56 protein-coding genes (2 of these 56 cut by a window edge) are annotated in these 56123 nt (G+C 60.0%); 34 read left to right on the top strand and 22 right to left on the bottom strand.

The features are described from left to right. Together carB and AC5YUO_RS11615 are read left to right on the top strand one after the other, a co-directional pair. Positions 1-965, top strand: the final stretch of a protein-coding gene (carB, locus tag AC5YUO_RS11620) for a carbamoyl-phosphate synthase large subunit (RefSeq protein ID WP_496153401.1). The gene continues 2524 nt to the left of window position 1, outside the view; only the last 965 of its 3489 coding nucleotides appear in the window; its start codon lies off the left edge, out of view; its stop codon occupies positions 963-965. A 147-nt stretch (positions 966-1112) separates the two neighbouring features. Further along, entirely contained in the window at positions 1113-2021 is a 909-nt protein-coding gene (locus tag AC5YUO_RS11615) for an SPFH domain-containing protein (protein ID WP_496153400.1), read from the top strand. Positions 2022-2296: 275 nt separating this feature from the next. Here AC5YUO_RS11615 and AC5YUO_RS11610 read toward each other — a convergent pair whose 3' ends face one another. From AC5YUO_RS11610 to AC5YUO_RS11600, 3 genes are all read right to left on the bottom strand, one after another. Then, positions 2297-3436 carry a GGDEF domain-containing protein gene (locus AC5YUO_RS11610; RefSeq protein ID WP_496153399.1) on the bottom strand — a complete coding sequence of 380 codons (1140 nt, stop codon included), beginning with the start codon at positions 3434-3436 and terminating at the stop codon, positions 2297-2299. A 152-nt stretch (positions 3437-3588) separates the two neighbouring features. Continuing rightward, entirely contained in the window at positions 3589-5037 is a 1449-nt protein-coding gene (locus tag AC5YUO_RS11605) for a UdgX family uracil-DNA binding protein (protein ID WP_496153398.1), read from the bottom strand. After that, complete coding sequence (locus tag AC5YUO_RS11600; RefSeq protein ID WP_496153397.1) at positions 5037-6269, bottom strand: putative DNA modification/repair radical SAM protein; 1233 nt, start codon at positions 6267-6269, stop codon at positions 5037-5039. Before AC5YUO_RS11600 ends, AC5YUO_RS11605 begins: the two co-directional genes overlap by 1 nt. A gap of 221 nt (positions 6270-6490) precedes the next feature. On the opposite strand from AC5YUO_RS11600, the gene greA reads away from it, so the two are divergent. Together greA and AC5YUO_RS11590 are read left to right on the top strand one after the other, a co-directional pair. Then, a complete protein-coding gene (gene greA, locus AC5YUO_RS11595; protein ID WP_003522847.1) occupies positions 6491-6967 on the top strand; it encodes a transcription elongation factor GreA in 477 nt (158 codons plus the stop codon). A gap of 89 nt (positions 6968-7056) precedes the next feature. Further along, positions 7057-8112, top strand: a complete 1056-nt coding sequence (locus AC5YUO_RS11590; RefSeq protein ID WP_496153396.1) for a glycosyltransferase family 4 protein — start codon at positions 7057-7059, stop codon at positions 8110-8112. Positions 8113-8133: 21 nt separating this feature from the next. On the opposite strand, the gene AC5YUO_RS11585 is transcribed toward AC5YUO_RS11590, so the two are convergent. Continuing rightward, positions 8134-8601 carry an Lrp/AsnC family transcriptional regulator gene (locus tag AC5YUO_RS11585; RefSeq protein ID WP_400813220.1) on the bottom strand — a complete coding sequence of 156 codons (468 nt, stop codon included), beginning with the start codon at positions 8599-8601 and terminating at the stop codon, positions 8134-8136. Between the two features lie 267 nt (positions 8602-8868). On the opposite strand from AC5YUO_RS11585, the gene trxB reads away from it, so the two are divergent. From trxB to AC5YUO_RS11565, 4 genes are all read left to right on the top strand, one after another. After that, entirely contained in the window at positions 8869-9843 is a 975-nt protein-coding gene (gene trxB, locus AC5YUO_RS11580; RefSeq protein ID WP_496153395.1) for a thioredoxin-disulfide reductase, read from the top strand. A gap of 24 nt (positions 9844-9867) precedes the next feature. Continuing rightward, complete coding sequence (locus AC5YUO_RS11575; RefSeq protein ID WP_034498849.1) at positions 9868-10764, top strand: LysR family transcriptional regulator VtlR; 897 nt, start codon at positions 9868-9870, stop codon at positions 10762-10764. A gap of 599 nt (positions 10765-11363) precedes the next feature. Continuing rightward, positions 11364-11654, top strand: a complete 291-nt coding sequence (locus AC5YUO_RS11570) for an ArsR/SmtB family transcription factor (RefSeq protein ID WP_003522852.1) — start codon at positions 11364-11366, stop codon at positions 11652-11654. Between the two features lie 127 nt (positions 11655-11781). After that, positions 11782-12894, top strand: a complete 1113-nt coding sequence (locus AC5YUO_RS11565; protein ID WP_400813217.1) for an alkene reductase — start codon at positions 11782-11784, stop codon at positions 12892-12894. A gap of 53 nt (positions 12895-12947) precedes the next feature. On the opposite strand, the gene AC5YUO_RS11560 is transcribed toward AC5YUO_RS11565, so the two are convergent. Continuing rightward, the gene (locus AC5YUO_RS11560) at positions 12948-13337 is read right to left on the bottom strand and encodes a DUF6220 domain-containing protein (protein WP_496153394.1); all 390 of its coding nucleotides are present in this window, start codon (positions 13335-13337) and stop codon (positions 12948-12950) included. Beyond that, positions 13337-14374, bottom strand: coding sequence for an NAD-dependent epimerase/dehydratase family protein (locus AC5YUO_RS11555; protein WP_496153393.1), 1038 nt, complete (start codon positions 14372-14374; stop codon positions 13337-13339). Before AC5YUO_RS11555 ends, AC5YUO_RS11560 begins: the two co-directional genes overlap by 1 nt. Positions 14375-14463: 89 nt before the next feature. Between AC5YUO_RS11555 and AC5YUO_RS11550 the strand changes: the two genes are divergently transcribed. Next, positions 14464-15408, top strand: coding sequence for a LysR family transcriptional regulator (locus AC5YUO_RS11550; protein ID WP_496153392.1), 945 nt, complete (start codon positions 14464-14466; stop codon positions 15406-15408). Between the two features lie 314 nt (positions 15409-15722). On the opposite strand, the gene AC5YUO_RS11545 is transcribed toward AC5YUO_RS11550, so the two are convergent. Then, positions 15723-15989 (bottom strand): DUF2188 domain-containing protein, encoded by a 267-nt coding sequence (locus AC5YUO_RS11545; protein ID WP_400813210.1) that lies wholly within the window; start codon positions 15987-15989, stop codon positions 15723-15725. A gap of 193 nt (positions 15990-16182) precedes the next feature. On the opposite strand from AC5YUO_RS11545, the gene AC5YUO_RS11540 reads away from it, so the two are divergent. Continuing rightward, the gene (locus tag AC5YUO_RS11540) at positions 16183-17289 is read left to right on the top strand and encodes a calcium:cation antiporter (protein ID WP_496153391.1); all 1107 of its coding nucleotides are present in this window, start codon (positions 16183-16185) and stop codon (positions 17287-17289) included. Positions 17290-17499: 210 nt separating this feature from the next. Here the strand turns inward: AC5YUO_RS11540 and AC5YUO_RS11535 are convergent, their stop codons facing one another. Beyond that, a complete protein-coding gene (locus tag AC5YUO_RS11535) occupies positions 17500-18702 on the bottom strand; it encodes a pyridoxal phosphate-dependent aminotransferase (RefSeq protein WP_400813207.1) in 1203 nt (400 codons plus the stop codon). 211 nt (positions 18703-18913) lie between these two features. Between AC5YUO_RS11535 and AC5YUO_RS11530 the strand changes: the two genes are divergently transcribed. The 4 genes from AC5YUO_RS11530 to AC5YUO_RS11515 all read left to right on the top strand — a co-directional run bounded on the left by AC5YUO_RS11530 (position 18914) and on the right by AC5YUO_RS11515 (position 22006). Further along, the gene (locus tag AC5YUO_RS11530; RefSeq protein ID WP_496153390.1) at positions 18914-19840 is read left to right on the top strand and encodes an EAL domain-containing protein; all 927 of its coding nucleotides are present in this window, start codon (positions 18914-18916) and stop codon (positions 19838-19840) included. A 146-nt stretch (positions 19841-19986) separates the two neighbouring features. After that, positions 19987-20298, top strand: a complete 312-nt coding sequence (locus tag AC5YUO_RS11525; protein WP_400813204.1) for a hypothetical protein — start codon at positions 19987-19989, stop codon at positions 20296-20298. Between the two features lie 145 nt (positions 20299-20443). Beyond that, positions 20444-21346, top strand: coding sequence for a DMT family transporter (locus AC5YUO_RS11520; protein ID WP_496153389.1), 903 nt, complete (start codon positions 20444-20446; stop codon positions 21344-21346). 444 nt (positions 21347-21790) lie between these two features. Beyond that, entirely contained in the window at positions 21791-22006 is a 216-nt protein-coding gene (locus AC5YUO_RS11515; RefSeq protein WP_003494703.1) for a cold-shock protein, read from the top strand. A 189-nt stretch (positions 22007-22195) separates the two neighbouring features. On the opposite strand, the gene AC5YUO_RS11510 is transcribed toward AC5YUO_RS11515, so the two are convergent. After that, a complete protein-coding gene (locus AC5YUO_RS11510; protein ID WP_496153388.1) occupies positions 22196-22840 on the bottom strand; it encodes an MBL fold metallo-hydrolase in 645 nt (214 codons plus the stop codon). Between the two features lie 231 nt (positions 22841-23071). On the opposite strand from AC5YUO_RS11510, the gene AC5YUO_RS11505 reads away from it, so the two are divergent. The 4 genes from AC5YUO_RS11505 (at position 23072) to AC5YUO_RS11490 (ending at position 26544) form a co-directional block, all read left to right on the top strand. Next, a complete protein-coding gene (locus AC5YUO_RS11505; protein ID WP_496153387.1) occupies positions 23072-23671 on the top strand; it encodes a DUF1236 domain-containing protein in 600 nt (199 codons plus the stop codon). Positions 23672-23910: 239 nt separating this feature from the next. Then, positions 23911-24417: a MarR family winged helix-turn-helix transcriptional regulator gene (locus AC5YUO_RS11500; RefSeq protein WP_400813199.1), complete on the top strand. Its 507-nt coding sequence runs from the start codon at positions 23911-23913 to the stop codon at positions 24415-24417. A 2-nt stretch (positions 24418-24419) separates the two neighbouring features. Continuing rightward, entirely contained in the window at positions 24420-25133 is a 714-nt protein-coding gene (locus AC5YUO_RS11495) for a response regulator (protein ID WP_003522866.1), read from the top strand. 31 nt (positions 25134-25164) lie between these two features. Continuing rightward, positions 25165-26544, top strand: coding sequence for an ATP-binding protein (locus AC5YUO_RS11490; RefSeq protein WP_496153386.1), 1380 nt, complete (start codon positions 25165-25167; stop codon positions 26542-26544). Between the two features lie 14 nt (positions 26545-26558). On the opposite strand, the gene AC5YUO_RS11485 is transcribed toward AC5YUO_RS11490, so the two are convergent. The 4 genes from AC5YUO_RS11485 to AC5YUO_RS11470 all read right to left on the bottom strand — a co-directional run bounded on the left by AC5YUO_RS11485 (position 26559) and on the right by AC5YUO_RS11470 (position 28918). Further along, positions 26559-26900, bottom strand: a complete 342-nt coding sequence (locus tag AC5YUO_RS11485) for a tRNA-binding protein (RefSeq protein WP_003522868.1) — start codon at positions 26898-26900, stop codon at positions 26559-26561. 4 nt (positions 26901-26904) lie between these two features. Next, complete coding sequence (gene proC, locus AC5YUO_RS11480) at positions 26905-27723, bottom strand: pyrroline-5-carboxylate reductase (RefSeq protein ID WP_496153385.1); 819 nt, start codon at positions 27721-27723, stop codon at positions 26905-26907. Between the two features lies 1 nt (position 27724). Further along, the gene (locus AC5YUO_RS11475) at positions 27725-28225 is read right to left on the bottom strand and encodes a type III secretion system chaperone family protein (protein ID WP_003522870.1); all 501 of its coding nucleotides are present in this window, start codon (positions 28223-28225) and stop codon (positions 27725-27727) included. Between the two features lie 429 nt (positions 28226-28654). After that, complete coding sequence (locus AC5YUO_RS11470) at positions 28655-28918, bottom strand: accessory factor UbiK family protein (RefSeq protein WP_003522871.1); 264 nt, start codon at positions 28916-28918, stop codon at positions 28655-28657. A 310-nt stretch (positions 28919-29228) separates the two neighbouring features. Here AC5YUO_RS11470 and lgt point away from each other — a divergent pair, with 310 nt between their 5' ends. The 6 genes from lgt to AC5YUO_RS11440 all read left to right on the top strand — a co-directional run bounded on the left by lgt (position 29229) and on the right by AC5YUO_RS11440 (position 35247). After that, positions 29229-30041 (top strand): prolipoprotein diacylglyceryl transferase, encoded by an 813-nt coding sequence (gene lgt, locus AC5YUO_RS11465; RefSeq protein WP_496154854.1) that lies wholly within the window; start codon positions 29229-29231, stop codon positions 30039-30041. A 15-nt stretch (positions 30042-30056) separates the two neighbouring features. Then, positions 30057-31157: a class I SAM-dependent methyltransferase gene (locus AC5YUO_RS11460; RefSeq protein ID WP_496153384.1), complete on the top strand. Its 1101-nt coding sequence runs from the start codon at positions 30057-30059 to the stop codon at positions 31155-31157. 150 nt (positions 31158-31307) lie between these two features. Beyond that, positions 31308-32102, top strand: coding sequence for a peptidoglycan editing factor PgeF (gene pgeF, locus AC5YUO_RS11455; protein WP_496153383.1), 795 nt, complete (start codon positions 31308-31310; stop codon positions 32100-32102). Between the two features lies 1 nt (position 32103). Next, entirely contained in the window at positions 32104-33255 is a 1152-nt protein-coding gene (locus AC5YUO_RS11450) for a M24 family metallopeptidase (protein WP_496153382.1), read from the top strand. A gap of 89 nt (positions 33256-33344) precedes the next feature. Further along, positions 33345-34094, top strand: coding sequence for a hypothetical protein (locus AC5YUO_RS11445; RefSeq protein WP_496153381.1), 750 nt, complete (start codon positions 33345-33347; stop codon positions 34092-34094). Positions 34095-34314: 220 nt separating this feature from the next. Further along, on the top strand, positions 34315-35247 hold the full coding sequence (locus AC5YUO_RS11440) for a ribose-phosphate pyrophosphokinase (protein ID WP_003522877.1): 933 nt from the start codon (positions 34315-34317) through the stop codon (positions 35245-35247). A 250-nt stretch (positions 35248-35497) separates the two neighbouring features. Here AC5YUO_RS11440 and AC5YUO_RS11435 read toward each other — a convergent pair whose 3' ends face one another. From AC5YUO_RS11435 to AC5YUO_RS11420, 4 genes are read right to left on the bottom strand one after another with little or no spacing between them, the layout of a single operon-like run. Then, positions 35498-36346: a phosphatase PAP2 family protein gene (locus AC5YUO_RS11435; RefSeq protein ID WP_496153380.1), complete on the bottom strand. Its 849-nt coding sequence runs from the start codon at positions 36344-36346 to the stop codon at positions 35498-35500. Continuing rightward, positions 36336-37844 (bottom strand): ArnT family glycosyltransferase, encoded by a 1509-nt coding sequence (locus AC5YUO_RS11430; protein ID WP_496153379.1) that lies wholly within the window; start codon positions 37842-37844, stop codon positions 36336-36338. The genes AC5YUO_RS11435 and AC5YUO_RS11430 overlap by 11 nt, the downstream gene beginning before the upstream one ends. Beyond that, entirely contained in the window at positions 37819-38106 is a 288-nt protein-coding gene (locus tag AC5YUO_RS11425; RefSeq protein WP_496154853.1) for a lipid-A-disaccharide synthase N-terminal domain-containing protein, read from the bottom strand. The genes AC5YUO_RS11430 and AC5YUO_RS11425 overlap by 26 nt, the downstream gene beginning before the upstream one ends. A gap of 20 nt (positions 38107-38126) precedes the next feature. Next, entirely contained in the window at positions 38127-38966 is an 840-nt protein-coding gene (locus AC5YUO_RS11420) for a glycosyltransferase family 2 protein (RefSeq protein WP_496153378.1), read from the bottom strand. 189 nt (positions 38967-39155) lie between these two features. Here AC5YUO_RS11420 and AC5YUO_RS11415 point away from each other — a divergent pair, with 189 nt between their 5' ends. Beyond that, complete coding sequence (locus tag AC5YUO_RS11415; RefSeq protein WP_496153377.1) at positions 39156-41420, top strand: methyl-accepting chemotaxis protein; 2265 nt, start codon at positions 39156-39158, stop codon at positions 41418-41420. 132 nt (positions 41421-41552) lie between these two features. On the opposite strand, the gene adh is transcribed toward AC5YUO_RS11415, so the two are convergent. The 3 genes from adh to AC5YUO_RS11400 all read right to left on the bottom strand — a co-directional run bounded on the left by adh (position 41553) and on the right by AC5YUO_RS11400 (position 46392). After that, positions 41553-43070, bottom strand: a complete 1518-nt coding sequence (gene adh / locus AC5YUO_RS11410; protein ID WP_496153376.1) for an aldehyde dehydrogenase — start codon at positions 43068-43070, stop codon at positions 41553-41555. Between the two features lie 172 nt (positions 43071-43242). After that, a complete protein-coding gene (locus AC5YUO_RS11405; RefSeq protein ID WP_496154852.1) occupies positions 43243-44202 on the bottom strand; it encodes a helix-turn-helix domain-containing protein in 960 nt (319 codons plus the stop codon). A gap of 105 nt (positions 44203-44307) precedes the next feature. Next, positions 44308-46392 carry a putative bifunctional diguanylate cyclase/phosphodiesterase gene (locus AC5YUO_RS11400; protein WP_496154851.1) on the bottom strand — a complete coding sequence of 695 codons (2085 nt, stop codon included), beginning with the start codon at positions 46390-46392 and terminating at the stop codon, positions 44308-44310. Between the two features lie 305 nt (positions 46393-46697). On the opposite strand from AC5YUO_RS11400, the gene AC5YUO_RS11395 reads away from it, so the two are divergent. The 5 genes from AC5YUO_RS11395 (at position 46698) to AC5YUO_RS11375 (ending at position 52028) form a co-directional block, all read left to right on the top strand. Next, positions 46698-47306: a 50S ribosomal protein L25/general stress protein Ctc gene (locus AC5YUO_RS11395; protein WP_400813181.1), complete on the top strand. Its 609-nt coding sequence runs from the start codon at positions 46698-46700 to the stop codon at positions 47304-47306. Between the two features lie 297 nt (positions 47307-47603). After that, on the top strand, positions 47604-49991 hold the full coding sequence (locus AC5YUO_RS11390) for an EAL domain-containing protein (protein ID WP_496153375.1): 2388 nt from the start codon (positions 47604-47606) through the stop codon (positions 49989-49991). Positions 49992-50008: 17 nt separating this feature from the next. Then, the gene (locus tag AC5YUO_RS11385; protein WP_496153374.1) at positions 50009-50722 is read left to right on the top strand and encodes a substrate-binding periplasmic protein; all 714 of its coding nucleotides are present in this window, start codon (positions 50009-50011) and stop codon (positions 50720-50722) included. A 109-nt stretch (positions 50723-50831) separates the two neighbouring features. Further along, complete coding sequence (gene pth, locus AC5YUO_RS11380; protein WP_496153373.1) at positions 50832-51548, top strand: aminoacyl-tRNA hydrolase; 717 nt, start codon at positions 50832-50834, stop codon at positions 51546-51548. 6 nt (positions 51549-51554) lie between these two features. Beyond that, positions 51555-52028 carry a GNAT family N-acetyltransferase gene (locus tag AC5YUO_RS11375; protein WP_496153372.1) on the top strand — a complete coding sequence of 158 codons (474 nt, stop codon included), beginning with the start codon at positions 51555-51557 and terminating at the stop codon, positions 52026-52028. A gap of 201 nt (positions 52029-52229) precedes the next feature. Here the strand turns inward: AC5YUO_RS11375 and clpS are convergent, their stop codons facing one another. Continuing rightward, positions 52230-52541 carry an ATP-dependent Clp protease adapter ClpS gene (gene clpS, locus AC5YUO_RS11370; RefSeq protein WP_035260429.1) on the bottom strand — a complete coding sequence of 104 codons (312 nt, stop codon included), beginning with the start codon at positions 52539-52541 and terminating at the stop codon, positions 52230-52232. 241 nt (positions 52542-52782) lie between these two features. Between clpS and ychF the strand changes: the two genes are divergently transcribed. The 4 genes from ychF (at position 52783) to AC5YUO_RS11350 (ending at position 55809) form a co-directional block, all read left to right on the top strand. After that, positions 52783-53886: a redox-regulated ATPase YchF gene (gene ychF / locus AC5YUO_RS11365; RefSeq protein ID WP_035260423.1), complete on the top strand. Its 1104-nt coding sequence runs from the start codon at positions 52783-52785 to the stop codon at positions 53884-53886. 301 nt (positions 53887-54187) lie between these two features. Next, positions 54188-54661, top strand: a complete 474-nt coding sequence (locus AC5YUO_RS11360) for a MaoC family dehydratase (protein WP_496153371.1) — start codon at positions 54188-54190, stop codon at positions 54659-54661. Further along, positions 54658-55125 (top strand): MaoC family dehydratase, encoded by a 468-nt coding sequence (locus tag AC5YUO_RS11355; protein WP_400813170.1) that lies wholly within the window; start codon positions 54658-54660, stop codon positions 55123-55125. Before AC5YUO_RS11360 ends, AC5YUO_RS11355 begins: the two co-directional genes overlap by 4 nt. A 60-nt stretch (positions 55126-55185) precedes the next feature. Continuing rightward, entirely contained in the window at positions 55186-55809 is a 624-nt protein-coding gene (locus AC5YUO_RS11350; protein WP_496153370.1) for a class I SAM-dependent methyltransferase, read from the top strand. Between the two features lie 14 nt (positions 55810-55823). Here AC5YUO_RS11350 and AC5YUO_RS11345 read toward each other — a convergent pair whose 3' ends face one another. Then, positions 55824-56123, bottom strand: the 3' portion of a protein-coding gene (locus AC5YUO_RS11345) for an adenine phosphoribosyltransferase (protein ID WP_496153369.1). Its footprint extends 243 nt past the window's final position; 300 of the gene's 543 nt are visible here — the last part of the coding sequence; the start codon falls outside the window, past its right edge; its stop codon occupies positions 55824-55826.

Raw genomic sequence — 56123 nt, 5'->3', positions numbered from 1 at the left:
CCAACGCCGTCGAAGTCGACGTCGATGCGCTGTGCGATGGCGAAAACGTCTTCGTGTCAGGCATCATGGAGCATATCGAAGAAGCCGGTATCCATTCAGGCGACTCGGCCTGCTCGCTGCCGTCGCGTTCATTGAGCAAGGAAACCCTCGATGAGCTGGAACGCCAGACGACGGCTCTTGCAAAAGCGCTGAATGTCGGCGGCCTGATGAATGTGCAATATGCCATCAAGGACGGCACGATCTACGTTCTCGAAGTCAACCCGCGCGCTTCGCGCACCGTGCCTTTCGTCGCCAAGACCATCGGCGCGCCGATTGCCAAGATCGCCGCTCGCGTCATGGCCGGCGAAAAGCTCAATACAGCGATTGCCGCCTATGGCGAAAAGCCCGATCCGCGCAACCTGAAGCACATCGCCGTCAAGGAAGCCGTCTTCCCCTTCGCGCGCTTCCCCGGCGTCGACATCCTGCTTGGGCCGGAAATGCGCTCGACCGGCGAAGTCATCGGCCTCGACACGGATTTCGCGCTCGCCTTCGCCAAGAGCCAGCTCGGCGCCGGCGTCGATCTGCCGCGCTCCGGCACGGTGTTCGTTTCGGTGCGTGACGAGGACAAGGAAGGTGTGCTTTCCGCCATCCGCATTCTCGTGGAAAGCGGCTTCAAGGTGCTGGCAACCGGCGGCACCCAGCGTTTCCTCGCCGAACAGGGCATCAACGCCGAAAAGATCAACAAGGTGCAGGAAGGCCGTCCGCATATCGAAGACGCCATCCGCAACCGTCAGGTCCAGCTCGTCATCAACACCACTGATAGCAACAAGGCGATTTCGGACTCGAAATCGCTGCGCCGCGCGACGCTGATGCAGAAGGTGCCCTACTACACGACGATGGCCGGTGCGGAAGCAGCAGCCCTCGCCATCAAGGCGCTGAAGGCCGGTAATCTGGAAGTGAAGCCGCTGCAGAGCTACTTCAACTAAGCGTTCTGCGGGAAAAACCGCAGGATTGAAAACAGAACGCCGCGGATCACCATGTCCGCGGCGTTTTATTTTGCGTAATCCCGCTGCAATGCGTTTCCGGTATCAAAAAGGCATCATTCCCATGCGAGGCCCATGATGTCCCTTTCCATGACCGATAAACCATCCGCAGCGATCGGCGGCTATGTTCCGCTGGCGTTGGCATTTGCGAGCCTGATCATTGGCTTTCTGGCGCTCGCTGCCGCCTTTACCGGTGAATTTCAGCAGGGTACCGCCTTTATCGCCAAACTGGTCACCGGCCTTGTTTTCCTGGTCGCCTTTCTGCTCGCCCTGATCGGCATCTACGTGCTTCAGCCGAATGAAAGCGCGGTCCTCATTCTGTTCGGCGATTATGCCGGCACGGATGACAGAACCGGCCTGCGCTGGGCGAACCCGTTTTTCGCCAAGCGGCGCGTCTCGCGGCGGCTTCAGACCCACCACATCGAAACCATCAAGGTCAACGACGCGTCCGGCAATCCGATAGAGATCGGCGCGGCTATCGTCTGGCACGTCTTCGACGCTGCAAAGGCGCTGCTGGAAGTCGATGACTACAGGACCTATGTGGCCATGCAGTCGGAAACCGCCCTGCGGAAAATCGCCAGCAGCCACCCCTACGACCATTGGCAGGACATGAGGGATGATGCGACAGTCAGCGCCGATATTGTCTCGTTGCGTGACGGCGGTGAAGAAATCACCGAAAGTCTGATCGGCGAGTTGCGCGGCCGCTTTGCCCGCGCCGGCATAGAGGTGACGGATGCCCGCATCACCCATCTTGCCTACGCGCCGGAAATCGCCAGCGCCATGCTGCGAAGACAGCAGGCAAACGCCATCGTTGCCGCCCGCCGCACCATCGTCAAGGGCGCGGTGGAACTCGTCAAGGAGGCGCTGACGGGTCTGAAAGACAGGAGCATCGAAATCGATGATGCACGTCAGGCCGCCATGGTCTCCAACATGCTGATCGTGCTTGTGGGTGACAAGGACGCAACCCCGGTGATCAACACCGGCACCCTGCAGGGCTGAACAGATGGCTGGACGTCCACCGGGACCGGAGCGGGTCGCTTTTCCACTCCGGATCGAACCCGCAATATTGAACACGATCCGGCACACCGCGAGCGGTGAATTGCGCAGCATCAATGCCCAGATCGAGATTCTGCTAAAAGAAGCCCTGCACCATCGCGCTGCGGCGAATGACGCGCGGGAACCTTAAGGTGAGCCAGAGAGCATCTGACGCTTTGCCTTTAAAGGCAAAGCAGTGCTGATATCGTCAGAGATCGATGCCCCGCTGCAGCCCTGCCCTATGCTGCCAGCGCCTCACGAACGCAATTGCGCCCTTCGGTTTTCGCGCGGTAAAGCGCCCGATCCGCCATTTCCGCAAGCGTCTGGAGATCGCAGCGCACATCGCCAGTGGCGGCAACGCCGATGCTGATGGTCACGCCGACCCGCAGACCACCGCAATCCACTTCCGTAACAGCGACCGCATCGCGAATGCGTTCGCCGATCATGCAGGCCTTGCGAGCCCCGGCGCCCGGCAGGTAAATGATGAATTCCTCACCACCGTAACGCGCCAGCACATCTCCACCGCGGATGCTGCCACCGATGCGTTTCGCCACTTCCTGCAGCACGCTATCGCCGACGGCGTGGCCGAAACGATCGTTGATCGACTTGAAGTGATCGATATCCAGCAACATGGCCGCATCGGCGGGATCGGGCGTCGCAGGCATGGTCTGGAAGAAGAACCGCCGGTTCTTCACCCCGGTCAACGGATCGGTATTTGCAAGAACCAGCAATTTCCGCTCCGACCGCTCGGCCACGAACATCATCACAAACAGGGCGATAGCGAAGTTCAGCATGATGATGAAGAAAAACGCGTTGACCAGATTGATGGTGGCGTAATCCGGGAAAAGCACGCTTTTCATCACCGACAGCGAAATGAGACCGGAGACGCCGGTAATCGCACCCAACGCCAGGCGCGAAAGCAGCGGCTCCCTGCGCCATCCGGCGAAAAGCACCGACGCTCCGGCGAGATAGGCCAGCGCCGCGCAGCCATTGAAGAGCGCCGCGCGAAACGCATTATTGTCTGCCACCTGTAGCGCAACAACCATCGCCAACATGGCAATAAGACAGACGAGGGATATGGTTCGCCGGCCGACGGAGCGTCCATCGCTCAGCGTCTTCAAGCCGAGCCAGATCAACCCATAACCCACTATACCGAAAACGACACTGCCGAGCTGCCATAAGGCCGACGACACTATTCCCCATTCCCCGTAACCGGCAAGCGTGGAGCCGATCGTCATCGACGCAAAACCCGCGGCAAGCGGGACAGGGCCCCACAGGCCGCGATTGGTCATTTTCAGGTAGATGAAACTCAAAAGCCCAACGATGTAAGAACATTTTTGCATCAGTATGACTGTCGCAAGGTCGAGTTCGCCCAACATGATTTGTCCATACGGTCAATAAATTTGAAGACAACAATTATAGTAGCAAGTATAAAATTTCAATAAAAATAAAGGAAAACCAATCGTTAAGCGATACTACTGCAAGTTATGGTTCAAATTTCTCAATAAATCTCCGATACACACATCGAAATCTATTCGAATATTCTAATAAACTTCATATCCTCAACGAACCGCATCACTTCCGCCTCTTTCACCCGCTCATCGGCAAGGCGCAGGAGATAGGAGGGGTGCACGGTCACAAAAAGCGTTCGGCCCTCCTCCATCGGTATGGGACGACCCCTGACCTCCGAGAGCTTTCCCTTCTCGCCGGTCAGCGCATAAAGTGCAGTTGCGCCCATGGCAACGATCAGCTTCGGCCGGACGAGCGCGATTTCCTGATTGAGCCACCAGCGGCATTGCTCCACCTCGCCTGCATTCGGCCGCTGATGAATGCGCCGTTTGCCGCGTGTTTCATATTTGAAATGCTTGACCGCATTGGTGACGTAAAGTCTTTTGCGTTCGATACCGATGTCAGCAAGAGTCCGGTCGAAAAGCTGGCCGGCCGGACCGACAAAAGGCTTTCCGGCGAGATCTTCGTGATCACCCGGCTGCTCACCGACGATCATGACATCCGCATCTTCAGGCCCCGAACCGAAAACCGTCTGCGTGGCGCTGCAATGCAAGGAACAGCGGGTGCAATGGCCAGCCTGCCGCGCCAGCGACGCGAGCGTGCCGTCCGCCGCCGGTTGCGGCATCTCCCGGGCAGCGGCCGCCGCCTGCAGGCGATGGTGAAAGGGTTGCGGCTGGCTTGCCGCCCTCGCGGCCATTTCCAGCACCCGCGCCTCCGCGCCGAGAATGAGCTCGGGAATGAGATCGGCTTCCGGCAGGTTCTTCCAGTATTTCTTCGGCATCTCGGCGGTCATGGCTTTGACCTTGAGGCGGGCCGGATTGAATATATTGGCGTAATAGGTCCGCCAGAGTTCATCCGTCTCATCCGTCAGATCAGGCTTCGCCGCCGCCTCCCGTGACGTCTGCAGCTCGCTTCCATCCCATCGGGCAGACCCTTTGGGCGTGGCGATCAGCCAGTCCATATCGGTAAACCGCCGCTGGAAAAACGCTGCTGTGCGCTCGACGATGAAATGATCCGGCTCGAACCATGCCACGAACCGCCGTCGCCCACCCTGCTCCTGCGGCAGCGGCAATTCCTTAAAACGAACGAAGGCCGTCATCTTGTGACAGTCGCGGCGCACCGACTTCTCAAGCAGGCGGGCCTCCGCAACATCCGGATCGGACTTGAACTGCAGCAGGGCGCGGTCCCGCTTCAGCCGCCACAGCAACCGGTAAAGCAATGCGAAACGGCCGGGATCGCTGTGGCAGATGATAGCCTGCGCCAGCGCCACGAACGAGGCCGGAACGGAAATCTGCCCATTGCCGGCATCGACCCTCGGCAACGGCGCACCGGCGAAATCCAGCAGCCCTGCCCCGTCATCCCGCGACCGCCAGTCAATCATCTCCGGCCGAATATCGGCGGCAAGGGCCGCGCGCGCGGCATCGCGCCACTCGCCGAAATCGCCCCGCCCTTCCAGCACCGGGCCATACATCAAAACAGCGATAATTGTTCGGGCTGCGGCGCAAACATCGCCCGCAGATCCGGCCGTTCGGTCAGCTTGCCCGGCGTCCAGCCCTCGGCGACGATGAAAGCCTTCACCTTTTTCAGGGACACACCAAAACGGGCAATATCCTCCAGCCGCAGCCGCCGGAACCGCCGCGACGACAGAACAGAGGCCACCGTCTTGGTGCCGAAACCGGGCACGCGCAACAGCATTTCCCGATCCGCCGCATTGACGTCCACCGGGAAACGCTCGCGATGTTTCAGCGCGCAGGCGAGCTTCGGGTCGATATCGAGATCAAGCATGCCGTCGCCGCCGATCGCGGTTATCTCGCCAATGTCGAAACCGTAAAAGCGGTAAAGCCAGTCCGCCTGGTAAAGCCTGTGTTCCCGCATCAGCGGCGGCTTGATGAGCGGCAGGTTCTTCGAAGAATCAGGAATGGGGCTGAAGGCCGAATAATAGACGCGCCGCAAACCGTAACTGCCATAAAGCCGGGCGCTGGTGGAGAGAATGGTGCTATCGTCAGCGCCGTCAGCACCAACGATCATCTGCGTGCTCTGGCCGGCCGGCGCAAAGCGTCTGGTCTTTCTTGTCCTGACGGTCGGCTCCCCTGCCTCCTCGATCTTCAGACGGATATCGGCCATGGAACGGCGAATATTGGCGGGCTGCTTTTCCGGCGCAAAGCGGCCAATGCCGCTATCGGTTGGCAATTCGATATTGATCGAAAGGCGATCCGCGTAAAGCCCCGCCTCCTCGATAAGCCTGGGCGATGCTTCGGGAATGGATTTCAGGTGGATATAACCGCGAAAACCATGGGTAACGCGCAACTCCCGCGCCACGCGCACCATCTCTTCCATCGTATGATCGGAGGAGCGGATGATGCCGGAAGACAGGAACAGCCCCTCGATATAGTTGCGCCGGTAAAATTCCAGCGTCAGCCAAACCACCTCTTCCGGCGTGAACCGCGCCCGCTCGACATTGCTGGAGGAGCGGTTGATGCAATAGGCGCAATCATAGATACAGAAATTGGTGAGCAGGATTTTCAACAGCGAAATACAGCGCCCGTCCGGCGCATAGGCATGGCAGATGCCCGACCCTTCCGTGGAACCCAGACCGCCTGACGCTGCGGAGTTGCGTTTTGTCGTGCCGCTCGATGCGCAGGAGGCGTCGTATTTCGCCGCGTCGGAGAGAATGGCCAGCCGTTGCCTGATTGACTTCTTCATAATTATGTTCACTATATGTTCCATTGAAAAATGTCAATCATATTGCTTAAGTCTATGAATAGACCCGGGAATATGCCTTCCTCAAATTTGCTGGCATTTCGCTGTCGTCTTCTGATATAGTCGGCTCAGTTATGATTTTGGCATGGTTCCGGAGTTCCCCTCCGGAACCTGTTTCTTTTTGTGTCTGCAAGTAAAGCGACCGGAATGCGAAGGATAAAAAAATGGTAGAAAAAGTACCGATGACTCAGGGTGGATTCGTCAAGCTGCAGGAGGAGCTGCGCTGGCGCCAGCAGGAGGAACGCCCCCGTATCATCGAGGCGATTGCCGAAGCGCGCGCCCATGGCGACCTTTCGGAAAACGCCGAGTACCATGCTGCCAAGGAAGCCCAGAGCCACAATGAAGGCCGCATCACCGAACTCGAAGACCTGACCGCGCGCGCGGAAGTCATCGATCTTTCCAAGATGTCGGGCTCGAAGATCAAGTTCGGCGCCACCGTCAAGCTGGTCGATGAAGACAGCGACGAGGAAAAGACCTATCAGATCGTCGGCGACCAGGAAGCCGATGTGAAGGCCGGCCGCATTTCCATCTCCTCGCCCATTGCCCGCGCCCTTATCGGCAAGGAAGTCGGCGACAGCATCGAAGTCAATGCGCCCGGCGGCGCCAAGGGCTACGAGATTCTCGCGGTTCAGTGGGGCTGATAAGCTCCAACGCGCAATGCGCCCCTACGCGGGCGCATTGCTTCTTGACGTATTGCCCCCCAAATTAGCCGCAAAGACGGAAGCCCATCTTGTCCCACGTCAGTCTGAAAGATGTGCAGGTGCTTGCGCCGAACTTCAAACGCAGGCTCTCCGGCGTCACCTCCACCATCGTTCAGCTTATTCCGGTGCAGAACCGGCTGGAACAGAAGGTGGCCGTCATCGGCCCGGGCCTGCCGCCGCATCTGCCGCATGTGCGCTTTCGCGATCTGTGGCGGCTCTGGCAAAACGGCCCGCAGGGCGGCCCGCGCATCTGGCATGCCCGTCGCAACCTCGAAATGCTGCCGGGTCTTCTCCTCCGCGACGTGCTGCGCATGAAGGTGAAGCTGCTCTTCACCTCGGCCGCGCAGAGGCGGCATTCCGCCTATACCCGCTTCCTGATTTCGAAAATGGATGCGGTGGTTGCGACCAGCACCCGCTCCGGCTCGTTTCTGGAAGTACCCCATCGCGTTGTCATGCATGGCGTCGATACCGACCTGTTTCATCCGGCCACCGGACCCGAGGACACCATCGCCGCAACCGGTCTGCCGGGCCAATATCTGATCGGCTGCTTTGGACGGGTGCGACACCAGAAGGGCACCGACCTCTTCGTGCGCGCCATGATCGAGCTTTTGCCCGCCCATCCGCAATGGACAGCCGTGGTTTCCGGCCGGGTTACGGCGGAACACAAGGCTTTTGCCGAAGCACTTGAGGCCGACGTCAAGGCCGCCGGCCTTTCGGACCGAATTGTGTTTCAGGGCGAGGTGAACGACATCAAGCCGTGGTACCGGCGGCTGACGCTCTATGTCGCCCCATCCCGCAATGAAGGTTTCGGATTGACGCCGCTCGAGGCCATGGCGTCGGAAACCGCGGTCGTCGCCAGCACTGCCGGCGCCTATGAGGAAATGATCGTCAAGGGTGAGACGGGCGCGGTCGTTGAAGCGGGGGACTATGCATCGCTCAGGGATGCGATAAAGACCTATCTGGCCGATCCGGCTCTGGCATTAAACCATGCCCGTGCCGGACTTGCGCATGTGCGCACCACCTTCCCGCTCGAAAAAGAGGCCACGAGTCTTAGCGCTGTTTATGATGCGTTGCGGCGGGGGTAATCCGCCCTAGGCAACTGCCGCTCAGATTTCCACGAGACCGACGCGCTTGACCTGACGGATGGTGAGCATGGTGCGCACCGTATCGACATTCTCATCCGCCGTCAGAACCTCGATGACGAAATCCTGAAACTCCGTCAGGTTTTTCGCCACGCAATGCAGCAGGAAATCGCTTTCGCCCGATACCATCCAGGCCTGACGCACCAGCGACCAGCCGGACGTCGCTGCGGCAAAGGCCTTCAGATTGCTGTCGGACTGCCGCTTCAAACCGACCATGCAGAAGGCGACGAGATCGAAACCGAGCTTCGGTGCGTTCAACATGGCGTGATAACCCTCGATCACGCCAGCTTCTTCCAGCTTGCGGACACGCCGGAGGCATGGCGGCGCGGAAATCCCGACCCTTTCGGCCAGCTCCACATTGGTCATGCGCCCGTCGCGCTGCAATTCGCGCAGGATTTTCAGATCGATGGCATCGAGTTCGACGCTGGTCACGGAGAAGTACCTCGTTAAGCTGGAGAACTTCCTTGTACTATTCGGCACGGGATTCGCAACATTATGCCACCGCCCGGTCACAAAATTGCGCGCGCATCCACAACTGCCTTGTTGGTAACGCAAGGCTGCCCTTGAATAAAGACACTAGACAACCTTAAATACCGGGCAACGAAGGGGTTGCGGCCTGTCCGCCGTGATGCGGCTGGAAGACGCTGGTGCCGAAAGGCACCGCTACTGAAAGACCCCGTTATTGAAAGGAACGTTTCCATGTCTGCCCGCCACACGAAGGTATTGATCATCGGCTCCGGTCCCGCCGGTTATACCGCGGCGATCTACGCGGCCCGCGCAATGCTGAAACCCGTGCTGATCGCCGGCATGGAACAGGGTGGCCAGCTGATGATCACCACCGATGTCGAAAACTATCCGGGCTTCGCCGATCCGATCCAGGGTCCGTGGCTGATGGACCAGATGCTGAAACAGGCAACCCATGTGGGCGCGGACATCGTCAGCGATCTCGTCACCGAAGTTGAAACCAATGTACGGCCTTTCGTGGTCAGGACTGATTCCGGTCAGGTCTGGACCGCCGATACGCTGATCATCGCCACGGGCGCCAAGGCCAAGTGGCTCGGCATCGAGAGCGAGCAGCATTTCCAGGGCTTCGGCGTCTCCGCCTGCGCCACCTGCGACGGTTTCTTCTATCGCAACAAGGATGTGATCGTGGTCGGCGGCGGCAACTCCGCCGTGGAAGAGGCGCTTTATCTCGCCCATATCGCCAGGTCGGTCACCGTCGTGCACCGCCGCGATAGCTTCCGTTCGGAAAAAATCCTGCAGGAACGGTTGTTCGCCAAGGAAAACGTCAAGATCCTCTGGAACACCGAAGTCGCCGAAATCACCGGCGCGCCGGCAAAGCCGCCCATGCCGCCTTCCGTTTCCGGCGTGAAGCTGCGCGACACCAAGACCGGCGCGATCAGCGACATGCCCATCGATGGCGTCTTTGTCGCCATCGGCCACGCCCCGGCGGTCGAGCTCTTCAAGGGCAAGGTGAAGCTGAAGGATAACGGCTACATGTGGACCGCTCCCGATTCCACCGCCACCGACGTGGAAGGCATTTTCGCCGCCGGCGACGTCACCGACGATATCTACCGTCAGGCAATCACCGCCGCCGGCATGGGCTGCATGGCGGCGCTGGAAGCGGAACGTTATCTCACCGCGCATCAACCGCTTGCTGTCGCAGCGGAATAACCGAAAGGCAGGATAGGCATGGCAATGCCATTGGACTGGGATAAACTGCGCATTTTTCATGCCGCAGCCGAAGCAGGGTCTTTCACCCATGCTGCCGACAAGCTGCATTTGTCCCAGTCGGCCATCAGCCGTCAGGTCAGCGCGCTGGAGCAGGATGTCGGCGTCAAGCTGTTTCATCGCCATGCCCGAGGCCTGATCCTCACCGAACAGGGCGAGCTGCTTTATCGCACCGCCCATGACGTGTTGCTGAAGCTCGAAACCGTCAAGATGCAGCTCACCGAAACGACGGAGAAGCCAAGCGGCAAGCTGCGCGTGACGACGACGGTTGGCCTCGGCCAGGGCTGGCTGACGGACAAGGTGCAGGAGTTCCTGCAGCTCTATCCGGAAATGTCGATCCAGCTCATCCTCGACAATGAGGAGCTGGACGTGAACATGCGCCATGCCGATTGCGCCATCCGCCTGCGCCAGCCGCAGCAGTCAGACCTCATCCAGCGCAAGCTGTTCACGGTGCATATGCATGTCTATGCCGCGCCGTCCTATATCAACCGCCACGGCGAGCCGCAGTCGGTCGAGGACCTCGACAATCACCGCATCATCTCCTTCGGTGAACCGGCGCCCAACTATCTGCTCGATGTCAACTGGCTGGAAAATGCCGGACGTTCTTCCGACAATACGCGTACGCCGCATCTGCAGATCAACAGTCAGACCTCGATCAAGCGCGCCTGCCTGCTGGGGATAGGCATTGCCTGCCTGCCGGATTATATCGTCGGCCGCGATCCGGGCCTTATCCAGCTATCGCTCGCCGCAGACATTCCGTCCTTCGATACCTATTTCTGCTATCCGGACGAGATGAAAAACGCTGCAAAGCTGAAAGCCTTCCGCGACTTCATCGTCGCAAAGGCTCGAAACTGGAACTTCTGACGTTAAAATAATCGACGTCCAGAGATAAGCTTTTAAATTCAAACACTTATTAATAGACAGGCAGGAGGGGTGCAAAGGCGCCCCTCTTCAGCATTGCACATAAAATATACCGGAAATATCGAGGCCTGCATCGCTTGCATGCCTGACCTGCACAAAAAAGAGTTGTTTCGTGCACAAAAAAACACCAAATAGCTCTCAGTTGATGCACACGGTGGCTTTTCCTCCCAGTTCCACCGCATCAGCTGTTCCCCTCTGGAGGTTTTTGACCTTCACACTTAAAGGGCCCTGGATCCATCCGGCGGCCCTCTTTTTTTACCCGCAAGAATTTTCTCCAAATTGGCGAAATATCGCATGATGCAACCTTGTTTTGCATTATTGCCGCTCCCATATTTTAGCTGGCTGTCACGCTCGCCCAAGGCACGCGACAGCTGTTCCCCTCTGGAGGTTTTGACCTTCAAACTTATCAGGCCGCGGAGATATCCAGCGGCCTTCTTTTTTGGAAATCCCTGCCCGCCCGCTCGATCCTCACAGAGACGTGACTTGTATATCGATAGTGATCGATATAAATATCGGACATGTCAGATATTGAAGAAACACCGATGAACCCGGAGGAAATCCTCAAAGCCCTTTCGCATCCCGCAAGGCTGAAATTCCTGGAATGGCTGAAGTCTCCGGAAAGTCACTTCTGCCAGGAGCATCCCCTCAGCATGGGTGTATGCGCCAACCAGTTTCAGATCAGCGGCCTGTCGCAATCCACCGTCTCGTCGCATCTGGCGGTGTTGCAGGCAGCTGGCCTGATAAGGTCGAAGAAGGTCGGGCAATGGGTGTTTTTCGAACGCAACGAGGAAACCATCGACGCCTTCCGCAATTATCTGCAAGCCAATCTCTGAGCCTCCCAAGCTTTGAGCCTCGGGGTGTCGGACCGGAAACCGAAACATGGTTTTCATTCCGGCACCCAGACAGAAAGACAGCGCGTCCCCCGCGCAATTTCGCCAACCGACCAGAAAGTGAAGTCGCATGACCAGTCTTTTCGAACCGGCACAGGCCGGCGATATCGCACTCGCCAACCGTATCGTCATGGCTCCCCTCACCCGCAACCGTTCGCCGGGCGCCATTCCCAACAATCTCAACGCCACCTATTACGAGCAGCGCGCCACCGCCGGGCTGATCGTCACCGAAGGCACGCCGATTTCCCAGCAGGGTCAGGGTTACGCCGACGTTCCCGGCCTCTACAAGCGGGAAGCGATCGCGGGCTGGAAACAGGTTACCGATGGCGTGCATTCGGCGGGCGGCAAGATCGTCGCGCAGATCTGGCATGTGGGCCGCATTTCCCACACCTCGCTGCAGCCGCATGGCGGCCAGCCGGTCGCGCCTTCCGCCATTCCGGCCAAGTCGAAGACCTATATCATCAATGATGACGGCACCGGCGCCTTTGCCGAAACCTCCGAGCCCCGTGCGCTCACCATCGACGATATCGGCCTCATCCTCGAGGATTACCGCAGCGGTGCACGCGCAGCACTGGAGGCCGGTTTCGACGGCGTCGAAATCCATGCCGCCAACGGTTACCTGATCGAGCAGTTCCTGAAATCCAGCACCAACCAGCGGACTGACGATTACGGCGGCTCGATCGAAAACCGCGCCCGCTTCCTGCTGGAAGTTGTCGATGCGGTGGCAGAAGAGATCGGCGCGGGCCGTACCGGCATCCGCCTCTCGCCGGTTACACCTGCCAACGATATCTTCGAGGCCGATCCGCAGCCGCTTTATAATTACGTGGCCGAACAGCTCGGCAAGCGCAATCTCGCCTTCATCCATGTCGTTGAAGGCGCGACGGGCGGCCCGCGTGATTTCAAACAGGGCGACAAGCCCTTCGACTACGCGGCCTTCAAGGGCGCCTATCGCAATGCCGGCGGCAAGGGCCTGTGGATCGCCAATAATGGTTACGACCGTGAGAGCGCCATCGAAGCCGTGGAAAGCGGCAAGGTCGATGCCGTGGCCTTCGGCAAGGCCTTCATCGCCAATCCGGATCTGGTGCGCCGCCTGAAAAACGACGCGCCGCTCAACGAACCGAACCAGCCGACCTTCTATGGCGGCGGAGCCGAGGGTTACACCGACTATCCGGCGCTTGCCTGATAAAGGATAGAACAAATACGCCGCACCGCCTGAAAGCGGTGCGGCGTTTTCTTTCAGCGCAGGCTTCGCGCCTGCCGCGCGGCAAAATCGGAAAACGCGCCCATGACGAAGGCGTTGGGCACATGCAGCGCCTGCAGAAAGCCATTGCCCGTTTCCCGGCCAATGCTCATCAGCGCCACCTGAAGACAATAAAGACCAAGCAGGACCAAGGTGCGGGCAAGGTTCGGCCGCAGGTCGTCGTATCGCAAAGCCAGAACCACCAGCGACAGGATCGGAACGGCGATCAGAAAGCCGAGCCCCTTGTGCAGCGAAAGCAGCGATCCATCGTAATAGATCGACAGCCCGGCCAGCAGCACCTGCGCGAAGATCAGCACCGGCACACTTGCCGAAATCACGGCAAACACGCGACGCCGGGCCGACATCCCATTCGCAACCGCAGCCATCACACCCTGCCCCCGGCATCGGCCGGATGAGAAAGGCTCGAATGCTGCGGCCTCTGTTCGAGGCAGCCGAGGCTCGCCAGTGTCGTCGCTACCGCAATGTCGATCGGTGTTCTGGGTTCCGTCCCGAGAAAATCCGTCAGCTTGCGATTGCTCATCCGGATCGGCATCTGCCAGAGATATTGCATTTCCAGCACTTCGCGGAACAGGGGAATGAAGGGGGCGGCCAATTTGATGCCCGACCAGGATAGCTGCCGCCTCTTGACGGGATGACCGACAACGCGCTCGATCGCTTCAACCAGTTGCAGCCCGTCGAAATCCCAGAAGCCTTCCATGTGATAGACGGCGAAAGCCGGAAGCTCGCCAGCGTGGTCAAGCAGCCGCCCGATGGTCTCCGCGACATCAGGCAGATAGGCCCATTGGTGCCCCGCATAGGGTGCCGCGGGATTCTGGACGCCACGGACCGGCTTTCCGGGCCGCACCAGCATCTGCGAAAACCAGTTGTTTTTCGCATCCGGCCCAAAGAAATCCCCCGCGCGGACGATCAGTACCGGCACGCCGCGCATCGACGCCATTTTCAGCCGTCGCTCCATTTCCACACGCAACGCACCCTTGCGGGTAAAGGGCTTTTGCGGGCTGTCTTCCGTCAGCAGGGGAAAGGCGTCAGGGCCGAAATTATAAACGCTGCCCGGAAAGACGATCCTCGCCCCGCAGGCCTCGGCGGCGGCAATGGTATTGTCGAGCATCGGCAGTACCTGGCTTTCCCAGTTGCGATATCCGGGAGGATTGACGGCATGCACGATCAACCCTGCACCCTTTGCCGCGTCCAGAACGTCCTGCCGGTTCATGGCGTCACCGGTCACGAACTCGATATCACCAGTTGCCGTGGAAGCTGTTTTCTGGCGCGTCATCGCCCTCACCCGCCAGCCGCGCTGCTGCAACATCTGAGAGACCTGGCTGCCGACACCGCCATTCACGCCCAGAATCAGGGCCAGCGGCCTGTCATTCGCCGCTGTATTGGCGTTGTTTTCATATATCATCGTCGTACTCCTTGTTGTGGGGTGGAGTATCGTCCCGTTCTGAGATATACGAAATTGTCGAAATGAGTGGAGCAGATATACAAAATCTTATGACAAGAAGCCGTGACATCAGCTGGGATTTTTATCGCACCTTCCTCAGCGTACTGAGCGACGGTTCGCTTTCCGCCGCCGCCCGCGAACTCGGCATCACCCAGCCGACGGCGGGACGCCATATCGGCGCGCTGGAAGAGGCCGTCGGCTTTCCGCTATTCATTCGTTCGCCGCATGGGCTGATGCCGACGGAAGCAGCGCTTGCGCTCCGCCCCTATGCGGAAAACCTGGCGGCGACGACCGCCGCCCTCATGCGCGCGGCCTCCGGCGAAGTCGGCAAGATCGAAGGCACGGTGCGCATCAGCGCATCCGATATCATCGGCGTGGAAATGCTGCCGCCAATCATCACGGCCATGCAGGAGGTTCACCCGCGGCTTGAAATAGAGCTTTCGCTGTCCGATACGCTGGAAGACCTTTTAAGGCGCGAAGCCGATATCGCCATTCGCATGACCGAACCGCTGCAGGACGCGATCGTCATGCGCTACATCGGCAATTTCCGTCTGGGATTTCATGCGACGCGCGACTATCTGGCAAGAGCCGGCGTCCCGAAGAGCATGGAAGATCTGAACCACCACCGTATGGTCGGTTTCGACCGCAAGACGCCTTTCATCCGGGCCGCCATCCAGCGGATGCGCTCGCTTGATCCGGACATACCCGATATTGAGGAAATTTCCTTCGAAATCCGCGCCGACAGCAATCTCGCCCAGCTTGCCATGATCCGCGCCAGCGCGGGCATCGGCGTCTGTCAGATCGGCCTGGCGCGCAAGGATCCCCGGCTTGTTCAGGTTCTTCCGAAAATCGACATCCCGCTCCACACCTGGGTCGCGATGCATGAAAATCTCAAGACCTCGCCGCGATGTCGTGCCGTGTTCAGCGCCCTCGTCGAAGGTCTCAAGGGTCATCTCAAGGAAACCGACCCGGGCGCCCCGCCGAAACGGCGCTAGAGGTTGTCCATTCACAGCGGACGGGAGGTGCCGCGGCTTTACCCCCCTCTGCCCTGCCGGGCATCTCCCCCTCAAGGGGGGAGATCGATCTGCGGCGAGGTCCCAGCCATCTCGAAGTTCGAGAATGAAGTGGCGGGAAAGCGTCTTGCCGATCTCCCCCCTTGAGGGGGAGATGCCCGGCAGGGCAGAGGGGGGTAAAGCTGCACGCGTCTTCGGGTCCGCTATGAATGGACAACCTCTTGAAAGCCAATATCTAGCCCGACGGGCATCATAAGACCGCAGGATCGCTTCTCCGGAAATCCGCAGCCTGCCCGTCAAAACGGTCTGGCCGGCTGTGACGTCTTGTCGACCACCTCGGCTTCCGGCCGGTCGCCGCCCTGGCTGTATTCCTCATGCCAGTGGCCGGTCTCATCCTGATAGCTGATTTCCTCGTCATCGCCCCCAACCTGCTGTTCGGCCGCGACGATGCGCGCAGCTTCGACGGCATCGGCATAGGTAGGAAATGTTTCGGAATAAGCGCCGTTCATGCGGTAGGCGAAGCCTCCGTCATGTTCGACGATTTCATATACCACTTTGGTCATGCATGGTCCTCCTGTCTCGGTAGGCGACATGGCAACCACAACCGCGTTTCAAGCATTGCACCCGATGGGACACCGCGGCATGAGCAGCATGTCCTGCGACACCACTATCCTACCAAAAGCATTCAAGCGCAAATCCTGCTTGATCTGGAGGACGATACGTCACAGCCTAAGCCTGACAGGGGAAGGGAAATCAATGGCGGGTTCTATTCTGAAACAGGAGCGGATGCTGCTCCTGGCGATACCGGCGGCAATCCTCGCCTATCTGGCCGAACATGCAATATTCGAAGCCGGAAAAACGGCGGCGCTCATCGCCGCGGTCGTGCTCATCGGGCTCATCGTTCTCGTCTCGATGCGGGTTGCCCATCACGCCGAAATCCTCGCCGCCAAGGTCGGCGACCCCTACGGCACCATGATCCTGACACTGTCGGCGGTCGCCGTGGAGGTGCTGATCCTCGCCATCATCATGAGCGAATCCAGTTCGCCCACGCTGGTGCGTGATACGATCTATTCCGCCGTGATGATCGACATCAACGGCATTCTGGGTCTCGCAGCACTTCTCGGCGGTCTTCGCCACGGCGAGCAGCCCTATAATGACGATTCCGGCAAGACCTATGGCGTGATGATCCTCACCGCCATGGGTATTTCGATGATCGTGCCGGAATTCATCCCCAATGAAAGCTGGCATGTCTATTCCGCCTTCACCATTGTCGCGATGATCGCGCTTTATGCGCTCTTCCTCAAAATGCAGGTCGGCCCGCACAGCTATTTCTTCAGCTATGCCTATCCCCGCAAGGCGCATCCGGCCGGCCAGGCATCGGACGGACATGCGGAAGAGGAGGACGAAGGCAGCGTGCCCCTCTCCATCGGCACCATCATCGCCGGCGTGGTGCTGATCGGTGTGCTGGCGGAATTCATGTCGGCCTTCCTGAGCGAAAGCCTCGAGGGCACCAGCGCGCCGCCGGCGCTGATGGCGGTGGTGGTGGCAACGATCTCGGCATCGCCGGAAATCCTCACCGCGCTCCGCTCCGCCTTGCGCAACCGCATGCAGGCGGTGGTCAATATCGCCATGGGTGCATCACTCTCGACGGTGATCCTGACCGTGCCTGTCATGGAGGGTATCGCGCTTTATACCGGCCAGCCCTTCATCATGGCGATGACGCCGGTTCAGACCGTCATGGTCTTCATCACCCTCATCGCCGCCGCCATCAATCTCAATGACGGTGAAACCAATGCGATCGAGGGAATGACGCATTTCATTCTCTTCGCCACCTTCATCATGCTGCTGTTTCTGGGGCTTTAAAAAGGGCATGCCCCGGAATTCCAGGCATCTGACAAGGCGGTGAACCCTCTCCTCCGTCATCCTCGGGCTTGACCCGAGGATCCACAACCCACTGGGATCGATGGATCCTCGGGTCAAGCCCGAGGATGACGTCGAGTGTGTGGAAAGCTGCAACGAAACAAAAAAGCCCGGCATCGCTGCCGGGCTTCTTCATTCAAGATCACAAACCGATCAGCGGCAATCCGCGCAGAAGCGCTGAATGCGCTTGCAGGCCTCTTCCAGGAGCGTTTCCGACGTCGCGTAGGAAATGCGGAAGTTCGGGCCGAGGCCGAACGCCGATCCCTGCACGACGGCAACGCCTTCGGCTTCCAGAAGCTCGGAAACGAAATCCGTATCCGTCTCGATGACCTTGCCCGAAGGCGCGGTCTTGCCGATCAGGCCGGCGCAGGACGGGTAGACGTAGAATGCGCCTTCCGGCGATGGGCAATTGATGCCCTTGGCCTGGTTGAGCATGGAGACGACGAGGTCGCGGCGGCCTTCGAAGATCTTCTTGTTGGCCGGAATGAAATCCTGCGTACCGTTCAGAGCTTCGACGGCTGCCCACTGTGCGATCGAGCTTGCGCCCGAGGTCTGCTGACCCTGGATCATGTCCATGGCCTTGATCAACGGCAGCGGGCCGGCGGCATAGCCGATACGCCAGCCGGTCATGGCATAGGCCTTGGAGACGCCGTTCATCGTCAGCGTGCGGTCATAGAGCGAAGGCTCGACCTCGACCGGCGTGACGAATTTGAAATCGCCATAGGTCAGGTGCTCATACATGTCGTCCGTCAGCACCCAGACATGCGGATGCTTGACGAGCACATCGGTCAGCGCCTTCAGCTCGTCATGCGAATAGGCAGCACCCGAGGGGTTGGACGGCGAGTTGAAGACGAACCACTTGGTCTTCGGCGTGATCGCCTTTTCCAGCGCTTCCGGCTTCAGCTTGAAATTGTCTTCCAGCGTGGCGTCGACGAATACAGGCGTACCGCCGCAGATCGCCACCATTTCCGGATAGCTGACCCAGTAAGGCGCCGGAATGACGACTTCGTCGCCCGGGTTCAGGGTGGCCATGAAGGCGTTGAAGAGGATCTGCTTGCCGCCCGTGCCGACAATCGTCTGCTCCGGCTTGTAGTCCAGGCCGTTTTCACGCTTGAACTTGTCGGCAATCGCCTTGCGCAGTTCCGGAATACCCGAAACCGGCGTGTATTTCGTTTCACCGCGCTTGATGGCGTCGATGGCCGCTTCCTTGATATTTTCGGGCGTATCGAAATCCGGCTCGCCGGCGCCAAGGCTGATCACATCGCGGCCCTTCGCTTTCAGTTCACGGGCTTTCTGGGTAACGGCGATGGTGGCGGATGGCTTTACGCGGGAGAGAATGTCGGCAAGGAAGGCCATTTTTAATCGGTCCTATTGGGGTTGACATCGGCAGAGGCTGGAAATCCTGTTTTCTGCGGCAACTGGTATGTCGAAAGACAGGCGCTCTTTCAAGGTCAAAAGCCGGCTTATGTGCTGCCGCGGAGAATTTAAACCTTCCTTAACCCGGAAGTAACGCTTGATACGCTATATTCGCGAGCCTAGAGGTCGTGTCTCTATAGCTGGTTGAAAAATGGCGCTCAAAAGCATCTTTTCCAGTCTTGTCCGCGAGGTCGATGGCACATGGTCCACGGCCTATCGCACCTTCAACCTGAAATCGGCCCTGCAGCCCATTTTCCGCCGCACGGCAAGCGGCATGCTCGACATCGATTCCTTCGAGGGCCTGGTGCGTCCCCATCGCAATGGCGAACCGGTGACGCCGGGTGAGTTCTTCTCGCTGGTCGCGCCGGAAGACATCGAAAATATCGACAGCATCCTGCGCACGATCCACATTCTCAACACCGGCAGGCTCAACCGGTCCCGCGCCCGCATCTTCGTCAACTTCCATCCGGGACTGTTCCAGACCCCGACCAAGATGCGCCAGGAAGTGGAGCGCATGCGTCTTGCTGCCCACGAGGCCGGCATGACGGCGGACCGCATCGTCTGCGAAATCTCCGAGAAAAAAGCCTCCGACACGCAGATGGTCGCCGACTTCGCCTACCACATGCACGATATCGGCTTTCGCGTGGCGCTCGATGACTATGGCGCCGGCGATTCCGACATCGACCGGGTGAAACTCATCAAGCCGGACTATGTGAAATTCGAAGCCGGCTGGGTGCGCGATTTCATGCAGAATTCGGCGGGCGCCGCCCTTCTTCGCGTCATTGTCAGCCAGTTTCGCGCCGACGGCATAGAGCCGGTCTTCGAAGGACTGGAGGCCGCGTGGCAGGTCGATCTGTGCGAGGAACTCGGCGTCCTGCTGATGCAGGGCTACGTGCTGGCAAAACCCGAACTTGCCCCGACCAGTTTCGATACACGTTTCCCGGAACTCGGCAGTGAATATTTCACTCCATCGAGGGCGGAGCGAGGCCCTGCGCCACCGGCATTTTTCCGGGAAGAACGTCCCGCCGATCCGCACCCTTTGCGCCAGACCCGAACCTTCGGAAAACGCGGCCTCTGACGCCATATCCGGCCAAACGGGCCCCATATCGAGCTTTGCCACAATATTGCCGCAATAAATGCTGCGGAACGCCAGAATTCGGTCTCCAAGCCGTCCATTTCGAAGCCTCTTTTATCCTTTAAGAACAGGGACAAGAGGCGACAGCCATGTTTACCAACGATCGGACTTCCGTTGAAAGGTTAAGGGCGCAGAGAACGCTGTTTTCCCTCTGGATGGCCGTTGCGGCTTTTCTTGTCATCGTCACCATGGCCGCCGGCATCGCAACCTCGGCCAATGCCGCCACGCAGGCGGTCGATACCCTGCATACTTCCGCCATTCCGCAGGTGGCGGCAACGGCGAAAGCCGGCCCTCACCTCCTGCTCATCGTCCTTTCGGCCGCGGCCTTCATCGGCCTCGGCATTGGCGGCCTGACGCTCACCCGGCGCAGCCTGAAGGACGAGGCCCGCCGCTACAAATAAGCGGCCCTCCCCTCGACTTGCGGCATCGCCATGTTGCTGCTAAAGCACCCGGTAACAGTCATCCGCATCGCGGATCGATATTTCAAAAATCCCCTGTTTGCCACGGCCGCGACTGAATGATCTTCCTGCCGTGCTGGTGCCAACAATGACGCGTATTCAGGCCAATATGCTGCTTCTGCTCGCCGCAGCAATCTGGGGAGGCGGCTTTGTCGCTCAATCCTCCGCCATGGCCTCCATCGGCCCGTTCTGGTTCGTCGGCCTGCGTTTCGCCATCGCCGCCATCGCCGTGCTGCCCTTCGCGCTCATGGAAACACGGTCGCTGAAATCGCCGCCGCGCCGGCGCGAAATCGGCAGCTTCATTCTGGTTGGTCTCGCCCTGTTCGGCGGCGCCACCACCCAGCAGGTCGGGCTCCTGACCACGACCGTCACCAATTCCAGCTTCCTGACCGGGCTTTACGTCATCTTCGTGCCCGTGATCGCCGTCGTGCTTTACCGCCGTCATCCCCACTGGATCGTCTGGCCATGCGCGCTGATGATGCTGGGCGGCATATTCCTGCTCTCCGGCGGCGCTTTCGAGGCGCTGACGAAGGGCGATATTCTTAGCATCATCTGCGCCTTCTTCTGGGCGATCCAGATCACGCTCGCCGGACGCTTCGTCTCCGAAAGCGGAAGACCGCTGGCACTTTCCTGCACCCAGTTCGCCGTTTGCTCCCTTCTTAGTTGCATGATCGGCGTTGTGTTCGAACCGATCAGCATGGCCTCCATCGAGGCATCGCTGGCGGAAATCCTCTATGTCGGCCTCGTCTCCTCCGGCCTCGCCTTTGTGCTGCAGGTCATTGGCCAGCGCTACACCACGGCGCCGCAGGCCGCGATATTCCTGTCCTCCGAGGCGCTTTTCGGCGCTTTGCTGGCCTCGATCTTCCTGAATGAAACCATATCCCGCGCTGGCTATGTCGGCTGCCTGATCATATTCGTGGCGATCCTGATCGTTGAACTGGTGCCGGAACTGACGCGCAAACGGCAAAAATCTATGGCTGGAGTGGCCTGACGCAAAAAGAACTTATTTTTCTTATTCCGTCATAAATGTGGATAGGGCATTTAAATTTTGCCGTGAAATCTCGCGGCAAACGGCAATTATTTCATCAATTGTCGCTTATGCGGAAAAAATATGCGATTGCACGATGTTATTCTACCGCAGGTTTTTTATCTGACAAAAAGCCCGTGAAAACTTTTGCTTGCCAATTTTCGATAAACGCATCACTCTACCGCGGTTCGGGCAATTTGCGAGCATGGGAAGGCCTATAATTTTGCGCACTGGGGACGCTATAAACCTCGGGCGGTGGGACGAAAAACGTTGGATGAGAACGCCATTACTTCCCGCTGCGAAGGTCCATTTTCTCAATAGTCAAAAACTGCCTGCCAACGCCCACGCGGGGCAAAACTGTAATGCTGCCTGTAGCTGAACGCGGGCAGAGCGAAAAGGACCTGATGCATGGCCGAAACTGGCACCGTAAAATTCTTCAATACAGACAAAGGCTTCGGCTTCATCAAGCCAGACAATGGTGGCGCTGATATCTTTGTTCACATCTCTGCCGTACAGGCTTCTGGCCTGTCCGGACTTTCAGAAAATCAGAAAGTGAGCTTCGACACGGAACCGGATCGTCGCGGCAAGGGGCCGAAGGCAGTCAATCTGCAGATTGCTGGCTGACCCTAAAACGGCTTTCTTTTCTAGTTGAAGCCCGGCAGGAATGCCGGGTTTTTTTGTGCGGTCCCGCAGGCCTTAGAGCATTTCCAGGAAAAGTGGACCCCGGTTTTCCGTCCGGAAATGCGCCAAAACAAAGAGTTAGAGTGTTTTCGCGTTTCGAAGAAAAGCGGAAAAACTCTAATGGGCCGGCGCTCAGAGCCCCTTGAGATAGGGGTTGGTGAGCCGTTCCTCACCCAGCCGTCCACCCGGGCCATGGCCGCAGATGAAACCGACATCGTCACCCAGCGGCAGGAGCTTGTCGCGAATGGACGCCATCAATTGCTCGTGGTTTCCGCCCGGCAGGTCCGTGCGCCCCACCGATCCCGAAAACAGCACGTCGCCGACATGGGCGAAGTTCTGGTCGCGATTGTAATAGATGACGTGGCCGGGCGCATGGCCGGGGCAATGATAGACTTCGAAGACGTGGTCTCCAAAGGAAACCTTGTCGCCTTCCTTCAGCCATGTATCCGGCACGACATTCTTCATGCCGCTGATGCCGTATTTCTCCGCCTGCACCTCGATCCTCTCCAGCAGAGGCCGGTCATCCTCATGCGGCCCGATGACCGGCAAGGAAAGTTTCGCACGCAGTTCATCCGCACCGCCGGCATGATCGAGATGTCCGTGCGTCAGCCAGATTTCCTTCAGCGTGATGCCGTTTTCAGAGACGACCTGAAGAATGATGTCCACATCCCCGCCGGGATCGACAACGACGCCCTCCTTGGTGTCCTGATCGAACAGGATGGTGCAATTCTGCTCGAATGGCGTGACCGGAATAATGCCCGCCTGCAACTTTCCCATATCCTGTGTCTCCTGTCTGAAAGGTTCCGCCTCCTATAGCCCGCGACCGGTTGCGGCACAATGGCGACGAAAAGGCCTCCGCTTTCAGCGGCCCAGCCGTTCTAAAAATCACTATTATATACAGTGAGATAACAGGAAGTTTTTGGCTCTCGGCAGGAATTTCCGGCGAAAAATGTGGAACGCCCGGTTGGCTGCGACGTTCTAGCTCCAGTCTTAAAAGGAGTGAGACACATGGACAAGACGCTTAAAATGCTGATCGCTGGCGGCGCCTTCGCCTTGATGGCGGGCTATGCAAACGCCGCCATGGTCGCCACGACAGCATCGGATATTTCCGTTCGCTCAGGCCCCGGTGAAGACTATCCTGAAGTGGGTCTCGCCACCCGCGGCAGCAATGCGGTTCTGGATGGCTGCATGGAAGGCAGCAGCTGGTGCCGCATCGAAGTCAACGGTCTGCGCGGCTGGGCCCATGCGGACTACCTGAATGTCATGTATGAGGGCTCGCCGGTCATTCTCGAACAGCGCCGCTCGGAACTCAGCGTGCCGGTCGTGACATACGAAACGACCTCGAGCGTGCAGGCAGAACCCAATCCAGGCGACCCGAATCTCGGTCGCGTTGGTGAGGTCGATCCGCCGCAGTCGGTCATCACCTATATGGACGAGCACCCTGCCGACACCATCACCTATGACGGCGACATCGCCGTGGGCAGCGTTCTGCCCGCAGATACCCGTATGGTTGAAGTCCCTGACTATCAGTATCGCTATGTCCGCGTGAATGACGTACCGGTTCTCGTAGAACCTTCGACCCGTCGTATCGTCTACGTTTACCAGTAACATCGCCGTCACAGCAAAAAATGAAGGAGAGCGCGGAGTTTCCGCGCTCTTTTCTATTTCCGGTCAAGGCCACTCAGGATTCCAGTTGCACGCGCACCCGCGCCATATTATCCACCGCAACAGAAAATGATCGCGGCATTCTCCCGAGCGGACGCATTTTCGGCTATGTTTACAGAATATTGGCGCATCGACGCCTGTCGGCCTATGATCAGACAGCCGCAGAATATGAAGGAACCGCAGTGCCACCGCAATCGCTCAAAACCGCCGCCGCCAGGCAGACACCGGCACTCCCGAAGGTTGACGACGGCAAGATCGACTTCGATACGATCGAGGCGCTGTTTTTCGCCTATCGCGATTTCGTCTCGGACCCGGATGTCATTCTGTCGAAACTGGAATATGGGCGGGCGCATCACCGGGTGGTCTATTTCGTCAGCCGGCAGCCCGGCATGACGGTGGCGGATCTGCTCGACACGTTGCAGATCACCAAACAGAGCCTTGCCCGCGTTTTGAAACAATTGATCGACGACGGCTATATCCGCCAGATGGCAGGCCCGGAAGACCGCCGCCAGCGCAGGCTTTACCCCACGCTGACGGGCCGCGAACTGGCGCTGGCGCTGAGCGAGCCGCAATCGCGCCGCATCGACCGCGCCCTGGAAGGCCTCGGACCTGATGCCCGCGCCTGCGTGCGCAAATTCCTGGCGCAGATGCGCAGCCCGACAACGACGACGGCCGTGGAGGACGAGTGACGATGGCGACAGCACCGACAAAACGTCCACCGGCGGATGACGATGCGGCCCATCTCCTGATCGTCGACGACGACGCCCGCATTCGCGATCTCCTGCAGCGCTTTCTGGGCGACAAGGGTTATCGCATCTCCGTGGCGGCCGATGCGGCCGAAGCGCGGCGCAAAATGGTGGGCATCCGTTTCGATCTGCTCATCCTCGACGTGATGATGCCGGGCGAAAACGGGCTTTCGCTGACCCGCTCGCTGAACGAGGACAAATCCGTGCCGGTGATCCTTCTGACCGCCCGTTCGGAAGCGGATTCGCGCATCGCCGGGCTGGAGGCGGGAGCGGACGACTATCTCGCCAAACCCTTCGACCCGCGCGAGCTTGTCCTGCGCATCAACAATATCCTGCGGCGCAATACTTCGCCCGATACGCCCAAGATCGAACAGATCATGTTCGGCCCCTACAGCTTCTCCATTCCCAAAAAGGAATTGCGGCGCGGCCCCGAAACGATCCGCCTGACGGATCGCGAACAGGAGATCATGCTGCTTTTTGCGCTGCGCGCCGGCGATACCATTCCGCGCCACGAACTGGTGGAAGCGGAATCGGAAGTGGGCGAAAGAACCATCGACGTGCAGATCAACCGTCTTCGCCGCAAGATCGAGGACGACCCTGCCAATCCTGTCTATCTGCAAACGGTGCGCGGCATCGGCTACCGCCTGAGCGTGGACTGACGAGCACTCAACGAAGGGCGAACGCACGGCCATGGCGAGCCTCGATTTTCTCAGCACGGTCAAAAAAAGCGGCGCAGCCAAAGCCTGGCGCATGTCGGGCAGATGGCTGCGCCACTGGCTGCCAACCGGCCTTTATACCCGGTCGCTGCTCATCATCATCCTGCCGATGATCCTGCTTCAGGCCGTGGTCGCGGCCGTCTTCATGGAGCGCCACTGGCAGCTCGTGACCGAACGCCTCTCCGCCGCCGTAACGCGCGACATCGCCGCGATCATCGAGCTGCTGCAGACGGACCCGGAGGAAGACGACTATCAGCGCGTCATCCGTATCGCCCGCGACAAGCTGGATCTCAGCGTCTATATCGAACCGAAGACGGACCTGCCGGCCCCGAGACCCGAGCCGCTGTTTTCGATCCTCGACCGGATTCTCGCCGATCAGCTGACACAGCAGATCGGCAGGCCGTTCTGGATCGACACCTATGGCAACGGCTCGCTGGTGGAAATCCGCATCCAGCTCGAAGACAAGACCCTGCGCGTCTTCACCCGCCGCAGTTCGGCCTATGCTTCCAACACCCATATCTTCCTTGTCTGGATGGTCGGGGCATCGCTGGTGCTGATCGCCATTTCCATCCTCTTCCTGCGCGGACAGATCAAACCCATCGAAGCGCTCGCCAAGGCGGCCGAAAACTTCGGCAAGGGCCAGAAGATCAGCGGCTATTCCCCGCGCGGCGCGGACGAGGTGCGGCGCGCCGGCCTCGCCTTCATCCTGATGCGCGAGCGCATCGAGCGGCAGATGGAGCAGCGCACCGCCATGCTGAACGGCGTCAGCCACGACCTGCGCACCATCCTCACCCGCTTCAAGCTGCAACTGGCTCTCGCGGGCGACAATCCGGACCTCGAAGGGCTCGACAAGGATGTCGACGACATGCAGTCGATGCTGGAGGCCTATCTGACCTTCGCCCGCACCGATGTCGAAGAGGATGTCGGCACGCTGGAGCTTCCGGCGCTTCTTGAAAAAATCGGCCATGATTTCGAGCTGCACGGCAAGAAATTCAGCTACGAACTCTATAATATCGACAGGATCATCGCGCGGCCGAACGCACTGTCCCGGCTCGTCGCCAATCTGGCCGAAAATGCGCGGCGCTACGCCAGCAATCTCCACATCGACATCCGCAAGGCGCCACGCTCCATCATCATGACCTTTGACGATGACGGGCCGGGCATTCCGGAGAGTTCACGCGAGGATGTGTTCAAGCCGTTCTTCCGGCTGGACGAGGCGCGCAACCTCAATGCTTCGGGCACCGGCCTTGGCCTTTCCATCGTGCGCGATATCGCCCGCAGCCACGGCGGCGATGTGACGCTCGATGAAAGCCCGATGGGGGGATTGCGGGTAATCGTCAAAATTCCGGCTTAACGGCAGACCGGCCTTCAGCACATTTTCTCGCCGTTCGGCACCGGGCGCTCGACGGCGGCAAGCACGATATCGCCGTTGGCATCGGCAAAACCGAGCGTCAGCACCTCGGACCGGAAAGGGCCGATCTGGCGCGGCGGGAAATTCACCACGCCCAGAACCTGCCGGCCGACAAGGCTTTCCAGCGTATAATGCACCGTGATCTGCGCCGACGACTTCTTGACGCCGATCTCCGGCCCGAAATCGATCTTCACCTTGAAGGCCGGCTTGCGCGCTTCGGGAAAAGGCTCGGCCTCAATGATGGTGCCGACGCGGATATCGACCTTCTCGAAATCGGCATAGGAAATTTCACCGCTCATGGCATCAGCCCGCCAGCTCTTCAGCGCGCGTTTTCGCGGCAGCGACCGCCCGGTCGAACAGGGGCTGCATGCCGTCTTCGGCCATCAGCACGGACAGAGCCGCAGCCGTGGTGCCGCCCGGCGAGGTCACATTCTGGCGCAGGCGCGCCGCCTCGTCGGAAGACTGATGCAGCAGCTCGCCGGCACCGGCCACGGTTTCGCGCGCCAGACGCATGGCCACATCCGCGGGCAGACCGGCCTTGCGGCCGGCTTCGGCCATGCATTCCACCAGATAGAAGACATAGGCCGGGCCGCTTCCCGAAACCGCGGTCACCGCGTCGATATCGCTTTCGGCTTCCACCCATTCGACCGGGCCGCTGACTTTCAGCAGCCCGTCCACAACCGTTTTAAGCTCCGGCGTCACCAGCTCGTTGGCATAGGCTCCCGTTACGCCGCGCCCGACCATGGCCGGTGTGTTGGGCATGGCCCGCACGGCGGCAACCGCACCGAAATGCGAAACGAACGTGCCGATGGTGGTGCCCGCCGCAATCGAAACGACGACCGTATTCGGACCGAGCAGGGGTTTCAGCGAGGGCAGCACGGCTTCCATCATCTGCGGCTTCACCGCCACGAAAAGAATACCGGCCTTCACGCCCTCGGGCACGCTTTCACTGTGGGTGGCACCGGCTTCCGCAATCGTCGTCCGCATGGCGTCGGAAGGGCGCGGATCGAGGACAATGACCTGCGATCCCGGCACACCCTTTTTCAGCCAGCCTGAAAGCAGGGCACCGCCCATATTGCCGGCGCCCACCAGGACGAGCGGCCCGGAAGCCTTATACACCATCTTACGCTTCTCCGACGGTCTCGAACATGACCGCTTCGATTGCACTTTTCGCATCCAGCCCCGACCAGACGACGAACTGGAATGCCTGATAATATTGTTCGCAGGCCTCCAGAGCGCTGGAAAGCAGCACTTCCACCTGCTGGTTGTTCGGTTCAGCGCCGCCGGCCAGAAGCAGGGACTGGCGGAAGATCACCACATCCTCCTGCCGCCAAAGATCGAAATGCCCCATCAGCACCTGACCATTGACCTGCGACAGCAGGCGAATGACTTCGTTGACGCGCTGGTCCGGCACCTTGATGTCGAAGGCGCAGGCCAGATGCAGTGCCTCGAATTCTTCCATCCATGAAAAGGAGACGTGATAGTCGGCCCAGTGACCGGCGACGGTCATGGCGATCTCGTCTTCGCCCGAACGCTCAAACGACCAGTCGTTCGAGGCGGCGACAATCTCGATCATGTCCACGGGATTGGACTGACGCTCAATTTCAAATTCTATCAGACTCATGCGGCACCTTCTCAGCCGGTAGGAATGTCCTGTTTTGAACGCCGGGCACAAAACGCACATACAAACCGGGATAAACATTTGAGACGATTGCCCGACACCACCAGAATTACGCATTCACCCTGTCTGGAGCTTACCAGGTCTTTTCGAATCATCATTTAAAATCAGTGTATAATGGCCGAGTCCTGCTGCCACCCCTTCCCCGCCATTTTTGCTTTTTGAACAGTGGATATCTCCTCCCCCATCACCTCAGGCGAGATACATAAGCGACTCTGCCGATTGCGTTTTTTGGAAGTGTCCACAGGCCTAAAAAATTCGTGTCGAAGGCCCGTTTTTCGCAACCGGGAGTGATTTCGGGCAGAACGCGCCGAAAAACAAAAAGTCCCGGAATCGCAAGCGATCCGGGACCCTTCAGAAAAAGTGCTGAAAAAATCAATCCTTGGCGGCAGAAAGCTTCGCTTCCAGAGCCTCGATGCGCGCGCGCAGCGCGTCGTTTTCATCCCGCGCCTGAATGGCCATTTCACGCACCGCATCGAATTCCTCACGCCGGACGACATCGAGGCTGTTCAGCCAGCGATCCGCCTGAGCGTGAAAAGCGGCTTCGGCTTCCTTGCGCACACCCTGCGCCGCGCCGGCCGCATCGGTCATCAGCTTGGCGAATTCATCCAGAAAACGGTTGGTGCCTGTCGTGCTCATGGCGCTTGTCCTTCGTCGGTTCAGGGGCATCGTCTTGCCCGCTGTTGCTAGCCTTCAGGTAGGCACTCCACCGCCGGCTTGCAAGCAAAATCGAAAAATCGCAACCGCTTGCATCGACCCTGGCATCTTAAGTCGCAGCTTGAAGAATCACCTTGACCGCCGCCACCGCAATCGCCATTTTCCTTGGCGTCAGGGAGACCGGTGAGCATCATCGCCCGGCCCCTTGAGGCAATGGATCCTTCCGTTGTCCGCCCAGCAACGATGACGGAATATATACGGATTGTTAGCCGCTCCCACCCAACTCGCCATCATGCCCTTCCCGAATATCGATCCGGTGGCGCTGTCCATCGGTCCTCTGGCGATCCATTGGTACGGCATTGCCTATGTCGCGGGCATCATGCTCGGCTGGTTTTATGCCCGCCGCCTCGCCCGCACGGATCGTCTGTGGCCGAACGACACCTCGCCGATCTCGGCGCAGCATCTTGACGATTTCATCCTCTGGGCAGCCGGCGGCATCGTGCTTGGCGGGCGCATCGGTTACATCCTGTTTTACGATATGGCAGCCGTCGCCGCCAATCCCATCAGGGCGATCGAGATATGGAATGGCGGCATGTCGTTCCATGGCGGCCTGATCGGCACCACCATCGCCATGATCCTTTTCGCCCGCAAGAACGGCATTCCGGTCTGGAGCATGTTCGACGTCGTCGCCGCCGTCGCGCCCATCGGCCTGCTGTTCGGACGCATCGCCAATTTCATCAATGGCGAATTGTGGGGCCGCATCGCCGATATGCCATGGGCAGTCGTTTTCCCGACGGGCGGCCCCTTTGCGCGGCACCCGAGCCAGCTTTATGAAGCCGGCCTCGAAGGCCTCGTGCTCGTCATCGTCCTGGCAATCGCCATCTATGCCTTCAGGGCGCTGAAGACACCCGGCGTCGTCACCGGCATCTTCGTCTGCGGTTACGCGCTGTCGCGCATCTTCGTGGAATTCTTCCGCGAGCCGGACGCCCAGATCGGTTATCTCGCCGGCAACTGGCTCACCATGGGCATGGTGCTCTCCACACCCATGTTCGCTCTCGGCCTCTGGGCGGTTCTGCGGGCGCGCAGCGCGGCAAAAAGCGCCTGAGCGGTATGATTGCCCATGACGACACCGCTCGCGCAACGCATCAAATCACTTATCCGGCTCAACGGTCCGCTCAGCGTTACCGACTTCTTCTCGCTCTGCCTCGCTGATCCGGAACACGGTTACTACAGAAGCCGCGAGCCCTTCGGCCGTTCGGGCGATTTCATCACCGCGCCTGAAGTCAGCCAGCTTTTCGGCGAAATGCTCGGCGTTTTCGTGGTCCATGCCTGGCAAAGGCACGGCGCCCCCATGGAAACGCAGCTGGTGGAAATCGGCCCCGGCCGCGGCACCATGATGTCGGACATGCTGCGCGTCATCCGCCGCATCGCACCGCCGCTTTACGAGACGATGCGGGTGCATATGGTCGAAACCAGCCCCCGCCTTTCCGCCATCCAGAAGGAAACGCTGGCCGCACATACGGACAGGCTGACCTGGCACGACAGTTTCGACGACGTGCCGGAAGGTTTCCTGCTGCTTGTCGCCAACGAGCTGTTCGACGCCATTCCGATCCGGCAATTCGTCAGGACACCGCAGGGTTTCCGCGAAAGGGTCGTCAGCCTCGATGCCAATGATGAACTTGTGTTCTCGACCGGGCTTGCCGGCATAGACCCCGCCTTGCTGCCGCCGCAGCCGGAGCGGCAGCCGATTGGCGCCATATTCGAGATTTCGCCTGCCCGCGAAGCTGTGATGACCGCCATCTGCCAGCGCCTCTCTGCCCATGGCGGCACGGCGCTCGCCATCGATTACGGCCATCTGGTCGGCAGCTATGGCGATACTTTGCAGGCCATGCGCAACCACGCCTTCGACCCGGTGCTTGCGCATCCTGGCGAAGCCGACCTCACTAGCCATGTCGATTTCGAAAGCCTCGTCAAAACGGCCGAAGCGACCGGCGTGCATGTCAATGGCACCCTGAGGCAGGGCGACTTTCTCTATGGCCTCGGCCTCAAGGAGCGTGCGGCCGCACTTGCCGCCAAGGCCACGCCCGACCAGACGCTGGAAATTGCCGAAGCGGTGAACCGCCTCGCCGGCGAAGGCGCCGGCAAGATGGGGGAACTTTTCAAGGTCATCGCCGTTTCCAGTCCCGCGCTTCATCTTTTGCCGTTTCGCGCGGTGGATTGACAGCGCAATAACCTCTGGGCCAACATCGCCGCGACACACGAAGCAGGTACACTGCATCACACACGCCGCGCAACGCCGCGGCAACCGGAAACATCTCGCTAACCGTACCTCACTGGCCAAGAGCGATATTCTCCAAGGAACTCCCGCACCATGCAGAACGCAACGCTGCCGCTCCCCATCCAGAGTCCCCTGCTCGCCGACTATAGCAAACAACGCATCCGTCACGGTTTTTTCACCCGGCAGGGCGGCGTCTCGGAGGGGCTTTATCAGGGCCTCAATGTCGGTCTCGGCTCGCATGACGAGCCCGAACGGGTACAGGAAAACCGCCGTCGCGTGACGCAATGGTTCGGCCTCTCGACGGAACGCCTCGCCACCGTCCATCAAATCCATTCCCCCGACGTCCTCGTCGTCGATGCAACCTATGACGGCAGCCGCCCGCAGGCCGATGCCATGGTAACGGCGACACCGGGTTTCGTGCTTGGCGTGCTCAGCGCCGATTGCGGCCCGATCCTGTTTGCCGATGCGGAAGCGGGCGTCGTGGGTGCGGCCCATGCCGGCTGGAAGGGCGCGCTCTTCGGCGTGCTCGAAAACACCATCGAGACCATGACGAAGCTCGGCGCCAGCCGCGAGCGCATCGCCGCTTCGCTCGGCCCCTCCATCAGCCAGAGCAATTATGAGGTCGGGCCGGAATATGTGGCACGCTTCACCGATATCGATCCGGCCTATGCGGATTATTTCGCCGAAACGGAAAAGCAAGGACACGCATTGTTCGACCTCAAGCAATTCACCATAGACCGGCTGACGAAAGCCGGCGTGAAAGCCGAAAATCTCGGCCTCTGCACCTATCCCGACGAACATCGCTTCTATTCCTACCGCCGCACCACCCACCGCGCCGAACCCGATTATGGCCGGCAGATTTCCGCAATCGCACTTCTGGAGGACTGACATGGCCCTGCATTTCGAGCTTACGGAATTCGATGCCCGCCGCGAGCGGCTGCTCGCGAAAATGGCTGAGGAGAAGCTGGACGCCCTTCTGCTTTTCGCGCAGGAAAGCATGTATTGGCTGACCGGCTATGACACGTTCGGCTACTGTTTCTTCCAGACGCTGGTGGTCAAGTCGGATGGCTCCATGACGCTGCTGACCCGCTCGGCGGATCTGCGCCAGGCCCGCAATACTTCCATCATCGAGAATATCCTGATCTGGGTCGACCGGCCCAATGCCGACCCGACGCTCGATCTCAAGAACCTGCTGAGCGATCTCGACCTGCTCGGCGCAAAGATCGGCGTCGAATACGACACGCATGGAATGACCGGCCGTGTCGCCCGCCTGCTGGACAACCAGCTCGCCAGTTTCTGCCAGATGAGCGACGCTTCCTATCTGGTCAGCGCGCTCAGGCTCGTCAAAAGCCCGGCCGAGATCGCCTGCGCCCGCAAGGCGGGCCAACTGGCCGATGCGGCGCTGGATGCGGCGCTGCCGCTCATCAGGCCCGGCGCCGACGAAGCCGCGATTCTCGCGGCAATGCAGGGAGCGGTTCTGGCCGGCGGCGGCGATTATCCCGCCAATGAATTCATCATCGGTTCCGGCGCTGATGCGCTGCTGTGCCGTTACAAGGCCGGCCGCCGCAGGCTCGACGCCAAGGACCAGCTGACGCTGGAATGGGCCGGTGTCAGCGCCCATTATCATGCCGCCATGATGCGCACGGTGGTGATCGGCGAACAGGATTTCCGTCAGAAGGAGCTTTACAGCGCCTGCCTGCAAAACCTCACCGCCATCGAGGAGGTGCTGCGGCCCGGCAAGACCTTCGGCGATGTCTTCGACGTCCATGCCCGCGTGATGGATGAACGCGGATTGACCCGTCATCGGCTGAACTCCTGCGGTTATTCGCTGGGCGCGCGCTTCTCCCCATCCTGGATGGAGCACCAGATGTTCCACGCCGGCAATCCGCAGGAGATCACCGCCGACATGACGCTCTTCGTGCATATGATCGTGATGGATTCCGATTCCGGCACGGCCATGACGCTCGGCCAGACCTATCTGACCACGGACGGCGCGCCTGAGCCGCTCTCAAGCCACAACCTCGATCTTCTCACAGCTTAAATCGCCGCCGGGTTTGACAGAGCGGGAAAACCGCCCTTACATTGCGCCACCTTGGGCAAGAAGGAGCGGAACATGAGAGGGAAAATCGCATGAGCCGGACGGGGTTCACCCCCCTTTTTCCGGCCATCATCGTTCCAGCGCTGGTGCTCGCCCTGTCAGGCTGCAACACGACGGAAGCGCTGACACCGCAGGTGGATGTCGGCCATAACACCTCGCAATCGACACCCGTGACCCAGGGCGATCTCGACCAGATGGCCGCCGCCGCCGACCGCGCCCCCACGGGCGCTCCGGCAACCGCAACATCCGTTCCGGCCTATGCACCGCAAAACTCGTTGCAGGCGCAGGCACAGGCGCTGTCCAACGGCAGCCAGTATGGCGAGCCGCTTCGCCAGAACCAGACCGCAGCCCAGCCCCCCGCTGCCGCTCAACCCGCACCCTCACAGCAGACGGCATCGCTTGCGCCCGCGGCCTCCGGTAACTCCATCCGCTTCCTGCCGATCATCGGAGCGCCGGTTCAGGCGGTCACGCCGCTGTCGCGCCAGCTCGGGGCCGAAGCGCGGGCGAAGGGGCTGACCATTCGAGCCTCCAACGACAATTCCGCCGAAAATATCCTGAAGGGATATTTCTCCGCCTTCGCCGATGGCAGCAAGGTCAACGTCGTCTACGTCTGGGACATTCTGGACGCCAATGGCGTGCGGCTTCACCGCCTGCAGGGGCAGGAAACGGTGGCGGCAAAAGGCAGCGATCCATGGGCTGCGGTGACCGACAGGGTCATGCAGGATATCGCTGCAAAAACGCTCAATGATTATTCGTCATGGAAGCAATCTCAACGGGGATGAGGTGAAACGACGGGAGAAGTCACAGAGATTTCACGAAAATCATTGCGAAAGCGCGGAGTCCTCTTGCAATCGGAAGCAACAGCGCTATTAAGGCGCGCATGGCAACAAGGCGTATCCGGCAAAGGCTTTTCAGCCGGATGTTCCTCCCCTTGAACGACGCTTGGTTACGGTGGATTGAGCCCCGTGACGCAAGGCGATGGCATGGAAACAGGCGGCCGCAATGAAGGTTTTCGCAGGCAATTCGAACCGGCACCTTGCCGAAGCGATCTGCAAGTATCTTAACGTTCCTCTCGGAAATGCCACTGTAAAGCGGTTTGCTGACCAGGAAATATTCGTAGAAATCAGCGAGAACGTGCGCGGCGAAGACGTTTTCATCGTCCAGTCCACCTCCTTCCCGGCAAATGATCATCTGATGGAACTTCTCATCATGATCGACGCCATGCGCCGTTCCTCGGCCAAGCGCATTACCGCGGTGCTTCCCTATTTCGGTTACGCCCGCCAGGACCGCAAGGCCGGCCCCCGCACCCCGATTTCCGCCAAGCTTGTCGCCAATCTGATCACCGAAGCCGGCGCCGACCGCGTTCTTACCCTCGATCTCCATGCCGGCCAGATCCAGGGCTTCTTCGATATCCCCACCGACAATCTCTTCGCTGCGCCCATTCTCGCCCGCGACGTGAAGGACCATTACGACACCAACAATGTCATGGTCGTTTCGCCTGACGTCGGCGGCGTGGTCCGCGCCCGTGCACTTGCCAAGCGTCTCGACTGTCTTCTGGCCATCGTCGACAAGCGTCGTGACCGTCCGGGCGAATCCGAAGTCATGAACGTCATCGGCGATGTCTCCGGCAAGGACTGCATCCTCATCGACGATATCGTCGATTCCGGCGGCACGCTCTGCAACGCCGCCGAAGCGCTGCTGAAAAAGGGCGCCACCAGCGTTACCGCCTATATCACCCACGGTGTGCTTTCCGGCGGCGCGGTGGCCCGTGTCGCCTCCTCGAAGCTGCGAGAACTCGTCATCACCGACAGCATCCAGCCGACCACAGGTGTCCAGTCCGCGCATAATATCCGCGTGGTCAGCACCGCAGGCCTGCTCGGCGAGGCAATCAACCGCACCGCGCAGGAACAGTCGGTTTCCGGCCTGTTCGACTGAGCAGCTGCGAAAATCTCGGCAATCACTCTGGGCCTTGCCGAATTGCCGCCCGGTTTAGATTTTCGGGCAGGTGGCGGTTCGCCTTGAAATCGCTGATTCCCTCGACGTTATCCTCGGCCCTTTGCCGAGGATCTAGTCACGTTGAATAAAATAAATAGGTCGCAAATCCTCGCGACAAGCACGAGGATGACGCGAGAGTATCTGGCGCGCTTCGCCATTCACCTCATTGACGCGAACTCGGAAGTTCCTCTCAAGACGATGCCGCACCCGCATCCGGCGGCCGTTGCAGACGAGAAGCTGCAGCCTTGATTTTCGGCCACCAGCGCCGAACCCGGGTCAGGACGGCATGGCGACCATTACGCCATATGCTGACCGCATCGGCTGTGACCGCATCGCCGGTAAACAGATGGCGATGACGCCCGATCACCAGCGCCCGGTAGAGAAACAGGGTCGTGAGGGCGGAAAACAGAATGGACATCACCACATCGCTGAGGAAATGCCCGCCGGCCGCGATGCGCAAACCGGACATGAGGACGATCATGCCGGCGGCAATACTTCCCATCACCAACCGTCCACGCCGTTGCAGCCGGGGCCAGACGAGCACACAGAGCGGCAGGAAGAAACTGGCGATCAGCGCGGTTTCGCCGGAGGAAAACGAACAGTTCGAATAACATTGCGCACTATACTGGAAAGGCGGCGTGAAAAGCTGCTGCCCGCCGAATTCGGTGACGCTGAACGGGCGCGCGCGACCGATAGTCGCTTTCAGCACACCATTGACGAGAAGCCCGGCACAGAGGATCACCGGCCCGCACAGGAAGGCCCAGACCCGCCAGCCGGTTCGCTGCAGAGTGCCCAGCCGAAGATTGCCGACGAGGATCACGAAAGCCAGAAGGGTGGCAAGCTCCGTGCCTTCGCGCAGCGTATCCCGCAGCCATTCGGGAAACGGCTCACGACCGGACCATGGCTGCTCGACGGGCGAGAAAAACAGGGCGGAGAAGCCGAGATCGATGGACGGAAAGGTGGCGAACAGGATGACGAGCGCCAAAGTGGCGAGCGTCACCCAGATCGTGATCCGCATATGCGAAAGATCATTGTCCATTGCTGCCCTCCGGCATGCATCGCGGCAGCAGGCTCCAGAGGCCGATTTCCCGGCCCTCGAGAAAACCCGGCCCGGCGGTCCAGCGCACGACCGGTGCCTCGCCGGCAAGGCAGGCCGGCAGGCCATCCGCACTCGCCAGAAACAGCGGATTTTTCGCCTCGCCGGGTTTCAGCGGATAAAGAAGCGCATAGTGGCTGGACGGCACGCCGGTTTCGGGCAATGCGCGCGTCATTACCTGCTTCTCATCCCGGAGCTGATAAAAAAGCTCGGCGAGTATCGAACGATCGGTAGCGACGATGGCGTCCGCGCCCGCCTCGCGCGCCCGTAACAGGCCGGTCGACACCAGCTCGGCGCGCCCGAGATATCGCGCCATCGCCAGTTCACCTTTCGGCAGACGCAATTGCGTTCCGGCAATGGTCATCAGCGGCAGCGCGACGGCCACGATGCCGCCGAGCACAAGAGTGGACACAATGAGCCAGCGCCGCGACGCCAGGACCGGCACCGCCAGAAGCACGCCGGCCGCATAGGCGCCGACCGCCCAGTTGGCGAGCGCCCGCGACATCAGGCCCTGCGCGGTGATCAGGAGAACGATGGGCACTGAAAGGGCGACCAGCGCCCGGGTTTCAGCAGTCTTCGCACGGATGGTTGCGACGATCATGCCGACAAAAACGAAGGGCCCGACCACGCCCGCCTGCGAGAAAAAGAACTCCAGCGCCGAACCGATCTTCAGCTGCACGCCATGCCAGTTGGCATTGTCAGCCGTATGGCGCGCGGTCATGAAGTCATGCGCAGCGTTCCACCACAGATTGGGGGCGATGACGGCAGCGCAGACGAGTGCAGCAATCGCCGCATCACGCAGCCGGATGCGCCATGCCTCGCAAAGCCAGCCGGCGGCGATGAAGCAAGGCAGAAAATAGATCATCGCATATTTCGACATCAGCCCGAGGCCGAAGCACAGACCGAGGGCGATGCTCCAGCCATACGCCGCCCTGCCCTCGCTGCGGGCCAGCGCAAGCTTCCGCACGCAGATCATCGACAGCACGATGAACAGCATCATCGGCGTATCGGTCGAGATCAGCAGGCTGCCGAGCGTCACGGCCGGCAAGGTCAGATAGATAAGAGCGGCCAGGGATGCCAGCCTGATATCATAGATCATGCGGCCGAGCGCAAGGATGGCCGCCGCCGCAACGCCATGCACCACGGGTGCGGCCAGCCGCACCTGAAAAGTCCCTTCGCCGCCGCCCAGAATGGTTGCCGCGCGGATAAGCCAGCCGATCAGGGGCGGCTTGGAATAGGCGCCGAGCGCCATTTCCCTGCCCCATAGCCAATATTGCGCCTCATCGACGAAGAGGTCGGTGCGGTTGAAGGCGAGCCCAAGGACGCGCAGCGCCGTCACGAGGACGATCGCTGAAAACGCGAATGTCAGCCATCGGCGCTCATCGCTTGCCTGCGCATAAGGCAGGGCCGCCGCGTCATGCATGCTGGCGGCGTTCTGCATGGATCAACCAGAGATTTCGGGCATAGATGAACAGGCCGGAGGCCTGTCCCAGAATAAAGACCGGATCACGCCGCCAGATGGCATAGGACAGCAGCACCAGACCGCCGAGAACGGAAAAATACCAGAAGGCCACCGGAATGACCGAGCGGTTGGCCCGTTCCGAGGAAATCCATTGAACCAGAAAACGCATGGTAAACAGTATCTGGCCCATGAAGCCGGTGCAGACCCACAGAAATTCCTTCCAGCTGTTCACATGCAGCATGGACCATAAAGCCGGTGCATTCACGGCAATGTCTCCGTTTTGAAAGTTTCAGCCCAGCTTGACCGCTTGCGCCGGCGCAGCAGCCAGGCGACGCCGATCAGATCGTGGATGCCGACAAGCGCGCGGCCGATATTGGTGTAGTGGGAATTTCCGTGCAGCCGCGCCCGGTGCGTGACGTCGACATGGGCGACCTGCCAGCCGTCGCGATTGAACAGCGCCGGGAAATAGCGGTGGTGGTGATCGAAATAGGGCAAGGCGAGATAGGCGTCGCGGCGGAAGGCCTTGAGGCCACAGCCGGTATCGCGCGTGCCGTCCTTCAAGATCCGCGCCCGAAGCCCGTTGGCGAAGCGGGAGGAAAGGCGTTTTCCAAGCGTATCACGCCGGCCGACGCGCTGGCCGGCCACGAGGCCAAGCCGGCTCGGCGCATTGGCGGAGAGAAGCGGCGCAAGAAGGGCCGGCAGATTGTCCGGCGGGTTCTGCCCGTCTCCGTCAAGCATGCAGATGACCGGCGCACGCGCCGCCTGCACACCGCTGTGGATCGCCGCCGACTGGCCGCCCTGGCGGTCGTGCCGGACGAGCCGCAGCATCGGATAACGATCGCCAAGCGCAAGCACCGCATCGACCGTGCCGTCGGACGATGCATCGTCCACGACCACGATCTCAAAGGCGCCGACCGGCTGGCAGGCGGCAACGATCTCAGCCACGAGCGTTTCCACACTCGCTTGCTCATTGTGCATGGGCACGACAACGGCGAAATCCGGCCTCGGTCTCACGCTGGCTCCGTCGTATCCGTCCGCATTCAGTCCGCAGACATCATTGATAGTGGCGAGAGAAGGAGCGCGAAAAGCTTGCATGAACATGAACAGCCGTTGAACTTCACCCGATATGCGCCCGTTCTGTTGCAGTTTTATTACGGGAAACGTGTCAGTGGCGGCCGGCAATTTTCTCACGGTATGCGGGAAATAATCGTACCATTCGCAGGGCTTTTAACGCGACCGTAAACAATTGTTGCGACGCTGCGGCAACGTTTTTTGGGGGGAGGAAACAGGATGCCGGGTGCAAATCCGACTGCTGTCAAAGCTAAATCATTGTCGATCAAGGCCAAATTCGCAGCGCTCGTCACGGGCGCGACGCTGGTTTCATGCCTGTCCGTGGGGTTGTTGTCCTACGAGATGGGCAAATCGGGCCTGATCGATGCCAGCAAAATCAGGCTCGAAACGGTTGCAAGCAACCAGTCCAAACAGCTTGATGCCTATACTTTGCGTGTCGAACAGAGCATTTCCGAGCTGTCGCAAAATGCCGCGATCGCCCAGGCGCTGGAAACCATGACCAATGTGGTGCCGACGGAAAAGGACGCGATCATCCAGGCGTTTCGTCGCGAGGGCGTCTCCGAGGAGGAGCGCGCCTCCTTCAACGGCGAAGGGTTGCGGCTGCTTTATGCCATCCGCCACGCCACCATCAACTCCACCATCGCCAGCGTCTGGCGCAACACCCGGGTCAGCGACATCTATGTGATCGACAAGACCGGCCTCATTATCTACACCGTCACCAAGGGGAAGAACTTCCTGACCAGCGTGACGGAACCGCAGAACGCAGCGATCAAGGAACTGTTCGAGCGCATCGAAGCCGGCAAGGACGGCGTCGTCAGCACCACCGGCTTCAGCGGCGGCGCCGATGATTCGGCCATGATCGGCATGCCGCTCGCCGTCTCCAACTGGGGCCAGCTCCAGCGCAAGGGCGCCGTCATCATGCGCGTCGCCGCCGATCGCGTCGGTGCCGTGGTGACGCCTGAGGAAACCGGCAAGACCATCGATGACGCCGTTCTTCTGAACGCCGACGGCAAACGCCGGGCCGGCGTTCTTTCGGGCGGCGCGGATGCCGCCGTTTCCGAAAGCCTCGCGGCTCTTTCTAGCGCAAATACCGCCGGAACGGTGATGGCGCAGACGCCCGCGGGCAACATCTTCTATGCCTATCGCCCGGTCTCGGTCTTCGGACAGAAACATCTTCTGGCCATCGGTCAGCAGGAGAGCAAGGTTCTCGCCGCCGCCAACGATCTCGCCTTCTGGGCGACGCTTGCGACACTGGCCGTCCTTGCGATCATGACGCTGATCGGCATTTTCGTTTCCGCGAGCCTCACCAAGCCGCTGACCGGCCTTGCCGGGCTGATGGAACGCCTGAACGGCGGCGAAAACAACATAGAGATCAAAGCCGTTTCCCGTGGCGACGAGATCGGCACCATGGCACGCGCACTGGAATCCTTCCGTCAGGGCATTCTGGACAAGCAGCGCATGGAAGCCGAATCCCATCGCAAGAGCGAAGAGCTGGACGAAGAACGCGCCCAGCGGGAGATGGAAAAGGCAAGAAGCGCGAAGGAACTGGAAGAAGCTGTCGATGCACTTGCCACCGGCCTTGCCAATCTGGCGGCCGGCAGGCTCGATCTCCGCATCGAAAAATCCTTCGTGCCGTCGCTCGATCATCTGCGCATCGACTTCAACAACTCCATGGCGGGGCTGGAAGCGACGATCTCCAACATCGGCGAAAGCGCCAATGCCATCCGTTCCGGCTCCGGCGAGCTGAAAAGCGCATCGGAAGACCTGTCGCGGCGCACCGAACGCCAGGCCGCAGCCCTCGAGGAAGCGGCAGCGGCGCTGGGAGACATGACACAGGCCGTCAATCTCTCGCTGTCGCGCTGCAATGTCGCCGTCGAGGCGACGGCGGGCACGATGCAGGACGCCCACAAGTCCACGGCCGTCGTGAAAGACGCGATCGTGGCGATGGAACGCATCGAGACCTCGTCGGCCAAGATCCGCCAGATCATCGACGTCATCGACCAGATCGCCTTCCAGACCAATCTTCTGGCGCTGAATGCCGGTGTGGAAGCCGCGCGCGCCGGCGAGGCCGGCAAGGGTTTTGCCGTGGTGGCGCAGGAAGTTCGCGAACTCGCCCAGAAATCGGCAGCCGCCGCCCGGGACATCACGACGCTGATCGCCACCTCGGCGGGCGACGTGGAAAGCGGTGTGGCGCTGGTGCTGAAGACCGGTGAAAGCCTCGAGCAGATCCAGAAACGCATCCAGTCGGTCAACGACCAGATCGGCGAAATCGCCACCGCATCGCGCGAACAGTCCGGCCGCCTCAGCGAGATCAATGCCTCCGTCAACGAACTCGACCATGTAACGCAGCAGAATGCGGCCATGGTGGAGGAAACGACGGCGGCAGCCTTCTCGCTGTCCAGCGAGGCGGACGGCCTGACTGAACAGGTGGGGCAATTCTCCGTCGGCGGCGCCCGCCAACGGGAACAGCGTTACGCGGCATAAACCGCAACGAAAAAAGGCCGGAGGCAAAACCTCCGGCCTTTCTGTTTGAAGCCGGGCTCCCAGGGGCCAAAGCCCCTGGGAACACGCCGGCGATCTGGCACCACAGCCCCTCGCCGGCTTCCGGGGAGGACCTCAGAAGAAACCAACCTTGTTCGGGCTGTAGGAAACGAGCAGGTTCTTGGTCTGCTGGTAGTGGTCGAGCATCATCTTGTGGGTCTCGCGACCGATGCCCGACTGCTTGTAACCGCCAAAGGCCGCACCCGCCGGATAGACGTGGTAGCAATTGGTCCACACGCGGCCCGCCTCGATACCACGACCGGCGCGATAGGCGATATTGGTATCGCGGCTCCAGACGCCGGCACCCAATCCGTAAACCGTGTCATTGGCGATTTCGAGCGCCTCTTCCACCGTCTTGAAGGTGGTGACGGAAACGACAGGACCAAAGATTTCCTCCTGGAAAATCCGCATCTTGTTGTTGCCCTCAAAGACGGTCGGCTGGATGTAATAACCGTCCTTCAGGTCGCCCGTCAGCGTCTTGCGGTCACCGCCGGTCAGAACCTTGGCGCCTTCCTTCTTGCCGATGGCGAGATAGCTCATGATCTTGTCGAACTGTTCCTGCGAGGCCTGCGCGCCCAGCATGGTCGACGGATTAAGCGGATCGTCCTGGCTGATGGCCTGAACCCGCTTGATCGCCTTTTCCATGAAGCGGTCATAGATCGATTCATGCACCAGCGCACGCGAGGGGCATGTGCAGACCTCACCCTGGTTCAGCGCGAAGAAGGCGAAACCTTCAAGCGCCTTGTCGAGGAAGGCATCGTCTTCGTTCATCACGTCGGCAAAGAAGATGTTCGGCGACTTGCCGCCCAGTTCCAGCGTGATGTTGGTGACGTTGTCGGCCGCATAACGCATGATTTCCTTGCCGACCGAGGTGGAACCGGTAAAGGCGATCTTGGCGATGCGGTTGCTCTGCGCCAAGGGCTTGCCGGCTTCAAGGCCCGTGCCGTTGACGATGTTGAGGACGCCGGGCGGCAGAAGATCTTCGATCAGTTCCATCACGATGAGAATGGAGGCAGGCGTCTGTTCCGCCGGCTTCAGCACCACGCAATTGCCGGCGGCAAGCGCGGGTGCCAGTTTCCAGGCGGCCATGAGGATCGGGAAGTTCCACGGAATGATCTGGCCGACGACGCCGAGCGGCTCATGGAAGTGATAGGCGACGGTATCGTTGTCGATTTCACCGATCGTGCCTTCCTGGGCGCGGATGCAGCCCGCGAAATAACGGAAATGGTCGATGGCGAGCGGAATATCCGCATTGGTGGTCTCGCGCAGCGGCTTGCCATTATCCCAGGTTTCGGCCCGGGCGATGAGATCGAGATTGTCTTCGATGCGCTGGGCAATCTTGAGCAGGATGTTGGAGCGCTCGGTAACGCTCGTCTTGCCCCATTTGTCGCGAGCCTTGTGGGCGGCATCCAGCGCGAACTCGATGTCGGATGCATCCGAGCGCGGCACTCCGCAAATCTTGTGGCCGGTGACCGGAGAGAGATTGTCCATGTAGCGGCCGGATTTCGGCTCCACCCATTTGCCGCCAATGTAATTGCCGTATTTCAGCTTGAAGGGCGCTTCGCCCGCTTTCTGCTGAACCTGAATGTTCATGATTTCATCCTCCCTGATGAAAACGATCCGCAGCGGATCGCATGGGAGGAAGGTGGGCCTAGATGGCGCGGTCCGGTAGAGGGGCGGCGCGGTTCCGCAGCGCACATTGTCTCACATCTGCGACAAAGGCGCGTCGATCCGGCATGATTGGCCGGATCGCACCGCGTAAACCTCAATGCACGTCGAATTTCTTCATCTTGCGGTGAAGCGTGGCGCGGCTGATGCCGAGCAGCGAAGCTGCCTGCGTGACATTGCCGTTGGTGCGCGACAACACGCGCCGCAGCGCCGAACGTTCCGCTTCCGCAAGGTCGGAACCGCCATCGTGGCGCTGTTCCTGAAGAATATCGGCGGCGGGCAGTCCCTGCGCGATCCGGGCATCGTCCAGTTTCAGCGCAAGGCGTGCGGCGCGGGTCGCACCCAGCACCAGATCGTCCTGATCGACAGCCAGCAGCGCAAGCGCCGCGCCAAAACCGCTCGGCACGACAACGATGCGCGCACCCGGAAAGGCACGGCGGAAAAGATTGCCCTCGATGCGCTGCGCCGCATCCTTCACCGCTTGGGTGACGAAGGAGAAGGTCATCTCGTTGATGTCGTCGCGGCAGGTGGAAATATCGAGTGCGCCCGTCACCCGGCCGGTATGGTCGCGGATGGGGGCCGTGGTGCAGCAGAGTTCGGTATTCGACGTGAAGAAATGCTGGTCGCGATAGACCACCACCGAGCGCTCGTCCACCAATGCCGTGCCGATGCCGTTGGTGCCCACGCTCTCTTCGCTCCAGACAGCCCCGGACCAGAGGCCGAGCGCCCGGAAATCACGATCATCGCCCGAGGCGCCGCGCCGCTCCAGCGCAACGCCCTGCGCGTCGGTCAAGAGCAGGCAGCAGCCGGATTTACCGACACTTTGGAAAATACGGTCGAGTTCATCCGTGCTTTCGGCAATCAGGCCGGCCGCACTTTCACGGGCGCGGCGGAATTCATATTCGCTGAGAAAGATCGGCTTGCGATTTTCCTCCGGTGCAAGATGATGTTTGACCATGCAGCGACGCCAGGAGGCGACAATCGGAGAACTTGCTGCGGCGGAACGATGGCGCGCGGTTTCATACACGCGTTCCGCATGGGCGATGTCTGTCGGCATACGCTCCTCCCAAAGCTTTTCGGCGATGGTGCGCTGGAAGCGGTCATGTTTCAACAAAAAACTTCGCGACCGGCATTGCCGGGCGCAGCAGCGGGCAACAGCAGACTATCGGGCCGCTTTGAAATAACGCCGGCCGGCGGTCACGTCCGTTTCATCCTCGGCCGAGAGGAACGTATCGTCCACGAGATTGGCGATGGAGGTCAGCGGGCCGGGCTTGCCGAAAAAGAAGCCCTGCACCTGCAGGCAGCCTTCACGCCGCAGGAATTCGACATGGGCCTTCGTCTCGACCCCTTCCGCCAGCACCGGAATATTGAGGCTGTGCGCCAGAATGAGTGTCGAACGCACGATCGCCTCCGACTGCACATTGGTCGACAGGCCATCGATGAAGGCGCGGTCGATCTTGATCTTGTCGAAGGGGAAACTCTGCAGTGTCGAAAGCGAGGAATAACCCGTGCCGTAATCGTCCATGGCGATCTTGACGCCAAGCGCCTTGAGTTTGCGGATGGTGAGGAGCGCGTGGCGATGGTCGGCGATGATGCTACCTTCGGTGATTTCCAGCTCGAGCCTTTCCGGCGCAAGCCCTGTCTCGGCGAGGATTTTCTCGACCTTTTCGGGGAAATCATTATCCGCAAGCTGCTGCGGCGCGACGTTTACGGCGATGGCGAGCGATTTTTTCCACTGAGCCGCCTGCGCGCAGGCTTCTCTCAGAACCCATTCGCCCAGTTCGACGATGAAGCCGGTCTGTTCGGCGATCGGAATGAATTCGGACGGGGAGACCATGCCGCGTTCCGGATGGTTCCAGCGCAAAAGCGCTTCGAAACCGACGATGCTGCCGCTTCTGGTGTCGTTCTGTTGCTGGTAATAAAGCTCGAACTCGTTATTGGCGAGGCCGCTGCGCATGGCGACGGCAAGCACATTGCGCTCACGCGCGGCCTCATCCATGGATTTGTCGTAAAAGCATATGGTGTCCGAAGTGCCGCTTTTTGCCCGGTACATGGCGACATCCGCCTGGGCCATCAGCGTATCGGCATCGATGGAGCCGGTATTGCGAACCGATATGCCGACACTTGCGCCAACCGAAAATGTCTGTCCGTTCCATTCCACCGGCTTGCTGATCTGCTCGATCAACCGCTGGGCGAACTCCGCACCGTCGGCGCGGGTGTAATAGGAATGGGTCATCGCCACGAATTCATCGCCACCCATGCGCGCCAGGAACTCCCCGGCCTTCAGCACGGAACTCGCGCGGTCGGCGATGGCGCGCAGCACGGCGTCACCCGCCGCATGGCCATGCACGTCATTGATTTCCTTGAAGCGGTCAAGATCGATGGACAGAAGCGCCGTATGCGCGCCCAGCGAGACATGGCGCGTGCGGCGGTTGAGATGTTCGATGAATGCCGCCCGGTTGGGAATGCCCGTCAGCGGATCGTGCAGCGAAAGATGGCGATAGCGGGCAACCGCCTGCTGCGTGGACTGGGCATCGATGACATAGGTGGAAAGCCCGAGCGCCAGAAGCAGAAGCGTCACGGCAATGGCGCCTCCGCCCATGATGGCCGGCGGCAGCAGATTTTCGGGAATGACGACGCGTGGGTCGAAGGCGAAGGACATCGAGGCCATGCCGGTATAATGCATCGAGGCAATGGCCAGGATGAGGAACCCCACCGCGCTATATTGGCAGAAACGGTTGAGAGGTCGGGCAATGCGATTGATCGCAATGGCGCCCAGCACCGCCCCCAATATCAGTGAGGCGATGACATAGGCCTGATCCCAGAAAATCATGCCCTGAACATTATAGGCCGCCATGCCGGTGTAATGCATGGCCGCGATGCCGAGGCCGAGGATGATCCCGCCGGCTTCCACCAGCACGCTGCGCCCGCCATAGGCGGAAATGCCGAAACCGGCAGTCGTCGTGGTAATGGCGATCAGAAGCGACAGCCCGGTCAGATAGGGATCGTAACCCACATCACCCGCCGCCACATAGCCCAGCATCGCCACGAAATGGGTGGTCCATATCGCCGCCCCGCCATTGACGCCCGCCAGAAACAGCCAGTTGACCTTCTGCACCCCCGTCGCCAGACGTGCTTTCGAAAAAAGGCGCATCGAAACGAAACTACCCAGCATGCAGACGAAGACCGCTGCGACGGTGTATCGATAATCGTGATCGATGGTGAGGCACTGGAGAACTTTGAGCATTGTCATCTACGCAATTGGAATTTTGCGTAGCCTTATCATTCGCCAAGTTTTCACCGGGTTTATGTGCATGGATAAGCATATATTAAAAGTTGCAACAAGCGAGTGAATTAGTGAATACTAATTAAATTATAGAGCGGCACCCCTGAAAACAGGGCCGCTCTTGTCTTTGGCTTCCGTTTGTATTATAGCGCCCGCACCCGTGTAGACACCCTTGGAGGCAACGCGGGCGGGATGGCCTTTGGCCTCTCCGGTTCAGGCCGCTTTGTTCGGCATGAACTCTCCATATAACCTCGAAAGGAATTGCCATGAGCAAAGAATCGTATGAGCTCAAGGCCGAGGCGCGCGAACGAGTTGGTAAGGGGTCCTCTCGTGAACTTCGCCGCAACGGTTTGATTCCCGCTGTCATCTATGGTGACAAGCAGGCCCCCATTTCCATCGCGCTCTCGACCAATGAAGTCACCAAGCGTATCCACGCCGGCGGTTTCATGACGACGGTTGCGATCATCGACGTCGACGGCAAGAAGATCAAGGTTCTGCCGAAGGACTACCAGCTTGATCCGGTCCGCGACTTCACCATGCACGTCGACTTCCTGCGCGTTTCGGGCAACACGCTCGTCAACGTCGAAGTTCCGGTTCACTTCGTCAACGAAGAAAAGTCGGACATCAAGATCGGCGGCGTTCTGAACATCGTTCGCCACACGGTGGAATTCCACTGCCCGGCCAACGACATTCCGGAATTCATCACGGTTGATCTCGCTGGCCTGAAGATCGGCGACAACGTTCACATTTCGAATGTGAAGCTGCCGAAGAACATCACGCCTGTCATCGCCGACCGTGACTTCACGATCGCAACGATCGTCGCTCCGGCTGGCGGCGTTGCAGAAGAAACGGCTGAAGAAGCTTCCGAGGAATAATCGGCGGCCGCAAGGCCGGATAGCTTTGAAGAATGAGGCCCGTTCCGTTTTCGGAACGGGCCTTTTAGTTTTTATGAACTTTAAAACCAGAAAGCTTGCCATCCTCACCTGATACGGAACCCGTTTCAGTGTCGATTAACACTTCCATGAAACGATACCCTGGCGCTGTCATGGAACACCGTCGGCTGAGGCAATGCGTGGGAAAACAGGCTTTTGCCGAAAATCTTCGCAAAACCTCGCGGGACGGACGAAACGGCGGCGCAGCAAGTCTGGGGCAAAGGGTAGCTGCAATCGAACATGGCTCATTCCGTCGAAAGTCGCTTTATCGCGATTGTTTCCGGCGCACTTCTTACAGTGGTCGCCCCGCTCTTCACGCTTTTGCTGACGCTTTCCTATAACGAGGCTATCCGCGGCCAGCGTAACCATATCGAAATTCTGCTGTCGACGAATACGCAGGCGCTGGCCCGCCCCCTGTGGGATCTTGATGACGACACCATAAACCAGATTACCGGAACACTTGTTTCCGATCCCATGATCCGCATGGTCGAGGTCAAGGATACATCCGGCCAGCTCGATGTCGTCCAGACCGCCGGCAGCGACATTATTCAGGATGCCGCCTCGACAACACGCGAGGTGGTCTACAAGACCACCAAGGGGCCGGTCACCGTCGGACAGCTCACTCTCTATTACGACAATGTCAGTCTTCTGACGTCTCTGAGCCGCACCGAACTGGCTTTCATCACGATTTTCATCCTCGCCGTCCTCACCATCGTTCTTGCCGCCATCGCCGGCAACCGCTTCATGGTCATCCGCCCGCTGATGCGGCTCGCGGCCGCCATCGAGGCAACGCGGCGTCTCGGCTCGCGCCACCACGTCGACTGGCGCTCGAAGGACGAAATCGGCCGGCTGGCGAAAAGCTTCAACGAAATGCAGACCCAGCTCGAAAAGGAAGAGCTGGAGATCAAGAATGCGCACGAGCGAAAGACGGAAATCTACAACCGGACGCCCGCCATGCTGTTCTCGCTCGACCGGCACGACCGCATCGCCGCCGTCAGTGACTATTGGGTGCAGGCAACCGGTTACGACCGCACCCGGATACTCGGCCTGAATTTCGCCGACCTCATCCATCCCGATGACAGGCTGCTGTTCCAGCAGCGCAGGACGGCGCACCCCCTGCCCGATGTTCCACATAGCGGCATCACCGTGCGTTTCCATTGCAAGGATGGCAGCGTCATGGACGCCCTCATCCTCGAAAAGGCTCTTGATTCCGGCGATGCGGCACATCAGAGCACATGCCTCTGCGTCATGACCGATGTAACCGAACTGCGCCAGTCGGAAAAGCGCAACCGCCAGCAGGCCATTTCCGACCATCTGACCGGCCTTTTCAACCGTCAGGGCTTCGAGGCCATTCTCGACCTGCAGATCCGTGATGCGGACCGCAACGGCAGCGAACTGGCCTGCCTGTTCATCGACCTCGACCGGTTCAAGGCGATCAACGACAATCTCGGCCATGCGGCGGGCGACGCCGTTCTCAAACAATTCACGCTGAAGCTCGAGCCGCTGCTGACGCCGCTGGACAGCGCATCGCGGCTCGGCGGCGATGAATTCGCCATTCTTCTGGCCGGCGACAAGGTGGAAGAGCGCGCCCTGCAGTTCTGCGAGCGCATCTGCACCATGCTGGACACGCCTTTCGAGATCGAAAGCAACAGCATCCGCTTGAGCGCCAGCATCGGCATGGCCGTTTATCCCCTGCACGCCTCCAGCGCCTCCGAGCTTTTGCAGAATGCCGACATGGCGATGTATTCCCGCAAAAGGACGGGTAAAAACGGCTCGCAGGTCTTCGACAGCTCGATCATGGACCGGGCGCGCGAGCATGCGGAACTTGAGCGGGATATCGCGCAGGCGCTTTCAGAGGACTGGTTTGAAGCTTATTTCCAGCCGATTCAAGACCTCTCCACCGGCCAGACGGCGGGTTTCGAGGCGCTGCTACGCCTCAACCACCCGGACAAGGGCCTGCTTTCCCCGGCCGCGATCGTCAACCTTGCGGAGGAAAACGGCACCATTCACCGCATCGGCAATGTCATTCTCGATCAGTCGATTGCCAATCTCGCCAGACTGTCGCGCCTGCCCGGCATGGAGCAGACCTACGTGGCGGTGAATTTTTCGCCGCTGCAATTCGAACCGGGATTGCCGACGCGTATCGCCGGCGTTCTGCACCGCCACGGCATTCTTCCCAGACGGCTGGTCATCGAGATCACCGAAGCCGTTATCATGAAGGACGATCCGCAAATCCGGGCGATCCTCAATGCCATCCATCAGCTCGGCTGCCGCATCGCGCTGGATGATTTCGGCACGGGTTATTCCTCGCTCAGCTATCTCAGCCGTTTCCCGGTCGATATCGTCAAGATCGACCAGTCCTTCACCCGCTCGATCTGCGACGACCGGATGGACATCAGGCAGCGCAACCGCATGCTGGTCGAAGGCATCGCGGCCATCTCGCACAAGATGAACTGCGCCGTCATTGCCGAAGGCGTCGAGACGGAAGAACAGAAGGCGCTTCTGACTGACATAGGCGCGGATTTCGGGCAGGGTTATTTCTTCGCCCGGCCGCAGCCGGTCGAAAGGCTGATCACCTCACTCGACACGGCGTCCGGGCAAAACCGCGCCGCTGCGCGGCAAGCGTAAACCGGCAGGAGGCAGCCATGGGATTGATCCGCTTTTGCCTGATCTTTCTTGCTCTTGCCGCTCCGGCCAGCGCCGCCAAGCTCTTCCTGACCACCGAGGTCTACCCGCCCTACAATCTGCAGGCCAGCGACGGCAGTGTGCGGGGTGTCTATTTCGACCAACTCAAGACCGTGCTTGAGGATACCGGCACCAGTTACGAGGTCGCCGTCATGCCCTGGGCGCGGGCCATCGCACTGGCCAGAACACAGGCCATGCACTGCGTCTTCGCCGCAGCGAGAACGCCGGAGCGGGAAAAACAGTTCAAATGGGTCACGCCGATCCATATAGACCGCAACGTCCTCGTGGCCCGCCGCGAGGCAGATATCGAAGCCCCCAGCCTGGAGGAGGCCAGGAAATATCGGGTGGGAACCCAGCGGGGAGATTACACCGAAGCGCTGCTGGAAAAGCTCGGCTTCCCGCAGGTGGATGTCGGCGCGGATTTCGAGATCACCCTTCACAAGCTGGAAGCCGGTCGCATCGACCTGATGCCCATGTCTGAAAGCACCTTCAAAAGCCTGCCCGCCGACACGTTCAGGGAAGTGATAACGCTCACGCGGCAACAGCTTGGCCTTGCCTGCAACAAAAGCGTCCCCGACGAGCTCATCGCGAAATTACAGGCACGGCTGGACAGGCTGATCGCCGATGGAACGCAGCAGCGGATATTCGACCGCTACAACCTCGTCAGCCCCTGAGCGCCCATCCAGAACCCCATAAAAAGCCCTAAATCCATAAAAAGATTGACAGCCGGCGGATTTCGGGGTGGTGACAACAGCATCGTCAGGCAAAACGCGGACATGCCCCATGAAGATCATCGCAGGACTTGGTAATCCCGGCGCGCAATATGCGGGAAACCGCCACAATATCGGCTTCATGGCCGTCGATGCGCTGCAGCGCCTGCCTTCCTTTGCGCCCTGGTCGCGGAAATTCAAGGCGGAGATTTCCGAAGGCGAGATCGGCGGCGAAAAGGTCCTGCTGATGAAGCCGCTGACCTACATGAACCTCTCGGGCGAATCCGTCGGCGAAGCCATGCGCTTCTTCAAGCTTGCACCGGCGGACGTCATTGCCATTCATGACGAACTGGACCTTCCGGCCGGCCGGGCGCGTATCAAGACCGGCGGCGGCCATGGCGGCCATAACGGCCTGAAATCGCTCGACGCCCATTGCGGCAAGGACTACCGCCGCCTGCGCCTCGGCATCGGTCATCCCGGTGACAAGGAGCGGGTGCACGGCCACGTGCTCGGCGACTTCGCCAAGGCCGACCGGGTCTGGCTCGATCCGCTTCTGGACGCCATTGCCGACAATGCCGCCATGCTGGTGAAATCAGAGGATTCACAGCTGATGAACAAGCTGGCGCTCGCGACAGGCAGCAAGCCGGAAGCCGAGAAGCCGGCCAAGGCAGCCAAACCCGCCGCGCAATCCCACATTCATCAGGCACGCAACAGCGCCCAGCCCAAAAAGCTGCCGGAAACCGGCCCGATGGCCGAAATGCTGAAGCGTATGTTCGCCAAGAAGGACTAGTCGCGAATGTCTTCTGAGACCATCGTCCTGCGCGAGGCGGAAGCCGGCGACCTGCCCGATTTGCTCGAACTCTACCAGGCACTCAATCCGTCCGATCCCGTGTTGTCGGTGCAAGAGGCAGGCGCGGCCTTCGCCGCCATGCTCGCCCAGCCGGGCCTGACCGTGTTTGTGGCAACGGATAACGGGGAAGCCGTCGCGACCGCTACGCTTCTGATTGCTCCGAACCTGACCCGCGCCGCCCGCCCCTACGCCTTCATTGAAAACGTGGTGACACTGGAGGCCCGTCGGGGTCGAGGATACGGCCGCGCGGTCGTTCGCCACGCCATTGAGGTCGCCTTTGCCGCGAACTGTTACAAGGTGATGCTACTCACCGGCCGCCAGCGCCCGGAAGTTCATGCCTTCTACGAAAGCTGCGGTTTTGTTCAGAACAAGACCGGCTTTCAGATCCGTAAGGACTCGGTTGGTGACACAGAACAGTAATTTTAGCTGCCGTTGGTCCCTCACCCTCATTCCTGTGCTTGTCACAGGAATCTAGCCAGCCCAAGTCCTTGGGCTGAGGGGAGTCTTTCGCCGCGCAGACGCGCGTCGGCTGGATTCCTGTGACGAGCACAGGAATGAGGTGAGGGAAGGCAGAGAGCAACTAAAGCATCCAGTTTGCCATTCCTGGCAGTTAGCAAACGCTCACTCTTCCGGCTCGGTCGTAAACATCAGCGGAAATCCCGCTTCCTTGCCGAGATCGGTTGCCTCCTTGGCCTTGGTCTCGGCAATATCGCGCTCACAGACAACGACAACCGCACTGCCGAAGCGATGCGCCGTCATCATCACCCGATGGCCGGTTTCCTCGCTCATGCGGAAGACGGCCTTCAGGACGACGGTAACGAACTCGCGTGGCGTATAGTCGTCATTCAGCAGAATAACCTTGTAGAGCTTCGGCCGCTCCAGCTTTGGTTTGACTTTCGGTTTTGGCTTGAGATCGACAGGACTGTCACTCATCATGGTCGCTCGTGCCTGTCGCTCATCGCGGTTGTTCATGGGAAAACCCCGTTGATGACGGAAGATCGATCGCTTGACCCGCTTATATTGCGCCGCAACCGCGCCATCGGCAACCCTGCCCGCAATTCCGTACCATTAAAGGGGCTTTGCCCGCACAAATCGGCCCGCGGGCTTGACCTTGCCCTGCCGTTTCCGCAAAAGGCTCCTCAACGAATTCTTTCAAACGGACAGGTTTCAAGCCATGGGCTTCAAATGCGGTATCGTTGGACTGCCAAATGTCGGCAAGTCCACTCTCTTCAACGCGCTGACGAAAACGGCCGCCGCACAGGCCGCCAACTACCCGTTCTGCACCATCGAGCCGAATACCGGCGAAGTGGCGGTTCCGGATGCACGCATGAAAATCCTCGCCGACATTGCCGGCTCGAAGGAAATCATCCCCACCCGCATCTCCTTCGTCGATATCGCCGGTCTGGTGCGCGGCGCATCGAAGGGCGAAGGCCTCGGCAACCAGTTCCTCGCCAATATCCGCGAAGTCGACGCCGTGGTTCACGTTCTGCGCTGCTTCGAGGATGACGACATCACCCACGTCGAAGGCCGCATCAACCCCGTGGCCGATGCCGAAACCATCGAGACCGAGCTGATGCTTTCCGATCTCGAAAGCCTGGAGCGCCGCACGGAACAGACCCGCAAGCGCGCCACCGGCAAGGACAAGGAATCACTGGCACAGCTGCCGCTGATGGAAGCTTCGCTGAAGCTTCTCAATGAAGGCAAGCCGGTCCGCACCCTGCTCTCCACGCTCGATGCCGAAGAACTGCGCATCCTTCAGGGCCTCAACCTTCTGACCGCGCATCCGGTCCTCTACGTCTGCAACGTCGCGGAAAGCGACGCCGTCGACGGCAACGAACATACCAAGGCCGTTGCCGAAATGGCCAAGGCCCAGGGCGCAGAATCCGTCGTCATCTCTGCGGCGATCGAATCGGAAGTCGCGCAGCTTCCCGATGAAGAGGCCAAGGAATTCCTCTCCGCCCTCGGGCTCGAAGAGGCAGGCCTCGACCGCCTGATCCGCGCCGGCTACAAGCTGCTCGATCTCATCACCTATTTCACCGTCGGCCCGAAGGAATGCCGCGCCTGGACCATCGAGCGTGGCACCAAGGCCCCGCAGGCCGCCGGCGTCATTCACTCCGATTTTGAACGCGGCTTCATTCGCGCCAACACCATCGCTTACAACGACTATGTCGCCTTCAAGGGCGAAGTCGGCGCGAAGGAAGCCGGCAAGGCCCGTGACGAAGGCAAGGAATATGTCGTGCAGGATGGCGACGTCATCCACTTCCGCTTTAACACCTGATCTGGGTTGAGGTGAGGACGGTCGGGGCGTAGTCGCCCGGACATCGCGGCACGGTTTCTTCTCCCCGCCGGGGAGAAGGTGGCCCGAAGGGTCGGATGAGGGGGCACCCTCGCCGAATTACGGGACGCTCACCCCCTCATCCCGCTGCCGCGACCTTCTCCCCGGCGGGGAGAAGGCGAAAGGCGCGCCCGCTCGCTCCAAACTGCCTCTCCAAAAAACAGACCTCCCCGATTTGACCTTTACGTAAAGGGAAAAATCATTTTAGATGCCAGCGATATTGACTGTGCGAAGGGAGGAAACCATGACGCCGGTCGCAACATATGCCTATGAGGATTTTTCCGTCGGTCGGGAATTTCCCCTGGGACCGCAATCGCTTTCCGCAGCACCAATCATCGAATTCGCCAGCGAATTCGATCCCCAGCCGATGCATCTTTCCGAAGAGGCTGGCCGCCAGAGCATTCTCGGCGGGCTGGCGGCTTCCGGCTGGCACACCTGCAGCCTGCTGATGCGGATGATGGCGGACAGCTATATTTCCAACTCGACCTCGCAGGGCAGCCCCGGCATCGACTATGTCGACTGGAAGAAACCGGTTTTGGCGGGCGATACGCTTTCGGGAAAATCCATCGTGCTGGAACAGCGGCCCTCCGCGTCGCGCCCCGGCATCGGCCTCGTGAAATTTCGCCACGAGCTTTATAACCAGCGCGGCATTCTGGTATCGCACGGGGAAAATACCGTCATGTTCCTGATGCGCGCAAATGGAGGCATTGCGGCATGAGGCTGGCAGAACTTTCTCCCGTCGGCGAACGCGTCACCCTCGATACGCTGCATTTTTCCGCCGAAGACATCGTCCGTTTTGCCCGCGATTTCGATCCGCAGCCCTTTCACCTCGATGCCGAAGCCGCGAAGAACAGCGTTTTTGGCGCGCTTTGCGCTTCCGGCTGGCACACCGGTGCAGGCTGGATGAAATGTTTTCTCTCCCACTGGGCCAAGGAGGTAAAGAGGTTGAAGCAGCAGGGCCTTGAGCCACCCAAACTCGGCCCCTCCCCCGGCTTTCGCGAACTCAAATGGAAAAAACCGGTCTTCGCCGGAGACGATGTCACCTACTTCGTCACCCTGCTGGAAACCCGCCCGCTGGAATCCCGGTCCGGCGTCTGGCTGAACACCACCTTCAATGAAGGTGTGAACCAGTCTGGAGAAACCGTGTTGACCTTCCGCAGCGGTGTTCTGGAGTTCGAATAGGCTGGTCCCTATCACCCGGTCGCGATACCTTCGAAACGGGATCGCGACGGGCTGTCAAATATGGATGATATTCTCAAGGGATATGCCGAGGCGGCAACGCCGGACCTGATTTCCAGATTCGATAATCTCGACTGCCGGGAGATTTACGCGCCCGTCATCGACCTGCTGCCGTCGACACCATGCCGCATCGCAGATATCGGCAGCGGCACCGGCCGCGACGCCGCCTGGTTTGCCGCGCAGGGCCACGATGTTCTTGCAGTCGAGCCGGTGCGGGAACTTCGCGAACCCGGCATGCGATTACATCCATCGGAGAAGATAAGCTGGCTGGATGACAGCTTGCCCGGCCTCGCGAAGGCCCGCCAGCAGGGCGTCTTCGATCTGGTCACCCTGTGCGGCGTCTGGCACCACGTCGATCACGGGCTAAGGCAAACCGCCATGGAGAGCCTTTCGGAAATGACGGCGGCGGGCGGCCTGCTGATCATGTCGCTGCGTCACGGCCCCGCGCCCCAAGGTCGCCGTGCCTTTGCCATTTCCCCATCGGAAACGACAAGCGAGGCCGCGCGCCTCGGCTTCACGCTGATCCGGCAGGCGGACGTCGCCTCCATTCAGGCGGCAAACCGCGCTCTGGGCGTCCGCTGGACCTGGCTTGCATTGCAGAAAGGGGAGTTGCCGCAGCAGCCCTGATCGGTCTTGCAGCCTTAATGGCCGGAAAATTCCACCAGCGTCCTCACCTCGACACCGAGGTCTGCGAGCTTCTTGCGGCCACCGAGATCGGGCAGATCGATAACGAAACAGGCGGAAACGATCTCCGCACCCATTTGCCGCAGCAGTTTGACGGCGCCTTCGGCGGTGCCGCCCGTGGCAATCAGATCGTCGACCAGAATGACCTTTTCGCCCGGCTGGACCGCATCCACATGCATTTCCATTTCGTCGACGCCATATTCAAGGCTGTAGGCGACGCGCACGGTAGTGTGCGGCAGCTTGCCCTTTTTGCGGAT

Source organism: Agrobacterium sp. LEGMi-208b, from assembly GCF_059511785.1.
Note: the sequence above shows the minus strand (reverse complement) of the source record. Positions and strands in the feature narration are given on the sequence as shown.

What these genes read in the sequence shown, in the direction of transcription:
- AC5YUO_RS11615 (WP_496153400.1), top strand. Translation starts at nt 1,113, where the DNA reads ATGACCGATAAACCATCCGCAGCGATCGGCGGCTATGTTCCGCTGGCG.
- AC5YUO_RS11610 (WP_496153399.1), bottom strand. Translation starts at nt 3,436, where the DNA reads ATGTTGGGCGAACTCGACCTTGCGACAGTCATACTGATGCAAAAATGT.
- AC5YUO_RS11605 (WP_496153398.1), bottom strand. Translation starts at nt 5,037, where the DNA reads ATGTATGGCCCGGTGCTGGAAGGGCGGGGCGATTTCGGCGAGTGGCGC.
- AC5YUO_RS11600 (WP_496153397.1), bottom strand. Translation starts at nt 6,269, where the DNA reads ATGAAGAAGTCAATCAGGCAACGGCTGGCCATTCTCTCCGACGCGGCG.
- greA (WP_003522847.1), top strand. Translation starts at nt 6,491, where the DNA reads ATGGTAGAAAAAGTACCGATGACTCAGGGTGGATTCGTCAAGCTGCAG.
- trxB (WP_496153395.1), top strand. Translation starts at nt 8,869, where the DNA reads ATGTCTGCCCGCCACACGAAGGTATTGATCATCGGCTCCGGTCCCGCC.
- AC5YUO_RS11575 (WP_034498849.1), top strand. Translation starts at nt 9,868, where the DNA reads ATGCCATTGGACTGGGATAAACTGCGCATTTTTCATGCCGCAGCCGAA.
- AC5YUO_RS11570 (WP_003522852.1), top strand. Translation starts at nt 11,364, where the DNA reads ATGAACCCGGAGGAAATCCTCAAAGCCCTTTCGCATCCCGCAAGGCTG.
- AC5YUO_RS11565 (WP_400813217.1), top strand. Translation starts at nt 11,782, where the DNA reads ATGACCAGTCTTTTCGAACCGGCACAGGCCGGCGATATCGCACTCGCC.
- AC5YUO_RS11560 (WP_496153394.1), bottom strand. Translation starts at nt 13,337, where the DNA reads ATGGCTGCGGTTGCGAATGGGATGTCGGCCCGGCGTCGCGTGTTTGCC.
- AC5YUO_RS11555 (WP_496153393.1), bottom strand. Translation starts at nt 14,374, where the DNA reads ATGATATATGAAAACAACGCCAATACAGCGGCGAATGACAGGCCGCTG.
- AC5YUO_RS11550 (WP_496153392.1), top strand. Translation starts at nt 14,464, where the DNA reads ATGACAAGAAGCCGTGACATCAGCTGGGATTTTTATCGCACCTTCCTC.
- AC5YUO_RS11545 (WP_400813210.1), bottom strand. Translation starts at nt 15,989, where the DNA reads ATGACCAAAGTGGTATATGAAATCGTCGAACATGACGGAGGCTTCGCC.
- AC5YUO_RS11540 (WP_496153391.1), top strand. Translation starts at nt 16,183, where the DNA reads ATGGCGGGTTCTATTCTGAAACAGGAGCGGATGCTGCTCCTGGCGATA.
- AC5YUO_RS11535 (WP_400813207.1), bottom strand. Translation starts at nt 18,702, where the DNA reads ATGGCCTTCCTTGCCGACATTCTCTCCCGCGTAAAGCCATCCGCCACC.
- AC5YUO_RS11530 (WP_496153390.1), top strand. Translation starts at nt 18,914, where the DNA reads ATGGCGCTCAAAAGCATCTTTTCCAGTCTTGTCCGCGAGGTCGATGGC.
- AC5YUO_RS11525 (WP_400813204.1), top strand. Translation starts at nt 19,987, where the DNA reads ATGTTTACCAACGATCGGACTTCCGTTGAAAGGTTAAGGGCGCAGAGA.
- AC5YUO_RS11520 (WP_496153389.1), top strand. Translation starts at nt 20,444, where the DNA reads ATGACGCGTATTCAGGCCAATATGCTGCTTCTGCTCGCCGCAGCAATC.
- AC5YUO_RS11515 (WP_003494703.1), top strand. Translation starts at nt 21,791, where the DNA reads ATGGCCGAAACTGGCACCGTAAAATTCTTCAATACAGACAAAGGCTTC.
- AC5YUO_RS11510 (WP_496153388.1), bottom strand. Translation starts at nt 22,840, where the DNA reads ATGGGAAAGTTGCAGGCGGGCATTATTCCGGTCACGCCATTCGAGCAG.
- AC5YUO_RS11505 (WP_496153387.1), top strand. Translation starts at nt 23,072, where the DNA reads ATGGACAAGACGCTTAAAATGCTGATCGCTGGCGGCGCCTTCGCCTTG.
- AC5YUO_RS11495 (WP_003522866.1), top strand. Translation starts at nt 24,420, where the DNA reads ATGGCGACAGCACCGACAAAACGTCCACCGGCGGATGACGATGCGGCC.
- AC5YUO_RS11490 (WP_496153386.1), top strand. Translation starts at nt 25,165, where the DNA reads ATGGCGAGCCTCGATTTTCTCAGCACGGTCAAAAAAAGCGGCGCAGCC.
- AC5YUO_RS11485 (WP_003522868.1), bottom strand. Translation starts at nt 26,900, where the DNA reads ATGAGCGGTGAAATTTCCTATGCCGATTTCGAGAAGGTCGATATCCGC.
- proC (WP_496153385.1), bottom strand. Translation starts at nt 27,723, where the DNA reads ATGGTGTATAAGGCTTCCGGGCCGCTCGTCCTGGTGGGCGCCGGCAAT.
- AC5YUO_RS11475 (WP_003522870.1), bottom strand. Translation starts at nt 28,225, where the DNA reads ATGAGTCTGATAGAATTTGAAATTGAGCGTCAGTCCAATCCCGTGGAC.
- AC5YUO_RS11470 (WP_003522871.1), bottom strand. Translation starts at nt 28,918, where the DNA reads ATGAGCACGACAGGCACCAACCGTTTTCTGGATGAATTCGCCAAGCTG.
- lgt (WP_496154854.1), top strand. Translation starts at nt 29,229, where the DNA reads ATGCCCTTCCCGAATATCGATCCGGTGGCGCTGTCCATCGGTCCTCTG.
- AC5YUO_RS11460 (WP_496153384.1), top strand. Translation starts at nt 30,057, where the DNA reads ATGACGACACCGCTCGCGCAACGCATCAAATCACTTATCCGGCTCAAC.
- pgeF (WP_496153383.1), top strand. Translation starts at nt 31,308, where the DNA reads ATGCAGAACGCAACGCTGCCGCTCCCCATCCAGAGTCCCCTGCTCGCC.
- AC5YUO_RS11450 (WP_496153382.1), top strand. Translation starts at nt 32,104, where the DNA reads ATGGCCCTGCATTTCGAGCTTACGGAATTCGATGCCCGCCGCGAGCGG.
- AC5YUO_RS11445 (WP_496153381.1), top strand. Translation starts at nt 33,345, where the DNA reads ATGAGCCGGACGGGGTTCACCCCCCTTTTTCCGGCCATCATCGTTCCA.
- AC5YUO_RS11440 (WP_003522877.1), top strand. Translation starts at nt 34,315, where the DNA reads ATGAAGGTTTTCGCAGGCAATTCGAACCGGCACCTTGCCGAAGCGATC.
- AC5YUO_RS11435 (WP_496153380.1), bottom strand. Translation starts at nt 36,346, where the DNA reads ATGGACAATGATCTTTCGCATATGCGGATCACGATCTGGGTGACGCTC.
- AC5YUO_RS11430 (WP_496153379.1), bottom strand. Translation starts at nt 37,844, where the DNA reads ATGCAGAACGCCGCCAGCATGCATGACGCGGCGGCCCTGCCTTATGCG.
- AC5YUO_RS11425 (WP_496154853.1), bottom strand. Translation starts at nt 38,106, where the DNA reads ATGCTGCATGTGAACAGCTGGAAGGAATTTCTGTGGGTCTGCACCGGC.
- AC5YUO_RS11420 (WP_496153378.1), bottom strand. Translation starts at nt 38,966, where the DNA reads ATGTTCATGCAAGCTTTTCGCGCTCCTTCTCTCGCCACTATCAATGAT.
- AC5YUO_RS11415 (WP_496153377.1), top strand. Translation starts at nt 39,156, where the DNA reads ATGCCGGGTGCAAATCCGACTGCTGTCAAAGCTAAATCATTGTCGATC.
- adh (WP_496153376.1), bottom strand. Translation starts at nt 43,070, where the DNA reads ATGAACATTCAGGTTCAGCAGAAAGCGGGCGAAGCGCCCTTCAAGCTG.
- AC5YUO_RS11405 (WP_496154852.1), bottom strand. Translation starts at nt 44,202, where the DNA reads ATGCCGACAGACATCGCCCATGCGGAACGCGTGTATGAAACCGCGCGC.
- AC5YUO_RS11400 (WP_496154851.1), bottom strand. Translation starts at nt 46,392, where the DNA reads ATGCTCAAAGTTCTCCAGTGCCTCACCATCGATCACGATTATCGATAC.
- AC5YUO_RS11395 (WP_400813181.1), top strand. Translation starts at nt 46,698, where the DNA reads ATGAGCAAAGAATCGTATGAGCTCAAGGCCGAGGCGCGCGAACGAGTT.
- AC5YUO_RS11390 (WP_496153375.1), top strand. Translation starts at nt 47,604, where the DNA reads ATGGCTCATTCCGTCGAAAGTCGCTTTATCGCGATTGTTTCCGGCGCA.
- AC5YUO_RS11385 (WP_496153374.1), top strand. Translation starts at nt 50,009, where the DNA reads ATGGGATTGATCCGCTTTTGCCTGATCTTTCTTGCTCTTGCCGCTCCG.
- pth (WP_496153373.1), top strand. Translation starts at nt 50,832, where the DNA reads ATGAAGATCATCGCAGGACTTGGTAATCCCGGCGCGCAATATGCGGGA.
- AC5YUO_RS11375 (WP_496153372.1), top strand. Translation starts at nt 51,555, where the DNA reads ATGTCTTCTGAGACCATCGTCCTGCGCGAGGCGGAAGCCGGCGACCTG.
- clpS (WP_035260429.1), bottom strand. Translation starts at nt 52,541, where the DNA reads ATGAGTGACAGTCCTGTCGATCTCAAGCCAAAACCGAAAGTCAAACCA.
- ychF (WP_035260423.1), top strand. Translation starts at nt 52,783, where the DNA reads ATGGGCTTCAAATGCGGTATCGTTGGACTGCCAAATGTCGGCAAGTCC.
- AC5YUO_RS11360 (WP_496153371.1), top strand. Translation starts at nt 54,188, where the DNA reads ATGACGCCGGTCGCAACATATGCCTATGAGGATTTTTCCGTCGGTCGG.
- AC5YUO_RS11355 (WP_400813170.1), top strand. Translation starts at nt 54,658, where the DNA reads ATGAGGCTGGCAGAACTTTCTCCCGTCGGCGAACGCGTCACCCTCGAT.
- AC5YUO_RS11350 (WP_496153370.1), top strand. Translation starts at nt 55,186, where the DNA reads ATGGATGATATTCTCAAGGGATATGCCGAGGCGGCAACGCCGGACCTG.